Here is a 57,671-nt window from a genome sequence, read left to right as displayed (position 1 = left end):
TGCTCGTCGATGCCCGCCCGCCGCGCTTCTTCAGCGGCGAGGCCCGCGTCGATGCGGCCGCGCGCTACGGCACGCTGCCCGGCGCCAAGTCCTTCGACAACGCCCAGTTCTTCCCCAAGGACAGCGCCACGCTCAAGCCCGCGAGCGAGCTCAAGGCGCTGGTCGCACTGTCCGGCGCCGACGCCGCGCCGGCGGTGTCCTTCTGCAACACCGGCCACTGGGCGGCGACCAACTGGTTCGTGATGTCCGAGATCGCCGGCAACAAGGCGGTCAAGCTCTATCCGGCCTCGGTGGTCGAATGGAGCCAGGCCGAGCGTCCGATGCAGAACCAGCCCTCGCGCGTGACCGCGCTGGTGCAGGACATCAAGCGCGCCTTCGACAAGTAAGGCGGGGATGCCTCGATGCGCTGGCTCAATCGAACCTTCCTGATCAGCGGCGGCCTCGCCGGCGTGCTCGCGGTCACCCTCGCCGCCGGCGTACGCCAGGGTCTGCTCGCCCTGCTCGGCATCGGCTTCGGCGCGGTGCTGCAGGGCGCGCGCTTCGGCTTCACCACCGGCTGGCGCGACTTCATCGAGCGCCGCGACCCGCAGGGCCTGTGGGCGCAGATGCTGCTGATGGTGCTCGCCGCCGTCTTCACGCTGCCGCTGATCGCCGGCAGCGGCGGGGAGCTCGTGGGCGCGGTGGCACCGCTGACGATCAGCCTGGTGCTCGGCGCCTTCCTGTTCGGCGCCGCGATGCAGCTGGCCGACGGCTGCGGCTCGGGCACCCTGTACAAGGCGGGCGCCGGCTCGCCGCTGTCCTTCGTCGTCCTGCCGACCTTCGCCTTCGGCAGCTTCCTCGGCGCTTCGCACCAGCCGGCGTGGATCGCGCTCGGTGGGCTGCCGGCGGTGGATCTGCTCGCCTTCGGCTGGCCGACCGCGCTCACCCTCACCGTTGCCGCCTGCGCCCTGGTCGCCCTGGCGGCGGGCCGCGCGGCGCGCGGCGGGCGGGCGAGGGTCGCTTCGAGCGCACCGCAGGCGGTCGCGCGCGATCTGGTCCGTGCCGGCACCGCCAGCTTCGTCGCCGCCGCGCCGGCCGCAGCCCCCGCCATGCGCGGCTGGGCCCGGCGCTGGTGGCTGGGCGCGGCCCTGCTCGCCGTGCTCTACCTGCTCCACCTGCTGGTCGCGGGCCAGCCCTGGGGCATCGTCTACGGCATGGGCGTATGGGGCGCGAAGCTGGTGGGCGCACTCGGCTGGGACCTGTCCGGCGACGCCTTCTGGGGCGTGGCGCCGCATGCGCAGCGCCTGGTCGAGCCGGTGCTCGCCGACGTCACCTCGGTGACCAACATCGGCCTCATCTACGGCGCCATCGCCGCCTCGCGCTGGAACGGCCCGGCCGAGTTCAACCTGCCCTCGGGCAGGCGGCTGGCCGCGGCCGCCATCGCCGGACTGGTGATGGGCTACAGCGCGCGCATGGCCTTCGGCTGCAACGTCGGCGCCTACCTGGGCGGGATCGCCTCGGCCAGCCTGCATGGCTGGGTGTGGTTCGCACTCGCCTTCGCGGGCTCCATCTTCGGCGTGCGCATCCGGCGCCGCATCGGCGGCTGAGGAGGAGACCATGGACAACAGGAAGATCTTCCGCGCCGGCTTCGCGCTGTTCTGGCTGGCGGCGCTCGGCCTGCTCGTGCTCGACACCGCGCACAGCGGCAGCGTGCGGGTCGAGCCGCCGCCGATCGCCTTCGGCAGCGGTCAGGCCGCCTCGGGCGGGCACTGCTCGGGACGCTGAAGGCCCCGCGGCGGCCTGCAGTCGGGCCGCCGCAACCCACCCCTCACCAGGCACCGTTGTGGACCCCGATCCACAACATGCCAGCCACCAGGCCGAGACCGACCGCGCCCATGCCGATCACGGCCTTGAGGCCGAGCGCCCGGCCGCCGACCGCCACCGCGATGCCGAGCTTGAAGCCGAGGTTGGCGAGCATGGCGATACCGATCGCGGTCACCGTCACCCCGAGCGCCAGCCGCTCGAGCGCAAACAGGCGCAGGCTGGACAGCGTGATCGCGTCGACATCGGTGAGGCCCGACACCAGCGCGAGCACGTACAGCCCCCGGCTGCCGGCAAAGTCCGACAGCCAGGCGGCGGCCAGCAGCACCACGGCATAGAGCGCGCCGAAGCCGAGCGCGGTCTTGAGCTCGGTGGGGTTGGAGGTCGTCGGCAGCACCGCTTCGCCGCGCTCGAGCAGCTGCCGCCAGTGCCAGAAGGCGGCGAAGGCGCCCAGCACCAGCGCCGGAGCGACGATCAGCGCCAGGGTGCCCGCCACCCCGGGTGCGACCAGGGTGGCGATGACCGCCACCCGCAGCACCATCACCAGGTTGGCCATCACGATGACGAGGGCCGCCATCGCCGTCATGGCCGGGAACTCGCGGGCCTGCCTCGCATACAGCATCGTGGTCGCCGTACTCGAAGCCAGCCCGCCGAACACGCCGACGAAGACGGCGCCGTAGCGCACCCCCACGAGCTGCAGCGCGGCGTAGCCCGCGAGGCTGACGCCGGCGATCAGCACCACCATCCACCAGACCTGGTGCGGGTTGAGCGCACCGTAGGGGCCCATCTCCTCGTTCGGCAGGATGGGCAGGATCACCAGCGACAGCACGCCGAACTGCAGGATCGAGATCCAGTCGCGCGCGCCGAGCCGGGTCGCCATGCCACGCAGCTCGGCCTTGAAGTACAGCAGCACGGTGGTCGCCACCGCGAGCATGACGGCGAGCTGGGCGTGGCCGAGCCAGGTCGCCGCGCCCAGGCAGTAGCACACCACCAGCGCCGCCACCGAGGTGGTGCCGGGGTCGGAGGGGTCGGGATGGCGCAGATAGGCGGCGATGATGGTGAGCGCGACGATCACCAGCCCGGCGACGAAGGGCGCCAGGCTGCCCTGCGATTCACCGAGCATGGTCACCAGCGCGCCGAGCATGCTGACCAGGGCGAAGGTGCGCAGGCCGGCACGCGCGGAGGGCACGCGCTCGCGCTCGAGGCCGATCAGCAGACCGATTCCGGTCGCGATCAGGAAGGCCTCGATCTGGGCGGCGTCGAGCGGCAGGCTGTCTGGCATGGCGGCAGGCGGGGCGCGGCGCCCCGGACGGCGGAAGATCGACGCCGCCATGATACGCCGATGACCGCGGACGATGCGCCCGCAGCGGCGAAGCGCTAGCATGGCGCGCGGGAGGAAACCGGCCGCGCGCGCCAGGGCACGTCGCCCGCGCGTCCACGGCGCGCCGGACGCCGAAAACGACATGAAGCTTCTGCTGGTTGAAGACGATCCGATGCTCGCCGAGGGCATCGCCGAGTTCCTGCGCGGCCAGGGCGACGCGGTCACGGTCGAGACCGACGGCATGCGTGCCGACCGCTTGCTGCAGGAGAGCGCCTTCGAGCTCGTGCTGCTCGACCTCGGCCTGCCCGGGCTCGGCGGCTACGAGGTGGTGCGCCGCATCCGCAAGCGCGGCCAGCGCATGCCGGTGATCCTGATCACCGCGCGCGATGCGCTTGACGACCGCATCTACGGCCTCGACCTCGGCGCCGACGACTACCTGGTCAAGCCCTTCGAGCTCGCCGAACTCAGCGCCCGCATGCGCGCGGTGCTGCGTCGCGGCGGCAGCGCGTCCGCGCCGGCGCTCAGCTTCGGCCCGCTGCTGCTCGACCTCGACGGCCGCCTCGCCGAACTCGACGGCGCGGCGCTCGCGCTCAGCGGCCGCGAATGGGAGATCCTCGAAGCGCTCGTGCGCGCCGACGGCCGCACCGTCGCCCGCGAGCGCCTGCAGGGCGAGGGCAGCGGCAACGCGCTCGAGGTCTACATCTCGCGCCTGCGCCCGCGCCTGGAGGCAGCCGGTGTGCTCATCCGCACCGTGCGCGGCTTCGGCTACCGCCTCGAGCGCGTCAAGGAGCGTCGCGACGGTGCAGATTAGCCTCCGCCGCAAGCTGCTCAGCGCGCTCGCCGCACCCACCGTGGTGTTGATCATCACCGCCGGCGCGGTCGCCTACAGCAGCGCGAAGTGGGTGGTGCGCAACGCCTACGACGGCAACCTGGTGAACCTCGCGCAGGCCATCGCCACCCACGTCCACGCCGCCCCCGACGGTCTCACCCTGACGCTCTCGCCCGAAGTCGAGGCGGTGCTGCGCACCGACACCGTCGCCCGCATCTACTTTCGCGTGCGCGACCAGAACGGCCGCGTGCTCGGCGGCGACGCCGAGCTGCCGATCCTCGACGAGACCGACAACCTGGCGGCGATCCCGGTGCCCTACGCACCCGTCACGCGCGACGCCGCCACGCGTCCGACGGCGCCGTCCGGCCGGCCGCTGTTCGGCGACCTCGAGCACGCCGGACAGCCGATCCGTGCGGTCAGGCTGTTCCGCAGCCAGGGCGCGAGCGGCTTCTACGTCACCGTCGCCGAGACTCTGGGCAAGCGCGACGAGGCGATCGATCGGCTGGTGCTCGGCTTCGCCTGGGCGGGCGCGCTGCTGCTGATCTCCGCCGCGGTGGCGGCGCGCTTCGGCATCCCGAGCGGGCTGGCGCCGCTCGAGCGGCTGGAGGACTCACTGCGCGCACGCTCGGGCGCCGACCTGTCGCCGATCGATCTCGCCGGCGTGCCCGATGAGGTCCGCGAGGTGGTGCACGCGCTCAACGGCCTGCTCGAGCGACTGCGCGCCGCCAACGCGCAGCAGCGCGAGTTTCTCCAGGACGCCGCCCACCAGCTGCGCACCCCGCTCGCCGGCCTGCAGATGCAGCTCGAGCTGCTCGAGTCCCGGCCCGAGGACGCCACCGCGCGCGCGCGCCTGCGCCAGTCGGTCGTCCGCGTCACCCGGCTCGCCAACCAGCTGCTCGCGCTCGCCCGCGCCGAGTCCGGCGACCGCCTGATCGCCGACGCGAGCGAGGTCGACCTCGCCGCGCTGATCGACGTCATGGTGGAGGACTGGGTGGATCGCGCCGACGCGCGCGGCATCGACCTCGGCATCGACCGCGCGCCGCTGCGGGTGCATGGGGATCCGACGTTGCTCCAGGAGCTGATCGCCAACCTGATGGACAACGCGCTGAAGTATTGCGGCGCCGGCGGCCGCGTCACGCTGCGCTGCAGCGATGACGGCGAGGCCGCGGTAATCGAGGTCAGCGACGACGGTCCCGGCATTCCGCGCGAGGTGCGCGAGCAGGTCTTCGAGCGCTTCTACCGCCACTTCGGTGCCACGACCGGCGGCAGCGGGCTCGGCCTGTCGATCGCGCGCGAGATCGTGCGCAGCCATGGCGGCCGCATCAGCATCGACGATGGCGAACCGAACTCGAGCGGCGGTCGCGGCACCTGCGTGCGCGTGCGCCTGCCGATCGCGCAGCCCGCGCGCGCAGCGCAGGTGCAGGCCTGAAAGAAAGAACCGCGGGGCGGTGAGCCTGCGCCCACCGCCCCGCGGTCGTCCGCGCCGGCCGGCCGCGCCCCTGCGGGTGCGACCTGTCCGGCCTGCTGCTTAGTGCGCCGAAGCCGCGGCGGCGCCGATGCCGGTCTCCGAACGCACCTTCTGCGCCAGGTAGCCAGCACGGTCGGCCTTGGCCCGCGCGCTGTTGTCGAGGATCGAGAACAGCCAGATGCCGATGAAGCCTGCCGCCATCGAGAACAGCGCCGGCGAAGCGTAGGGGAACAGCGCCGAACCCTTCGGGTTGCCGAGCGTGGCTTCCCACACCGAGGGCGACACGACGGTCAGCACCACCGCGGTGATCAGGCCGATGAAGCCGCCGATCGTGGCGCCGCGGGTCGTGCAGTCCTTCCACAGCACCGACATGAACAGCACCGGGAAGTTGGCCGAGGCGGCGATCGCGAAGGCCAGCGACACCATGAAGGCGATGTTCTGCTTCTCGAAGGCGATACCCAGCACCACGGCGACGAAGCCCAGCACCAGGGTGGTGATGCGCGACACCTTGAGCTCGGAGGCCGAATCCGCGTTGCCCTTCTTGAACACCGTGGCGTACAGGTCGTGCGACACCGCCGAGGCGCCCGACAGGGTCAGGCCGGCCACCACCGCGAGGATGGTCGCGAACGCCACCGCCGAGATGAAGCCGAGGAACACGTTGCCGCCGACCGCGTTGGCGAGGTGGATCGCCGCCATGTTGCTGCCGCCGATCAGGCCGCCCTTGGCATCGAGGAAGCCGGGGTTGGTCGACACCAGCACGATCGCGCCGAAGCCGATGATGAAGGTCAGGATGTAGAAGTAGCCGATCCAGGTGGTGGCCCAGAACACCGACTTGCGGGCTTCCTTGGCGTCCGGCACGGTGAAGAAGCGCATCAGCACGTGCGGCAGGCCGGCGGTGCCGAACATCAGCGCCATGCCGAAGGAGATCGCCGAGATCGGATCCTTGATGAAGGAGCCCGGACCCATGATCGCCTGGCCGATGGTGGAGGCCTCGGCCGCGCTCTTGCCGGCGGCGGTCGCCACCTCGGTCTTCACGCGCACCGCGTCGGCGAACATCGCCTCGGGCGAGAAGCCGTAGTTGAGCAGCACCATGAAGGCCATGAACGATGCACCGGCGAGCAGCAGGCAAGCCTTGATGATCTGCACCCAGGTGGTCGCGGTCATGCCGCCGAAGAGCACATACACCATCATCAGCGCGCCGACGATGACCACCGCCATCCAGTACTCGAGGCCGAACAGCAGCTTGATGAGCTGGCCGGCGCCGACCATCTGCGCGATCAGGTAGAAGGCCACCACGACCAGGGTCCCCGAGGCCGCGAAGGCGCGGATCGGGGTCTGCTGGAAGCGGTAGGCGGCGACGTCGGCGAAGGTGAACTTGCCGAGGTTGCGCAGGCGCTCGGCCATCAGGAAGGTGATCACCGGCCAGCCGACCAGGAAGCCGATCGAGTAGATCAGGCCGTCATAGCCGTTGGCCATCACCGCCGCCGAGATACCCAGGAAGGACGCTGCCGACATGTAGTCGCCGGCGATCGCCAGGCCGTTCTGGAAGCCGGTGATGCCGCCACCGGCGGTGTAGAAGTCGGCCGCCGACTTGGTCTTCGAGGCCGCCCACTTGGTGATGTACAGGGTGCCGAGGACGAACACGCCGAACATCATGATGGCCGTCCAGTTGGTGGCCTGCTTCTCGGCCTGGCCGAGGTCGCCCCCCGCGGCCAGCGCCAGCGAGGACAGCAGGGCGAGCGCGAGGCCGCCCGCGAGCTTGAAGTGGGCGCCGTTCATTTGCCGCTCTCCTCGACGATCTCGCGGGTCAGGCGGTCGAACTCGGAGTTGGCGCGCCGCACGTAGAAGCCGGTGATCAGGACGGTGAAGAAGATCACCCCGAGGCCGACCGGAATGCCGACCGTCATGACCCCGTCACCGAGGCGCTGCGAGAACAGCTCCTTGTCGAAGGCGATGATGGCGATGTAGCCGTAGTAGACGACCATCATGATCGCCGTGAGGATCCAGCCGAAGCTCGAGCGCGTGCGCACCAGCTGCTGGTACTTGGGGTTGGCGGCGATTTTCGTCGCCATGTCGTTTTCCATGTCTCCCTCCTGCATCGGTGAAAGGACCGGACGCCCGTCCGGTTGGACGAACCTTAGGTCGGGAGACTTACGCCCCGCTTACGTATGCATAAAATTATTCTTTATTTACAGATACTTAATGAAAACTTAACGGTTTCTTAAGCCTTGGCGATGAAGCCTTCAGCGAGCCCAGCGGGCGACAGCCTCATGGCAGGAAACGCGCAAACCCCGCGGGCAGCGGCGCGTTCTCCAGGCTGCGCTGGGTGAACAGGAAGCGCCCGTCGCAGACGAAGCCGAGATCGGCCCAGTCGACCGCGTTGAGCGCATCGCGGAAGGCCTCGATGTCGACGTCCGCGCGGCGCGGGAAGACCGCCATCACCGCGCCGTCGTAGTCATCGCAGGCGTGGGTGAAGAAGGGCTGCGCGACCCGCGTCTTGCCATTCACATAGACCCGCGGCTGCGTGCTGCGGTGGTGCATGCGCCCCCACATCCACCAGTTCGACTCGTCGAATTTCGTCACCCTGCGCTGCAGCAGGCGCGCCTTGTAAGGCAGCAGCGCGTCCGGCGGGGACTCGCCGGGCTCGGAGAAGATCATGCGCCGGGTCTGCCCGGTACTGACCGTGTGCGAGCACACGAAGTCGCGGTTGCCCTGCAGCGGGTCGGCGTACAGCTCGTCGGCGCCCGATACCGCACCCACCTTGACGAAGGCCACCTCAGCGAGTCGCAGCGGGTAGTCGCCGCGGGCGAACATCAGGTGGCCGGCGCACTCGATGAAGTGGCGGGTCTCCCAGGCCGGCGCGGCGAGCGCCGCGGCGAGGTCGTCGCCGACGCCGATCTCGCAGTAGCGCAGGCTGCGCGCGCTGTGGCCCTTCTCGAAGCGCCAGATCAGGCAGTTCGGCACCGCGTCGGGGAACACCCGCGCATCCCCCAGCTCGATCGCATCGGTGATGCTGCCGGCCTCGAACAGCAGGCGGTTCAACTTCACCGCCGAGGTCGCCTTGAGGAAGTCGCGCGGCGTGATGAAGATCAGCTCGCCGCCGGGCCTCAGGTGGCGCAGGCACTTGTCGATGAAGAACAGGTACAGGTTGGCGCGCTTGTCGAGGCAGGCGCCGTAGCCGCCGCGCGCGATCAGCGCCTGGGTCGCGGCCGGGATGTCCTGGAAACGCACATAGGGCGGATTGCCGATGATGGTGTCGAACTGCTCGCGCTCGGGATAGGCGAAGAAGTCGATCGCCTGTGCGCCGGGCGGGCAGTGGTCGGGATCGAGCTCCAGCCCGACTGCGCCGGGCAGGTGGCGCAGGAAGGCGCCGTCGCCGCAGGAGGGTTCGAGCACCCGGCCGTACTTGCGGCGCAGCGCGAGCATCGCGCGCACCACCGGCTCGGGGGTGAAGATCTGCCCGAGCGCGGCGACGTCGCGCAGGCCGAGGGCGAGCTGGTCAGACATAGGGGGCTCCTCGGCAGGGAACCACCCGGGGGGCGCGGGGATCAAGGCAGGCAGACATGGGCGGCGATGTTACCAAGCCCGTCGCCCGCCGGGGCGGCCCGCCGCGCTGCACACGCCCCCTCCCCTGGCCCCGAGCCGCCCGGCGGCGCGCAACCGGAATTCGCCGCGATGCCTGCACCTCCGATGCCGACACCTCCTGCCCACACAGCCCCGGCCGACGCCGACGCGCTGCTGCGCCTGATCGACGAGGTCCTCCGCGAGCTGCAGCCCGGCACCGTACGGCACGCCAGCCTCGACAGCACCCTGGACCGCGAGCTCGGCCTCGACAGCCTGAGCCGGGTCGAGCTGCTCGCGCGCATCGAGCGCCGCTTCGGTCTGCGCCTGCCCACCGAGGTGCTCGTCGCCGCCGAGACGCCGCGCGAACTGCTGCGCGCGATGGCGCAGGCCGCCCGCGCCGGAGGCGACGCCGCGGCGGCAGCCGCATCCCCACCGCCCCCGCCGTCATCCGCGCCCGAGTCGGTCATCGAGGGGGCGGCGGCCGCGCTCCCCGATTCGGCCGCGACCCTGGTCGAGGTCCTCGCGTGGCACCTCGCCCGCCACCCCGAGCGCACCCACGTCCGCTTCCTGGTCGATGACGAACACGCGGAAACGCTCAGCTACGCGCAGCTGCACGCGGCCGGCGTGCGCCTGGCCGGCGCGCTGGTGGCGCTCGGCGTGCGCCCGGGCGACTGCGTGGCGCTGATGCTGCCCTCCGGACTGGACTTCTTCCGCTGCTTCTTCGCCATCCTGTTCGCCGGCGCGGTGCCGGTGCCGATGTATCCGCCGGCGCGCCCCAACCAGATCGAGGAACACCTGCGCCGCCAGGCCGGCATCCTGCGCAACTGCGAGGCGCGGGTGCTGATCACCTTCGACCGCGTGCGCCCGCTCGCGCGCATGCTCGCCGGGCTGGTGCCGACGCTCGCCCATGTCAGCACGCCAGCCGCGCTGGCTGCGGCCGGAAGCGCGCCACAGCCCCCACTCCCCCTGCGCAGCAGCGCGCTCGGCCTCATCCAATACACCTCCGGCTCCACCGGCGACCCCAAGGGCGTGGCGCTGAGCCACGCCAACCTGCTCGCCAACATCCGCGCCTGGGGCGCCGCCGCCGCGGTGGTACCGCAGGACGTGTGCGTGAGCTGGCTGCCGCTGTACCACGACATGGGGTTGATCGGCACCTGGCTGGGCAGCCTGTACCACGGCTGCACCCTGGTGCTGATGTCGCCGCTCGACTTCCTCGCCCGCCCGGAGCGCTGGCTGTGGGCGATCCACCGCTACCGCGGCACGGTCACCGCCGCGCCCAACTTCGCCTTCGAGCTGTGCGTCAAGCGCCTCGCCGACACCGCGCTCGACGGCCTCGACCTGTCGTGCTGGCGGCTGGCGGCCAACGGCGCCGAGCCGGTCAACCCCGACACCCTGGCGCGCTTCGCCACCGCCTTCGCCCGCTACGGCCTGGATGCGCGCATCCTGACGCCGGTCTATGGCCTGGCCGAATGCGCGGTCGGCCTGTGCGTGCCCCCGCCCGGCCGCGGCGTGGTCGTCGATCGCGTGCGGCGGGCGAGCGTGCGCTTGGGCGGCCAGGTCGAGCCCGCGACGGCGGCGGCCGCCACCGCGGGCCCGGTGAACGCCTCGGATGCCACGCCCCCTGCGAGCGCGGGTCACGCTGCGGGGACGGCCAAGGCCGTGGACACCGCAAACGCAGCGGGCACGGCGAGCGCCGCGAGCGCCGCCGACACGCTGCGCGTGGTCTCATGCGGCCCCGCCCTGCCCGGTCACGCACTGCGCGTCGTCGACGCCGACGGCCGTCCCCTGCCCGAGCGTACCGTCGGCGCGGTCGAGTTCCGCGGCCCCTCGGCCACCGCCGGCTACTACCGCAACCCGACGGCCACCGCCGCCCTGATCCGAGACGGCTGGCTCGCCACCGGCGACCACGGCTACCTCGCCGACGGCGAGCTCTACCTCACCGGGCGCGCGAAGGAGATGATCATCCGCGCCGGCCGCAACCTCTACCCCTACGACCTCGAGCAGGCGGTGGGCGAGCTGCCCGGCGTGCGCAAGGGCTGCGTCGCGGTGTTCGGCTGCGACACGCCGGGTGAGGCGGACGAGCGCCTGGTCGTGGTAGCGGAGACGCGGGTGCAGGACGCCGGCGCGCGCGCTGCGCTCGAGGCGCGCATCACCGCCGCCGCGATGGATGCGCTCGGCCTCGCCCCGGACGCGGTCGTGCTCGCCCCGCCGCATGCGGTGCTCAAGACCTCCAGCGGCAAGATCCGCCGCGCCGCCATCCGCGACGCCTGGCTCGCCGGCACGCTCGGCGCCCCCAGCCGCGCCGCCTGGCTGCAGGTACTGCGCCTGCAGCTCGCGAGCCTCGCCGGCCGTGCGCGCCGCGCCGCGCTGGCGGTGCCGGGGCGGCTGCAGGCGGCGTGGGCGTGGTCCGCCTTCCTGCTGCTCGCGCCGCTCGCCACGCTGGCCATCCTCACTCTGCCGCGGCTCGCGCAGCGCTGGGCGGTGTGCCACCGCCTGGCGCGCCTGCATGCCCGGCTGTGCGGCTGCGCCTTGCGGGTCGAGGGCGCGGACCACCTGCCCGCCACCGGCTGCGTGCTGGTCGCCAACCACGCCAGCTACATCGACGGGCTCGTGCTTGCCGCCGCGCTGCCGCAGCCGGTGCGCTTCGTGGCCAAGGCCGAGCTGCGCGACAGCCGGCTGCTGGGGCCGCTGTTCGAGCGCATGGACACCTGCTTCGTGCGCCGCTTCGACCCCGGCCACGGCGTCGAGGACGCCGACACGCTCGCCGCCGGCGCCGGCACCGGCGCGCCGCTGCTGTTCTTCGCCGAGGGCACCTTCAGCGCCCGCCCCGGCCTGCAGGCCTTCCGCCTCGGCGCCTTCCAGTCCGCCGCGCGCCAGGGCCTGCCGGTGGTGCCGGTCGCGCTCGCCGGCACCCGCGCGGTACTGCCCGACGGCAGCTGGCAGCCGCGGCCGGGCGCGCTCACGGTGACGATCTGTGCGCCGCATGCGCCCGCCGGCGAGGACTGGCACGACCTGCTCGCGCTGCGCGACGCGGTGCGCGCCGACATCCTCACCCACTGCGGCGAGGACGACGCGACCCGGCGCTGAGGCTACCTCAGGCCCCACCCGCGCAGCCTGAACCTGCCCGGTCGCCCCCCGGACGCTGCCGCGCAGCATGGCAAGGGCGCCTCGCCCCTGCCTATACTGCGGCCAGGGGCGACATCCGCCCTGCCGTCTTCCACATGAGGAACCCCGCATGTCCCACTGGTATCCCGACAACGCCGAGTCCATCGGCCACACCCCGCTCGTCCGCCTCAACCGCGTCACCGACGGCGCCCAGGCCACCGTGCTCGCCAAGATCGAGGGCCGCAACCCGGCGTTCTCGGTGAAGTGCCGCATCGGCACCTCGATGGTGAAGGACGCCGAAGCTCACGGCCGCCTCGGGCCGGGCAAGGAGATCGTCGAGCCCACCAGCGGCAACACCGGCATCGCGCTGGCCTTCGTGTGCGCCGCGCGCGGCATCCCGCTGACGCTGACGATGCCCGAGACGATGAGCATCGAGCGCCGCAAGCTGCTGGTGGCCTATGGCGCGAAGCTGGTGCTGACCGAAGGTCCCAAGGGCATGAGCGGGGCGATCGCGAAGGCGAAGGAGATCGTCGACAGCGACCCCGACCGCTACGTGCTGCTGCAGCAGTTCGAGAACCCCGCCAACCCGGCGATCCACGAGACCACCACCGGCCCCGAGATCTGGAACGATACCGACGGCGGCATCGACATCCTGGTCTCGGGCGTGGGCACCGGCGGCACCATCACCGGGGTGTCGCGCTACATCAAGCGCGTGCGCGGCAAGGAGATCCAGTCGGTCGCGGTGGAGCCGACCGCCAGCCCGGTGCTGACCCAGCACCTCGCCGGCCAGCCGCTGGCGCCGGCGCCGCACAAGATCCAGGGCATCGGCGCGGGCTTCGTGCCCAAGGTGCTGGACCTGTCGCTGGTCGACAGCGTCGAGCAGGTGAGCAACGAGGACGCGGTGCTCTACGCCCGTCGCCTGGCACGCGAGGAAGGCATCCTCGCCGGCATCTCCTGCGGCGCGGCCACCGCGGTCGCGGTGCGCCTGGCGCAGCGGCCGGAGAATGCGGGCAAGACCATCGTGGTGATCCTGCCGGACTCGGGCGAGCGCTACCTGAGCTCGATCCTGTTCGAGGGGATGTTCGACGAGAAGGGGTTGGCGGTTTGAGTTGCTGCGTGGCGGCTTCCTGGACCGAGGCCGTGGCGCGGGGTGGTCGTTCAAGCGCTTGTGCTTGAGGCAGGCGTTGTTTTTTGAACCTTCTGTGCGCGACCGCCTGGGGCGAGGGACGCGCACGGGGTATTCGTGAAGGGGCGAGGACTGTCCGAGCGAGGAATCGAGCGAGTTCCGCAGCCCCGGAAGGAATACCCCGCGCGTCCCCGGCGGATCGCAAGCGCAGCTGAGCCGCCCAACACTCAAGGCGCTTGGGCCAAACGACAAGTGGTTACGCCAGCCTGATCTCCGCCGTTCAAAAGACAGGAGTCCCCGACCATGCCCCTGCGCATCCGCCGCGCCTACGACCCACCCACCCCCGACGACGGCTGCCGCGTGCTCATCGACCGCCTGTGGCCGCGCGGCCTCAAGCGCGAGAACGCGGGCGTCGACCACTGGCTGCGCGAGCTCGCGCCGTCGAACGAACTGCGCAAGTGGTTCGGCCACGCCCCCGAACGCTGGGATGAATTTCGCCGGCGCTACGCCGACGAGCTGCAATCCCCCGCCGCCGCCCCGGCGCTCGCCGAACTGCGTGGCCTGATCGCCGCGCATCCAGTCCTCACCCTGGTCTATGGCGCACGGGACACCACGCACAACAACGCCGAGGCGCTGCGCCTGTGGCTGGAAGGGGAGGCCGGCCCGGGCGGGCCATGACGACGCCCCCCGGCAAGCGCCGCCCCCATCAGGCCCCGGCCAGCCCCTGCCGCGCCGCGCTCGCGCTCTCGTAGAAGCGCGCCGGGATGCGGCGCTTCTCCAGCTCCTCGCCGAGCTTCATGCGCAGGAAGCCGTTGGTGGTGTAACGCGTCACCGTGCGGTAATGCGCGTCCATCAGCCCCTTCACCATCTCCACGTAGTCGTCCACCAGCTCCGGCACGATCGAGAAGCGGTCGTAATTGACCACCGCGTCGACCTTTCGCCCGAGCGGGGCGAGCGCCGCGCGCACCGCGTCGCGGATCGCCGCGATGTCCTGCGGCGTGCGCACCGCCAGGCCCTCGAAGTCGAGGAACAGCACGCCCTGCTGCGCGTCGTAGGCCACCCGGCGCGCCAGCGGCACGCCGAGCAGGTCGCGGCGCAGGCCCATCGGCGCGTCGGCAAAGACGCGTGCGTCCATCAGGGCTGGAGGCCGCTTCATCACCGGCACGAAATCCATCTGCTCGAGGATGTCGCGCTGCAGGTCGACGCCGGGCGCGATCTCGATCAGCTCCAGGCCCTCGGCGCACAGGCGGAACACGCAGCGCTCGGTGACGTAGAGCACGTCCCGGTTCCACTTCACCGCCTGCGGCCCGCTGAAGGTGCGGTGCTCGACCGCGGCTACGAACTTCCTCGCCTGCCCTTCATGCACGATGCGCAGGCCGCCCTGCTCGACCGCCACCTGCAGCGCGCCGGCGGTGAAGGTGCCGACGAAGACCACCTTCTTGGCGTTCTGCGAGATGTTGATGAAGCCGCCCGCGCCGGCCAGCCGCGGGCCGAACTTGGAGACGTTGAGGTTGCCCTCGCGATCGGCCTGGGCGAGGCCGAGGAAGGCGATGTCCAGCCCGCCGCCGTCGTAGAAGTCGAACTGGCTGGGCTGGTCGATGATCGCCTGGGTATTGACCGCCGCGCCGAAGGACAGCCCGCCGGCCGGGACGCCGCCGATCACGCCGGGCTCGGCGGTCAGCGTCAGCAGGTCGATGATCTGCTCCTCGGCGGCGACGGTGGCCACGCCCTCGGGCATGCCGATGCCCAGGTTCACCACCGCATCGGGCCGCAGCTCCATCGCCGCGCGGCGGGCGATGATCTTGCGCTCGCTCATCGGCAGCGCAGCGATCGCCGACAGCGGCACGCGGATCTCGCCGGCAAAGCCGGGGTTGTACTGCTCGCTGTAGGTCTGCATGTGGTGCTCGGGGCGGTCCGCCACGACCACGCAGTCGACCAGCACGCCGGGGATCTGCACCTGGCGCGGGTTCAGCGAGCCGCGCTCGGCGATGCGCTCGACCTGCACGATGACGATGCCGCCCGAGTTGCGCGCGGCCATCGCGATCGCGCGCGCCTCCAGGGTCAGCGCCTCCTTCTCCATGGTGACGTTGCCATCGGGGTCGGCGGTGGTGCCGCGGATGATGCCGACGTGGATCGGGAAGGCCTTGTAGAAGAGATAGTCCTCGCCGTCGATCGGCATCAGCCGCACCAGGTCCTCGGTGGTGCGCGCATTGAGCTTGCCACCGCCGAAGCGCGGGTCGACGAAGGTGCCGAGACCGACCCGGGTCAGCGCGCCCGGCTTGCCGGCGGCGATGTCGCGGAAGAGATGCGAGATCACCCCCTGCGGCAGGTTCCAGGCCTCGATGCGGTTGTCCACCGCGAGCGCCTGCAGCTTGGGCACCAGGCCCCAGTGTCCGCCGATCACGCGCGCCACCAGGCCCGCGTGGCCGAGATGGTTGAGGCCGCGGTCCTTGCCGTCGCCCTGGCCGGCGGCATAGACCAGGGTCAGGTCGCGCGGCGTGCCGCCACCCTCGGCGTCGCCCTCGAGATAGCGTTCCTCGAGCGCGATCGCGACGCTCTCCGGAAAGCCGATGCCGACGAAGCCGCCGGTGGCGACCGTGTCGCCGCTGCGGATCAGGCGCACCGCCGCGCGCGCCGACACCACCTTGCCGGTGTCGGAGGCGCGCAGCGAGGCGGCGATCGGATGTGTGCTCGTACTCATGACCGATCTCCCGCCTGCGCTCAGAAGTTGCCGAACAGCGTACCGAGGGTGATCACCACCGCCAGCGCGAGGAGCGGGAACACCACCGTGTTCATCGCGATGAAGCCGTAGGACTCGCGGTGGGTCAGGCGGCAGATCGCCAGCAGCGAGATCACCGCGCCGTTGTGCGGCAGCGTGTCCATGCAGCCCGAGGCCATGGCGGCGACGCGGTGCAGCAGCTCGGGGCTGATGCCGGCGGCGGTGGCCATGGCGAGGTACTCGGCACCCAGCGTCTTGAGCGCGATCGACATGCCGCCCGAAGCCGAGCCGGTGATGCCGGCGAGCACGTTCACCGCCACCGCCTCGGAGATCAGCGGGTTGCCCGGCGCGATGCCGAGCACCAGGTCGCGGATCACCACGAAGCCGGCGAGCGAGGCGATGACGGTGCCGTAGCCGACCTCGGTGGCGGTGTTGAGGATCGGCAGCATGGAGCCGAAGGAGCCCTCGTTGACGGTCTTCATCAGGTTGGCCCAGCGCGTCCAGTGCAGCGCCACCAGCAGCAGCACCGCCGCCGACAGCGCGACGATGATCGACCAGATGCCGATCAGCGAGCGCGCGTCCTGCAGGCCGCCGAACTCGGGCTTGGCGAGGTAGCTGTGGTCGAGGCCCGGCAGCACCTGCTTGGCCATCACGAAGTTGAGGCCGATCACCACCAGGATCGGCAGCAGCGCGATCCAGAAGCCTGGACGCGGCGCATCGGCGGGCTCGCTGTCGGGCTCGCCGCTGTGGTGGCCGTAGCCTTCGCCCGCGGCCATCAGCTTGCGCTGCTGGGCACTCAGCCACCAGGTGCCGAGGCCGAGCATGATCAGGCCGCCGATCAGGCCGAGGCCGGGCGCGGCGAAGGCATCGGTGCCGAAGAAGGGGCTGGGGATGGCGTTCTGGATCGCCGGCGTGCCGGGCAGCGCGGTCATCGTGAAGGTGAAGGAGCCGAGCGCGATCGCCGCCGGGATCAGGCGCTTGGGGATCCCCGCCTCGCGGAAAAGCGCGGCGCCGATCGGATACACCGCGAAGGCGACCACGAACAGCGACACGCCGCCATAGGTCAGGATGCCGCAGGCGAGCACGATCGCCAGGATCGCGCGCTGGCTGCCCACTTTCTCGACGATGGCGTGCGCGATCGCGCGCGCCGAGCCGGAGTCGTCCATCAGCTTGCCGAACAGCGCGCCGAGCAGGAACAGCGGGAAGAACTGGATCACGTAGCCGCCCATGGCCTTCATGAAGACCTGGGTGTAGGTCGGCAGCAGCATCGCCGCCTCGCCCGACGTCAGCACGGCGAACAGCGCCAGCAGCGGCGCGAGCAGCAGGACGCTGATGCCGCGGTAGGCGAGATACATCAGCAATACGAGGGACAACAGAATGCCTAGGGTGCCCATGGGGCGTCCTCCTCCTGGATTGGTTTTTGGGTATCGGTATCGGCCGCGGACGTCGCCGCGGTGCGGGCAATCAACAGCAGCATCCGTGCCAGGTCCTGCACGCTGCGGCCGGAACAGGGCCCCGAACAGGCGCAAACAGGCCTGGATCGCATGCGCTGATTGGGTTATCGATCCGCCTTATTACCGCCCGTCATAGCCAGACGACACGCATGCGGACGCATTGAAGGCTCCAGCTTTCAAGACATGTCCAGGATTCAGGACACCCAGAAGCAATCAATCCAGATTTCTGGACACCCCGACGCGGGGCAGCACAGGGCTCAGCGCGTGATGCCGTGCTGCTGCAGCTTGGCGTAGAGGCCGGCGCGCGAGATGCCGAGCCGGCTGGCGGCGAGGCGGCGATTGCCGCCGCAGGCCTGCAGCGCCGCCCGCAGCGCCACGCGTTCGGCATGCGCGAGGGCGTCGGCGAGCGGCACGACGCCCTCTCCGGGGCGCGCGTCCGGCGTGGCCGCCCGAATTGCGTCCTGCCCTGCGTCGGGCCTTGCGCCCAATGACGCGTCCGGCGCGGCCCCTGCGCGTGCAGCCGCGACGGGCATGGCCAGCACCGCCCCGGCCGTGCCGAGCAGGGCCGCCAGCGCCGCGGCATCCAGCGGCCCGCTGTCGGCGCTCAGCTGGGCGCGCTCGAGCAGGTTGCGCAGCTGGCGCACGTTGCCCGGCCACGGCTGGGCCGCAAGCAGCGCCAGCGCGTCGTCGGCAAGCTCCAGCGGACGCTGGCCGGAGCGCGCCGCGATGTCGTCGAGCAGGGCCTCGACCAGGGCGCCGATGTCCTCGCGCCGCTCGCGCAGGCTGGGCACGCGCAGCGCCAGCACGTTGAGACGGTAGAACAGGTCGGCGCGGAAGCTGCCCTCGGCCACCCGCGCCTCGAGGTCCACATGGGTGGCGGCGATCACGCGCACGTCGAGCGGGCGCACCTGGTTCGAGCCGAGCGGCTCGACCTGCTGCTCCTGCAGCACGCGCAGCAGCTTGACCTGCAGCGGCAGCGACAGGTCGCCGATCTCGTCGAGGAACAGGGTGCCGCCGTTGGCGAGCTCGAACTTGCCCAGCCGCGCCTTGCGGTCGGCGCCGGTGAAGGCGCCCGGCGCGGTACCGAAGAGCTCGGCCTCGACCAGGTTGTCGGGCACCGCCGCCATGTTCACCGCGACGAAGGGCCCATTGGCGCGCGCCGACAGGTTGTGGATGCCCTGCGCGAGCAGCTCCTTGCCGGTGCCGGTCTCGCCGCGCAGCAGCACCGTGGCGTCGAGCTGGGCGGCGCGGCGGGCCTGGCGCTTGATCTCGGTGGCGACCGCGCTGGTGCCGATGAAGTTGGCGATCGTGTAGCGCGCGCGGCGCGCCTGCAGCAGCGCGCGCTCGGTCTCCGCGAGGCGCGCCTGCAGGCGGCCGTACTTCTCCATCAGCGGCTTCAGGTGACGGGCGCGATCGAACAACACGAAGCCGAGCGCGCCGACCACCTGGCCATCGTCGGCGCGCAGCGGGATGCGGGTGACGACGAAGTGCTCGTCGCCGAAGGGCATCAGGTCGAGCAGGCTGGGCTCGCCGCTGTCGACCACCTCGCGCAGCCGGCTCGCCGGCAGCACGTCCTCGATCTCGCGCCCGAGCGCGCTATGCCCGTCGGCCAGCCCGATCTTGCTCGCGTACTTGTCGCTCATCCACACGATGCGCGCCTGGCGATTGACCGCCACCGTGCCTTCGCACTGGGCATTGAGATGGTCGAACAGCAGCGGCATCGCCACCGCGCGGAAATGCTCGGGCGAGATGCCGATCTTGAGGCCGTTCTCGTCGAGGTCGGCGGCGGACAGACCCATGGGCAGGCTCGAGGGGACGGAAATGCGGCCGATTATGGGACCGCCCCCGAGCCGGGGCAACGCCGACCGCCAACGCAGCCCGCGGGAGCGGCGGCCAGTGGGTGCGGTGGCCCGCGAACGGGGCGCGTGCAGCCGGTGATGTTCGCGGGCAAGCCCGCTCCCACGGGGCGGCGCGCAGCGCTTCAGCGCCACATGTCGCGCATCTTCGCCGCGAGGTCGATCGCCGCCTGGCGGGAGGCGGGCGAGCCCTGCAGTTCGGGCGGCGGCGGCGGCCAGCTCAGCTGCTCGAAGTGGCCGAGCAGGCGGTTGGGGATAAAGCGCGTGCGTCCGGCATAGACGTGGCGGTCGCCCAGGCCCATCTGCTGCGTCACGTAGAAGCGCTGCGGCACGATCAGGTCGAGGTTGTCCTTCGCCCGCGTCATCGCGACGTAGAGCAGGCGGCGCTCCTCCTCGATCTCGGCGCTGTTGCGGGTGGCGACGTCGGACGGAATGCAGCCGTCGACCACGTTCAGCACGCTCACCGCGTTCCACTCCTGGCCCTTGGCCGAGTGCATCGTCGACAGGATCAGGTAGTCCTCGTCGAGCAGCGGCATGCCAGCCTCGCCGCTGGTGGCGCTGGGCGGGTCGAGGGTGAGCTCGGTGAGAAAGCGTTGGCGGCTCGGGCTGGTGGCGGCGATGCGGGCGAGCTGCTGGACGTCGAGCACGCGCAGCGCGAAGTCGTCGTACAGGCGCGGCATCTCGCCCTCGTACCAGCGGCAGGCGAGCTCGAAGTCCGCCGGCCATTGCGGGCGTTCGGCCAGGCGGTCGACGAGCGCCGCGAACGCCTGCCAGCCCGCGCGCGCAGCCTCGGGCACCGGCTGCTCGGCGAGCAGTGCGCAGCCCGCGGGCGCGGCGCAGACGTTGTCGAGCACGCGGCCGGCGGTCTTCGGTCCGATGCCGGCCAGGAGCTGGATGGCACGGAAACCCGAGATGCGGTCGCGCGGATTCTCGGCCCAGCGCAGCACCGCGAGCACGTCCTTGACGTGGGCGGCTTCGAGGAACTTGAGGCCGCCGAACTTCACGAAGGGGATGTTGCGCCGGGTCAGCTCCAGTTCCAGCCGCGCGCTGTGCGCCGAGGCGCGGAACAGCACCGCCTGCTGCTTGAGCTTGAGCCCCTCCTCGCGCCGCGCCAGCACGCCATCGACGACGAAGGCGGCCTGGTCGGCGTCGTCCTTGACCGACACCAGGCGCGGGCGCTGCGTCGATTCGCGCTCGGACCACAGGTTCTTGGTGAAGCGCTCGGCCGCCATCGCGATCACCGCGTTGGCCGCCTCCAGGATCGGCTTGGTCGAGCGGTAGTTCTGCTCCAGCGTCACCACCTGCGCCGGCGGATCGAAGGCGGCGGGGAAGTCGAGGATGTTGCGCACGGTGGCACCGCGAAAGGCGTAGATCGACTGCGCGTCGTCGCCGACCACGGTGAGGCCGCGGCCATCGGGTTTCATTGCGAGCAGGATCGACGCCTGCAGGGGGTTGGTGTCCTGGTACTCATCGACCAGCACGTGGTCGAAGAGGCCGCCGATCTCGGCACCGAGCGCCGGCTCGGCCACCATCTGCGCCCAGTACAGCAGCAGGTCGTCGTAGTCGAGCACCTGCTGCGCCTGCTTGGCCTCGACGTAGGCTCGAAACAGGCGCTTGAGTTCGTCCTCCCACTCCGCGCACCACGGGAAGTTCGCCTGCAGCACCTCGGCGAGCGGCGCCTGCGTGTTGACCGCCGCCGAGTAGATCGCCAGGCAGGTGCCTTTCTGGGGAAAGCGCTGCCGGGTCGCCGACAGGCCGAGTTCGTGGCGCACCAGGTTCATCAGGTCGCCGGAATCCTCGCGGTCGTGGATGGTGAAGCCCGGGTCGAGCCCGATGCGCCCGGCGTAGTCGCGCAAGAGGCGCGCGCCGATGGCGTGGAAGGTGCCCGACCAGTGCAGCTCGGCCTGCGCCAGCCCGGGCCTTCCCGCGGACGCCTGCGCCAGGATGCGACGCACGCGCCGGCCCATCTCGTCGGCCGCCCGGCGCGAGAAGGTGAGCAGCAGCATGCGCGAAGGGTCGGCTCCGTGGGCGATGAGGTGCGCCACGCGATGCGCGAGCGTGTTGGTCTTGCCCGAGCCGGCGCCGGCAATCACCAGCAGCGGCTGCGCCGGCCGCGGAAAGAGGCCCGTGGCGTTCGCATCGCCCGTGACCCCGTGCTCGACCGCCGCGCGTTGCGCCGGGTTGAGGCGGGCGAGCGGGTCGGAAGCGACAGGCTCGGGCGCTGCCGCGAGGGGCGCAGCAGTGGAAGAAGACGAAGGCGGCATGGCTGTAATTATATTCAGCCAATGCCGCCGACGATAGGCCACGAATCGGGCCCCTGGCGCGACCGCGCAGGTCGGTGCTGAAGGCCGCCCCGATGCGCCTGCCTCAAGCCGCTGCCCGCAGCGGCGCCGCGCGCTGCCGCAGCAGCCGGGTCAGCGGGCTGTGCGGGCGCGTGTCGACACGCTCGTTGCACAGCGCGACGGCGAGCGCCTGCTGGCCGTCACGCAGCGCGGCCTCGATCAGCGTCAGGTCGAGCACGCTGCGCTGCGCATGGCTGCCACCGAAGCGGTGGGCGATCTCGCGCACGTCGCGGATCAGGCGCACGGTCTCGGCATGGTGCCCCTCGCCGAAGGCGCGGATCGCCCGCGTCAGCGGTTGCCCCACCTCACGCGTGAAGGCGGCGTTGTCGCCGTCGCCCTGCATCGCCGCGCGCTGCGCCTCCAGCACCGTGTCGACCAGATCGAGACGCCCCGCACCGACGAAGGCCATGGTCGCGTGCACGTCGTTGAAGGCGTAGTTGCCGGCGGCGGCGAACGGCGCCCAGTCCTCGGCGAGCCGCTGCCAGCGCGAGCCGACGTCGATGCCGCGCAGGTGCAGGCGCCACAGCATGGCCGAGGCGTCGATCAGGTCCAGGATCACGGTCGAGCGCTCGCCGCGGATCGGCCCGTCGTACAAGGCCAGCACCTCGTCGATCTCGCCCAGCTCGAGGTGGTAGAGCGCGAGATGCCACCAGTTGTGCACGCGGAAGAAGCTGTCGGTGGACCAGGCCGCGGGGTCGGCGCGCATCCAGGCGATGCCGTCGCGCTCGCGGCCCTGCATCTCCATCACGTGCGCGACCGCGTGCTGGGCCCAGCCGTCGCGCGGCTCGAGTTCGACGCCGGCGCGCCCCTGCGCCTCGGCGCGGACGTAGTCGCCGCACTCCTCGAGACCGAAGGCGTGCATGCCGAGCACGGCGTGATGGCCCGCCATGGCGCGCGACCAGGCCGGCAGCCGCGAGGCCGCGAGCAGGCAGGCGCGCGCCACCGGGATGCCCGCCGGCTCGGTGCCGAGCAGGTGCAGCCAGGCCTTCAGCGCATGGGCCATGACGAAGTCGGGGCGCAGCGCGAGCGCGGCATCGACACTCGCCACCGGATCCTCGATGTAGCAGCGGAACTGGTGCAGGGCGCGCCGGTAGTGGGCGGCGCTGTCGGCATCGGCGCCGGTGCAGGCGAGGCCATGGTCGTCGTGGAAGCTCATCTTCGTTCTCCTTGCTGGGGTGGGGGTGACGCGCCTTCTACCCCCGGGAGAGCGAAGATCGGCCGGGGCGTGCGCGCAGTGCTAAGTTAAGTTCATGGCCGCATGGCCGATATGTCCGCGACGCCGGAAGTCTTGACCGCGGCGAAGCGGTCGACGTGGCGGCCGGCGAGATCGTCATGCTGCCGCGCAATGACGGCCACCTGCTGGCGAGCGCGCCGGGCCTGCGGCCGACGCCGATCGACCCCCACCTGCAGGCGCCCGACGCCGGCACGCCGGCCTCGCTGCGCCTGGGTGGCGGCGGCGAGCACACCCGCATCGTGTGCGGCTTTCTCGGCTGCGAGGCGCCGCACAACCCGCTCGTCGCCACCCTGCCGCCGGTGCTGAAGCTCGGCGTGCGCGACGGCACCGGCGGCGACTGGATCGAGAGTTCCTTCCGCCACGCCGCCGAGGAGTTCGCCGCAGGCGGCATCGGCTCGGCCGCGGTGCTCGGCAAGCTCGCCGAGCTGCTGTTCGTGGAGGCGGTCCGGCGCTACCTGGCGAACCTGCCCGCCGGCCACACCGGCTGGCTCGCCGGGCTGCAGGACCGCACGGTCGGGCGCGCGCTGGCGCTGCTGCACAGCCGTGTCGCCCATCCATGGACCACCGAGGAGCTGGCGCGCGCCGTGGGCCTGTCGCGCTCCGCCTTCGCCGAGCGCTTCACCGCCCTGCTCGGCACGCCGCCGATGCACTACCTGGCGAACTGGCGGCTGCAACTCGCCGCGCTGCGCCTGCGCGACAGCCCCGCGGCGACCGCGCAGATCGCCTTCGACATCGGCTACGACTCGGAGGCCGCCTTCTGCCGCGCCTTCAAGCGCGCCTACGGCACCACCCCGGCCGCGTGGCGGCGGCAGGGCGGGATCATGATCGGCAGGGGCGATACCTAGTCCGCCTTCACCCCTGCCGATGGTGTCGTGTCGCCACAGCAGACGCAGCCGCGCCCCACCCGCTTGGCCTCGTACATCCAGTGGTCGGCCTCGTCGATCAAGGCCTCGAGGTTCGCGTGGGTGCCGCGTTCGGCCACGCCGACGCTCGCGCTCAGGTGCAGGCGCTGGCCGCCGTGCTCGATGCGTACCGCGCGGATCGCCTCGAGCAGGCGCATGCCGGTGCGTCGCGCCTGCGCCAGGCGGGCATCGGGCATCAGCACGACGAACTCCTCTCCGCCCCAGCGCGCGACCAGGTCGGCCTCGCGGCAACCCTGCTCGAGCAGCCGCGCCACCGCGATCAGGGCGGCATCGCCGGCGGCGTGGCCATGGGTGTCGTTGAGCAGCTTGAAATGGTCGAGGTCGAGCACGATCGCCGCCAGCGGGCGCCCGCCCTGCTGGGTGGCCTGCCACAGCGCCGCCGCCGCCGCGCTGAAGGCGCGCCGGTTGCGCAGGCCGGTGAGCGGATCGGTCGCGGCGAGGTGCTCGGCGCGCTGGCGCTCCCCGCGCAGCCGCCGCATCCGGTACGCCAACGCCAGCGTCAGCACCGTGCCGTCGAGGGCGACGCCCGCCTCCGCGGCATGGAGCGCCCACGCCGAATACGGCAAGCCATGCCACACCGCGAAGGTGGTGATGGCGGTGCCCGCCATCGCGATCAACGCCCCGGCCAGGAAATACGGCGCGCCGATGCGCTCGCGGCGCACGCTGGCCACGCCGATCCACACCATCGCCAGCGCGAAGACCTGGGTGAACACGAAGGCGACCACCCCGGCCGCAGGCTGAAGGTCGAACGCCACGCACAGCGCCATCGCCAGCGCCCCCGCCACCATCAGCACGCGCACGAGGCGGTGCAGTCCGGGCAGGCTGCTGCGCAAGCCCAGGAAGCTGCTCGCGAAGCCGAGGCCCATGCAGCCGAACAGCACCATCAGCACCAGGATCGCGTAACGCTGGACCTCCGGCTGATCCGGCCACAGCCACACCTGGCCATGCCCCGAGTACGCCATGCTGAGCAGCAGGAAGCTGCCCACGTAGAGCACGTAGTCGCGCTGGCTGCGGTCGCGCAGGCCGACGTAGAGCATGGCGTTGTAGACGATCAGCGCCAGGAGGTAGCCGTAGAGCAGGCCATAACCGTAGTCGTGCGCACGCTGCGCCGCGGCGGCCGCGGCAGGCGTCAGCAGGCGCAACGGGACCACCAGCGGATCGGGGGAGGCCGCGCGCACGAGGATGTCGGTGACGCCTGGCGCGAAGTCATGGTCGAGCACGAAGCCGAGGCTACCCGTCGGCGGCAGCAAGCCCCTCTCGCCGTCCCCGGCGGCAAGGTGCGCGACCACCGCGTCGCCACGCAGCAGGTAGACGTCGACACGGTCGGTCCAGGGCGCGCCGACGACGATCTGCCGCCGCTGCGCCGCGGGCGTGTCGACCGCCAGGTGCAGCCACACCGGTCGGGCGCCGATGCCGAACTTGGGCACCGCGGCTGCGCCGGCAGCGAACTGTCCGCTGCGCTGCGCGGCAAGCGCCGCTTCCAGCGTGAGCGCTGCGTCACGCTCGACGAAGACGGTGGCCTCGCGCCCGAGGGGCCCGGTGCCCGCCGCATCGAGCGGCAGCGCCGCCGCCTGGCTGGCAAGACTCCAGCACAGGCACAGCAGACCGAGCAGGCAGAGGCGCATCCGCCGGCGGCAGCCTGCGCACGCGCGACCAAGGCCCGCCCAGCTCACGCTGCCCGCTCCCGCTGCCAACCGCCCATGACGCCACGCGCGGCCCGGGCACCCCCGCCTGCCTGCGCGGTCACCCCCTTCATCATCCCCGGCTCCCCCAGATGGAGCCCCATTCTAGAGGGGCGGCGCCGCCGCGGCCCAGGCATGCTTCACGGTCCGGTGCTGCAACTGCGGTCGGCGTGGCCGTGGGGCGGGAGGCATCCGGAGCGGTCGCGTCGGGACGGCGAACGCGTGCGGGCAGAGCGGACGGCCATGGTCTAAGTTGAGATCTCGCCCCCAATCGCTCAGCCACGATGTCAGGCATCTTCATCAGCTATCGCCGCGACGACAGCGCCGGCCATGCCGGCCGGCTGTACGACCGGCTCGAGCGCGAGTTCCCCGAGCTGCGCGTGTTCATGGACGTCGAGCGCATCGCCGCCGGCGAGGACTTCACCCGGGTGATCGACACCACCCTGCGCGCCTGCGAGGTCTGCCTCGTCGTGATCGGCACGCGCTGGCTGGCGACCGCCGACAAGTTCGGCCGCCGACGGCTCGACCAGCCCGACGACTGGGTACGGCTCGAGATCGCCGCCGCGCTGACCCGCGGCGTGCGGGTGATCCCGCTGCTGGTGGACGAGGCGTCCCTGCCGCCGCCCGAAGCCCTGCCGCCGGAACTGGCGCGCCTGTCCTCGCTCCAGGCCCATCCGGTGCATCACCTGAGCTTTCATCAGGACGTGGGCACGCTGATCGGGCGCCTGCGCGCGGCGATGGACGCGCACCGCAGCACGCTGATCGAGGCGGCCAGCCTGGCCGCGGGAACCGTGCGCGTGCATCCGCAGGACCAGCTCGACTACGTGTGGATCCCGCCGGGCGAGTTCTTCATGGGGCGGGTTCCGATCGACACCCTGAACGACGAGCGCTACGACGACGAGAGGCCCCGTCACCCGGTGCGCATCACGCACGGCTTCTGGCTTTCGCGCGGGCCGGTGACGGTCGCCGCCTACAAGCGCTTCGCGCTCGCCTGCGGGCAGCCGATGCCGCCGGCGCCCAAGCACAACCCGGGCTGGTCCAATATGGACCACCCCGTGTGCAACCTGAGCTGGGCCCAGGCGCGCGCGTACTGCGCCTGGGTCGGCGGCCGCCTGCCGAGCGAAGCGCAGTGGGAATACGCCGCCCGCGGCGGCCTTGCCGACCGCCTCTATCCCTGGGGCGACATCCTCGGTCCGGTCAATGCCAACTACGGCGACAACCACGACTGGGAGGGCACCACCTCGCCGGTGGGCAGCTTTGCCCCCAATGGCTTCAACCTGGTGGACATGGTCGGCAACGTCTGGGAATGGATCTCCGACTGGTACGACCCCGAGGTGTATCAGGGCCGTTCCTCGCGCGCGCCGACCGAGGACCCCGAGGTGTATGTCGACAAGCTGCACAAGAAGGTGGTGCGCGGCGCGTCGTGGGCATCGATCCCGGTGGAGATGCGCGTCTCCAACCGCGGCTTCTTCACCCCGGCGGATACGGTGCGGGATTTCGGCTTTCGCTGTCTGGTGGACGAGATTCCGGCAGCGCCGGTGCCGCCCTGAGTTCGGCGAACAGCGCGCAGTAGCGGCGCGCCATCGCCAGATCGGTGAAGGCTTCGAGGTAACGCTTGCGGGCGCCCGCACTCAGGGCGGCGAGGGCCTCGGGGGATGCCGCGTCCCAGCGCCGCATCGCCTCGCGGAACGCCTCGTAGCTCGTGTCCTCGCAGTAGAACGCATGCTCGCCGAGCACTTCGACCAGGCCATCGGTGCGCGGGCACACCACCGGAATGCCGCGCGCCGCCGCCTCCAGCGCGACCAGGCCGAAGGGCTCGTAGATGGTCGGCACGGCGAGCACGTCGATGGCGTCGAAGAAGGCCTCGAGCCGCGCACCGGCGCACCAGCCCAGAAAGCGTACGCGCTCGGCGAGCGCATGGCGGGCGAGCAGGTCGCGCGCGTAAGGGCTGAAGCCGCGCCCGGCGATGAGCACGCGGCGGGTCTCGAAGCCCGGCTCGGTCAGTATCCACTGCACGTATTCGGGATGCTTGCGCGGCACCAGGCGGCCGCAGAAGCCGAGCACCTGGCGGCCGCGCGGGGCGCGGTACGGCGCCGCGCAGCCCACGCCGTTGTGGATCACGCGCACCCGCGGGTTGAGGGCCTCGTAGCCCAGCGCCCGGTACTTGGCCAGCTCCGAGGCGGAGAGCAGCACCACGCAGCGGGCGAGCGCGATCATCTCCTCCTGGCCGCGCACCGCGCCGTGCAAGGCGACGCCGTTGGACAACTCCTCATGGGCGAGCAGCGAGTGCACCGTGAATACCGCGTGGCGACGGCGCAGCCGGGCGTGCAGGGCCGGGTTCTGCTGGTAGCTGTGCACGTGCAGCACGGGTGCGTCGAAGGCGTCGAGCTCGTGCGCGCCACCGACCACCACGTCGGGGAAGCGCGCCAGCAGGGCCTCGAGCTGCGCAGGGCGGTAAGCGTGGTCGGTGACGAACCACAGCGGCCGGACACCTTCCGCCCGCAGCCCGCTCATCAGGCTCTCCATGACCGTGCCGACGCCCCCCATGCGGTTGATGGGCATCTCGTTCGTCACTTCGATGACGTCGAAGCGGCGCTGCGTGGTGTTGGTCAGCATGAGGGCGCGGGCGCGAGCCGGGGCCGCGCGGGGTCGGCGAGGTCGAGCACGCCGAGACAGGCGATCGAGCGGCACTCCACCGGCCAGTTCTCCGCAGCCTCCCACTGGCCGTCGCGCCGGCGGCGCGCGAGGAAGATGCCCGCAAGGCATTCGTCCAGGTCAGGGTTCGCGTCCTCGACCCAGAAGTTCTGCACCACCACGATCCGGTACCGGTCCGGCTCCAGGCTGGTCAGGTCGATGCGCAGTTCGTGGTGCTGGATGAAGCACTGCCCAAGGTCGCGGAGACGGAAGGGCGGAATCACCAGCGCCGCCTTCTCCAGCCGCAGGGCCGGCGAACAGGTAGCCGGTGATTCGTGCCGTATCGGCGCCGCCGGACAGATGCCCGGGTCCATAAACACTTTCCAGTGCATGACCGTCGTCATACTTCACCATCACGATCGGATTCATCTGCCTGCCCGGGCGTACGCATGAAGGCAGGCTAGACACACACCGTCGTGGGCGCAAGTCGCAGCGCAACTGGCCAGCGCGGACACCGCGGCGCCTCGCAAGAAGGCGCGAGGCCTCCTATCATGCAGCGCAAGCCCGCCCCACCCGCCAGCCCCGTGGGAATCCTCATGCCCTCATCCTCTCGCGCCTCAAGCTGCCCGCCGCATCGCGTGATCCTCTTCGCCGGCCACATGGTCGACGCGCCAGGGCGCGCTGCGCCGCGCTTCCCGCCCGATCGCGTGCCCGAAGCCGGGCGCCGCATCGCAGCGGCGCTGGCCGAACTGCATGCCGGCCCTGGCGACCTCGGACTCACCCAGGGCGCCGCGGGTGGCGACCTCCTCTTTGCCGAGGCCGCACTTGCGTGCGCCATGCCGGTGCAGTTCCTGCAACCCTTCGCCGAAGCCGAGTTCATCGAGCGCTCCGTGCGCCCGGTGTGCGAGGGCGAGCAGTGGGTGGCACGCTACCGCGCGGTGGCCGGGCGCCTGCCCGCACCGCCACAGGCGATGCCGGCGGCGCCGGGGGAAGACAATCCGTATGAGCGCTGCAACCGCTGGCTGCTCGACACCGCGCTCGCCTGCGGCGGTGACCGCGTCTGGCTGCTCTGCCTGTGGGACGGCCAGAGCGGCGACGGTGCCGGCGGCACCGCGCACATGGTGGCCGAGGTGCAGCGCCATCACGGCCACGTCATCCATATCGACAGCCGCAGGCTGTGGCAGGCGGAGTCGCCGTGAACTAGGCTTGATCAGCATCGCACACGCCTGCATGGCAAAGGCATCGGACCGATGAACGCAACGGACACGCCCCCGGGAGGCCCCATGTCCCAACGCAGTTTCCTCATCCGCGGCAGCGTCCAGGCCCCCGATGGCGCCCTGCGCCCGGGCTCGGCCGACGCCCCGGCCCGCATCACCAGCCACCGCCTGCTCACCCCGGGGCGGGCGCGCGACGGCGTCACCGGCGAGCTGCGCGTCACCGCCGACGAGATCGTGCGCGTCGAACTCGACAACGGCTTCGAGCTATGGACCCGCGCCGACGCCCTGGTGCGCGAACACGGCCGCCGCAGCCTGGCGCGCGACGGCGGCGACGCCTGGGAGTTCGACAGCCTCGCGCCCGCCACCACCGACCCCAGCCGCGGCGAACGCGGGCTCGTCGGCCTGGGCATCCGCGTGCTCGAGTTCTTCGGCGTGCGTGTGGAAGAGCAGGCCGCGAGCAAGCTCGGGCGCTGGTTCGAGGACCGCAAGCTCGAGGGCGGCCGGCCCGGCCTGCATGCGCTGAACCTCGACGGCGACTTCGCGCTCAGCGCGCTCGCCGACGGCGAGACCCTGCCCGCCGGCCGCGGCCCGCTGCTCATCTTCCTGCACGGCACCGCATCGAGCACGCGCGGCAGCTTCGGCAAGCTGTGGGCGGCCGACAACGCCGCCGGCCGCGAGGCGCGCGCGCGCCTGGCCGGCGCCTATGGCGGGCGCGCATTCGCCTACGAGCACCGCAGCCTCACCGAGAGCCCGGTGCACAACGCGCTCGAACTCGTCCGCCGCCTGCCACAGGACGCCGAAGTGCATCTGGTCAGCCATTCGCGCGGCGGCCTGGTGGGCGAGCTGCTCTGCCTCGGCGAATGCGAGGGCGTGGCCGGCTTGCTCGACGACAGCCGCCTCGACACGCTGTTCGCCGCCGACCGCACGATCGCCGCCCAGCTCGGCCTGTTGCCGCTGTCGCCCGAGGCCCTGGCGGAGCGCGACGAAGCCTACGACCGCGACCGCGAGGCGCTCGCCGAACTCCTCGCCGAGCTCGCCACGCGCAAGCCGCGCGTCACCCGCTTCGCGCGCGTGGCCTGCCCGGCGCGCGGCACCACGCTCGCCTCCGGGCGACTCGATCGCTGGCTGTCGATGCTGAACTTCCTCGCCGGCAAGGCGCTCGGCGCGTCGCCCTTCGCCGACGCGTTCGAATTCCTCCTCGCCGTGGTCAAGGAACGCACCGATCCGCGCACCCTGCCCGGCCTCGAGGCGATGATGCCGGGCTCGGCGCTGACCAGGCTGCTGCACCACCCCGAGCTCGTATGCGCCGCCGACCTCAGCGTGATCGCCGGCGACGTCGAGGGCGACTCGGCCTGGCAGAAGATCAAGCTGCTCGTCACCGACTGGTTCTACGGCGCCGACCACGACCTCGTCGTCAACACCGGCTCGATGTCCGGCGGCCTGCGCCGGCTGCCGGGGCGCGCACGGTTCCGCCTCGACCGCGGCGCGCAGGTGAACCACTTCAGCTACTTCCGTAACGCCGACAGCGTGGGCTGGCTGGTCGCCGCGCTCACCCGTGGCGACAGCGACAACGCCAGCTTCCTGCCGATCGCCGAGGCGCCGCAGACGCCGCCGCGCTGGCGCCAGGCGGTCGAGCGCAGCCACGAGAAGCCCGGCGCCCGCCCGCTCGCGGTGGTGTTGCCGGGCACCATGGGGAGCACCCTGTCGGCCGCAGGGCGGCCGGTCTGGCTCGATTACCGGGCGCTGCTGCGCGGCGCGCTCGGCGAGCTCGCCATCGATCGCGGCGACATCGTCGCCGACCATGTCATCGACGACTTCTACGCCCCGCTGATCGAGTTCCTCGGTGCCAGCCACCGCGTCGAGGTGTTCGCCTACGACTGGCGGCTGTCGATCCGCGAGGCCGCGGCCCGTCTGGCGCGCGCGCTCGAGCAATGGCTGCCGCTGGCCGAGCAGGCCGGTCAGCCGGTGCATCTGGTGGCGCACTCGATGGGCGGCCTGGTGGTGCGCGCGATGATCGCCGACGGCGCGCGCGGCGCGGCGCTCTGGGAAAGGATCACCCGCCTTCCCGGCAGCCGCCTGCTGATGCTCGGCACGCCCAACGCCGGCTCCTACGAGGCCCTGCGCTGGCTCACCGGCTGCAACCCCACCCAGGCCCGGCTCGCCCTGCTCGACTTCACCCGCGGCGCCGACGAGATCGTCGACCTGGTCCGCCACTATCCCGGCCTCGTCGAGCTGCTGCCCTTCGGCGAACAGGATCCGGACTTCTCCGACCCGACGCGCTGGCGCAGCCTGCGCGAGAACCTGCAGGCGCGCTGGGAAACGCCGCCGGAGACGGCGCTGCGCAGCGCGCGCGAGACCTGGGCGCTGCTGCGCGCCGCCCGTCCCGACCCCGCGCACATGTGCTACGTCGCCGGCTGCCAGTCCGCCACCATCGTCGACTACCAGCTTGCCGACTATGGCCTCGAGGCCGGCGAGGCGGCCTGGCTCAGCGGCCGCAAGCGCCTCGCCTTCCTCGCCAGCCGCGAGGGCGACGGTACCGTGAGCTGGGCCTCGGGCCAGCTCGACGCACTGCCGACCTGGTACCTCGAGGACACCGCGCACGACGCCCTGTGCGTGCAGCAGCACGCTTTCGCCGCCTACCTCGACCTGCTGCAGACCGGGACCACCGCCCGCCTCGCGAAGGCGCCGCCGCTCCGCGCGCGCGCCGGCGGCGAGGAGGCGGCGCGCTTCGAACTCCCCGCCACGCCGCCCGCCGACGGCCTGCCCGCCGAGGACGAGCTGCGCAGCCTGGGCTTCGGCGGCGGGCTGCGCCGCGCCCCCGCCGGCGCCCGCCCGGCGGCGCCGACGATCGAGATCAGCGTGCGCCATGGCGACCTGTCCTATGCGCGCCACCCGGTGCTGGTCGGCCACTACCAGGGCGACACCATCGTCAGCGCCGAGGCCACCCTCGATCGCCAGCTCGACCACGCGCTGTCGCGCCGGCTCGAGCTCGGCCTCTACCCCGGGCGGCTCGACACCAATGCACTGTTCTTCAACGTGCGCCGCGACGCCAAGCCCGAGGGCGCGATCGTGGTCGGTCTCGGCCAGGTCGGCGAGCTCACCCCCGGCCTGCTCGAGGCCGGCGTGCGCGCGGCCCTGCTCGACTACGCGCTGCAGGTGTCGCAGTGGCCGAACGCCCGCTTCGGCCCGGTCGACGGCCCGCGCCGCGCCCCGGTGTCCTGCCTGCTGGTCGGCACCGGTGCCGGCGCGCTCACCGTGCGCGACTCGATCGAGGCCATCGTGCGCGCGACGATCGCCGCCAACGCGCAGCTGCAGGACGCCCGCCTCGACAAGCCGGTCAGCATCGACCGCCTCGAGTTCGTCGAGCTCTTCGCCGACGTCGCCATCACCGCCGCCGAGAGCCTGCGCGCCATCCTCGCCAACAGCCAGATCGCCGCCGCCGTGCGCTGGCCGGCCCGGGTGGTCGAGAGCGGCCGCGCCGGCTGCCGGCGGGTGCGCTTCGACGAGGCCCCGGAGTGGTGGCACCGGCTCGAGATCGTCGACGAGGACGGCCAGCGCAACGCGCTGCGCTTCATCTTCACCACCGACCGCGCACGCGCCGAGGAGACGCTCGCCACCGGCCAGCTCGCGCTCGCCGACGCCTTCATCCGCAGCGCCTCGAGCTCGCCGAGCGCCAACCCCGAGGCCGCGCGCACGCTGTATGAGATGCTGCTGCCGCTGCGTCTCAAGGAGGCCGCGCCGCGCCAGGGCGACCTGGTGCTGCTGGTGGACGCGTGCTCGGCCCGCTATCCGTGGGAGTTGCTCGAGAACCGCTGGAGCGACAACGGCCGCCCGCCCGCGGTCAATGCCGGCCTGGTGCGCCAGCTGCGCACCGCCGAATTCCGCGCCCGCCCGGCGCACGCCTTCGAGGCGCGCGCGCTGGTGGTCGGCAACCCCGACCTCGAGGACTGCCCCGACTTCCCGCCGCTGCCCGGCGCCCAGCACGAGGCCTTCAAGGTCGCCGCCCTGCTGCGCGGCCAGGGCTGGCTGGTCGATGACTGCATCGACCAGCGCGCCGACAAGATCATCGAGCGCCTGCACGGCGACGCCTGGCGCATCCTCCACCTCGCCGGCCACGGCGAGCACGAGCATGTGCTGCCGCCGCGCGCCGACCGTCCATGCAGCCGCAAGACGGACGCCGAACCCAGGCCGACCAAGGTCTCGGGGATGGTCATCGGCCGCGACATCTTCCTGACGCCGGGCGACATCGAGCAGATGCGCTGGGTGCCCGAGCTCGTCTTCATCAACTGCTGCCACCTCGGCAAGGCGGGTGCCGGCACCGACCGCGGCGCGCTCGCCGCCAACCTCGGCATGCAGTTCATCCGCATGGGCGTGCGCGCCGTGGTGGCCGCGGGCTGGGCGGTGGATGACGCCGCCGCGCTCGCCTTCGCCGACGCCTTCTACCGCCGCATGCTCGACGGCGAGGCTTTCGGCGAGGCGGTGCGCGCCGCGCGCGAGGAGGTGTGGCTGCGCTTCCCTGGCGTGAACACCTGGGGCGCCTACCAGTGCTACGGCGACCCGGCCTTCAGCCTGCAGCGCAACGGCACGCCGCGCCGCCGCCAGCGCCAGCCCTTCCACGCCCCCGACGAACTCGTCGTCGAACTCGACAACCTCACCCAGTGGCTGCGCGCCGGGGCCGCTGCGGCCGGACGCGACGAGGCCACGGCGGGGCGCATCAACGCCCTCCTCGCCCGCATTCCGGACACCGAGCGCGCGCGCTGGCTGGCGCGCGCCGACGTGGCTGCGGCGCTCGGCTTCGCGTGGGGTGAGGCGCGCTTCTGGGAGGCCGCGATCGAGCAGCTCGAACGCGCGCTCACCGCCGCCAAGGGCAACTGCCCGATGCGCGCCGTCGAACAGCTCGCCAACTTCCGCGTGCGCCTGGCCGCCGAGCAGTGGCAGGCGCAGCGTGCGCACGGCGGCGCATCCGCGGCCGACGCGGCGGCGCGCAAGGCGCGCATGCAGCAGGGCATCGACGATCTCGAGCTGCTGTGCGGGCGCGTACCCAGCACCGAACGCCTCGACCTGCTCGGCAGCGCCTACAAGCGCAGCGCCGTGGTCGCCGAGCGCGCGGCGGCGCGCCTGAAGGCGCTCGACGCCTGCGCGGCGGCGTACTGGGAATCCTTCGAGCTGGGCCGGGAGGCCGAGGCCTATCCCTTCACCAACTGGGCGAGCGCGGTGCTCCTCGCCCAGCGCCTCGACCCCGGGCGGCCCGACAGCTGGCGCGCGCCCCTCGCGCTGCAGCTCGCGCGCCTGCCGGAGGCGCTGCGCAAGCGCTACGCCGAGGCGCCCGATTTCTGGGACGGCGCCGCGCTCGCCGACCTCGAGCTCGTGCGCCTGCTCGACCAGTGCCTCGCGAGCGCACCACCCGCCGGCCGCCGCAGCCGCCAGGCCGACACCCTGCCCGCCGAATGCGCGACGCTCGCCGCGCAAGTCGGCGCCGGTTACCGCCGGGTGATCGGGCGCGGCGCCAGCCCGCGCGAGCGCGCCTCGGTGATCGAGAACCTCGACTGCCTGATCGCGCTCCTCGGCAGCGACCTGCCCGCCCTGCGCAAGGCGCTCGCCGAGATCCGCGACGGACTCTGAGCCCCCGCAGCGGCGGGGGCCGCCCCGCCGCCTGGCGTACCCGCCGCCGATCGGCGCTCAGGCGGCAGGCGGGGCGTGGTCGAAGGCGCCGGTATCGACGAAGCGCACGGCCTGCGCCAGGCAGGCCCGCGACCACAGCATCTGCATGTGCGTGACCGGCAGCACGATGTGATCGCGCGCCCCCGGCCAGCGCGTCTCGTCGACCGTCACCATGCCGTCGTTGGGCCGCGGCAGGCCGGGCACGATGCGCCCGAGACCGATCGGCAGGCTGCCCGCCACGACGCCGATCTCGAGCGCCGGATCCACCTCCGGCGGCGCCTGCGCCAGCCATTGCGGCAGCACCTGCCCGAGCGCATGGCGCAGCAGCGGCACGCGCAGGATCCGCTGCGCCGGGTAGGAACCGCGGGTCGGCGAACCGAGCAGCACGACGCGGCCGACCCCCTGCGGGCGATGGCGGGCGAGCATGAGCAGCGCGATGCAGCCGCCCAGGCTGTGGGCGACCACATGAAGGGGCCGGCGCTCGAGTCGCGCGATGCGCTCGGCCAGCCCGTCGGCCGCGCCCGCGAGCGATCCGCGCAGCGAGGGGTAGGAATACACGTGGCTGCGCCGGCCGGCCGCCAAGAGCCGGCGGCGGTGCAGCGCGAACACGCAGCCATGCATCCACAGCCCGTGCACGAAGAGGATGTCGGGAGGCGCCTCGTTCATCGCGCTAACCGCCACGGCCCGCGGCGGGGCACGGCGCTCGCGCGCTCAATTTCCCTTCAGCTGCCGCGCCGTGAGCGTGGGGTTGTCGCCGCTGTAGGCCGCCTTGATCGCATCCCAGGCCTCCTCGGCGGTCTCGGCGTAGTGGAAGAGGTTCTTGTCCTCCGGGCTGATCACGCCGTGCTCGACCAGCACGTCGAAGTCGATCAGGCGTTCCCAGAAGTCGCGCCCGACGAGCACGATCGGGCGGCGGCGGATCTTGCGCGTCTGGGTCAGCGTCAGCACCTCGAAGAGTTCATCGAGCGTGCCCAGCCCGCCGGGGAAGCTCACCAGCGCCACCGCGCGCATCAGGAAGTGCATCTTGCGGATGGCGAAGTAGTGAAACTGGAAGCACAGCTCGGGCGTGATGTAGGGGTTGGGCGCCTCCTCGAAGGGCAGGAAGATGCTCATCCCCATGCTGCGCCCGCCGGCCTCGAAGGCGCCACGGTTGCCCGCCTCCATGATCCCGGGCCCGCCGCCGGTGGCGACGATCACCGGCTCGCCCAGCGCCTCGGCCTCGCGCGTCACGAGCTCGCCGAAGCGGCGCGCCTCGGCGTACCAGCGCGCGTTCCTGACCATCTGCTCGGCGCGGCGGATCGCCGCCTCGTCGCGGCTCGCCACCGCATCCTCGAGCATCTTGGCGGCCACGTCGGGCGCCTTGAAGCGCGCGCTGCCGAACACGACCACGGTCGATTCCACCCCCTGCTCCTGCTGCACCAGCTCGGCCTTGAGCAGCTCGAGCTGCAGCCGCACCGGGCGCAACTCCTCGCGCAGCAGGAAGTCGGTGTCGGTGAAGGCCATGCGGAAGGAACTGCCGGGGCCGTCGTAGCGCCCGTGGGGCTGGGCGGCGCGCGCCTCGTCTTCGGCGGAGGGGAAGTTGCGGGCGCGCAGGGGGGTGTTCTTGCTCATCGGAAAATCCATCCGGTTCGGGGACCCGCATCATCGCATCCGTGCATGACAGGACGCGAGCCCCCGCCGCCGCGAGCGCACGATCAATCCCCGCCCGCCCCCTCCGCGCCGAAGGCGCGCGCGCAGTCGAGAAAGCGCGCCAGGCAGGGGTTGGCATTGTGCGCGGCCCAGATCACGCCCTGCTCGATCACGCGCGGCGACGAGATCGGCCGGAACACCGCGCCCGGCAGTTGCATCCGGCTCATCGAGCGCGGCACCAGCGACACGCCGAGGCCTTCCGCCACCAGGTTGACGATGGTCTGCTGCAGGTGGGTCTCGAGCCGGATGCGCGGTTCGAAGCCGTGCTCGCGGCAACACCCGGCCACCAGCGCGTGCAGCGCCGGCGCGGTAGCGGCGGGAAAGGTGATGAAGGGTTCGTCGGCCAGCTCGCCCACCGCCACCACCGCGCTTGCGGCCAAGCGATGGCCTGTCGGGAGCACCGCCCACAACGGTTCCGTATGCACCCGCAGGTACTCGAGCCCGTCGGGGCGCTGCCACGGGAAGGCAATACCCACATCGGCGCGGCCAGAGAGCAGGGCCTCGTCGAGCTCGCGCGGCACCACCTCGCTCAACTGGATCTCGGCGGCGGGGAAGGCGTCGCCATAGCGCCGGATCAGCGCCGGCAGCACGTTCCACGCCGCGCTCATGGTGAAGCCGACGCGCAGCACGCCACGCTCGCCGCGCGCGGTAGCCTGGGTGCTGCGCACCGCGCCATCGAGCGCAGCGAGGACACGCACCGCGTGCCCGTGAAAATGCCGCCCGGCCGCGGTCAGCTCGACCTGGCGCGAGCTGCGCACGAACAGCGCGACACCGAGCGTGTCCTCGAGCGCGGCGATCTGCCGGCTGAGCGGCGGCTGAGTGATGTGCAGCTGGGTGGCGGCACGGCCGAAATGCAGCGTGTCGGCCAGCGTCACGAAGTAGCGCAACTGGCGAAGCTCGATCGTCATCGATACGTCTTGAGTATCAATTAAAGCAACATATGGAATTGGACGGTATCGATCGACACCCTTACGCTTGACTCAACACCTCGGGAGTCACGCGCATGTCCGCCATCGTCAACGTTGTCCTGCCCATCTTCGGCCTCATCCTGGCCGGCTACGTCTGTCGCCGCAGCGGCCGCCTGGGCGAGACGGCGTCGAACGAGCTCAGCCGTTTCGTGGTCTGGCTGGCGCTGCCGGCGCTGCTGTTCAATGTAACCGCCACCGCGAGCTGGGAACAGCTCTGGCAGCCGGGCTTCATCGCATCGGTATGTGCCGGCTGCGCGCTGGTGTTCGCGGCCACGGTGGCGTTGCGCGTGCGCAAGTCGGGCCGGCTGGTCGACGCCAGCATCGATGGCCTGAGCGCGGCCTACGCCAACACCGGCTTTCTCGGCATCCCGCTGTGCGCGCTGGTGTTCGGCGACGCCGGCTTGATGCCGGCAATCGTCGCCACCCTGATCGTGGCCTGCCTGCTGTTCGCAGTCGGCATCGTGCTGGTCGAGATCGGCCTGCAGAAGGAGAAGCTTCCGCTGCGCGCGCTTGCCAAGGTCGTGCGAGCGCTCGCCGCCAACCCGCTGCTGGTCGCGCCGGTGCTCGGCTGCACCTGGGCGGCCTTCGGTGCCGAGCTGCCCGCCTCCGCCGCCCGCTTCCTGTCCCTGCTCGGCGCGGCGGCGACGCCCTGCGCGCTGGTGTCGATCGGCCTCTTCCTCGCCCAGAAGCACGAGGGGCAGCACGACGGCGCAACCGGGCTGGTGCTCGCCAAGCTGCTGTTGCAGCCAGCGATCACCGCCTTTCTCGCCTTCCGCGTGTTCGAGCTGCCGGCGCTGTGGGCAGGCGCTGCCCTGCTGCTGAGCGCACTGCCAACCGGCACCGGCCCGTTCATGCTGGCGAGCTACTACGGCCGCGACGCCGCCCTGGTCGCGCGCGTGATCCTGCTCACCACGGTGGGGTCGGTGGTCACGGTGTCCATCTGCCTGAACCTGCTCGCCAACCTGGCGCCGGGGTGAGCGCACGGCGCGGACCCGCTTACCCCAGCAGCGCCACCGACTTGATCTGCGCCCACATCCGCAGCCCCGGGCGCAGCCCAAGCTGCGCGCTCGATCGCCGGGTGATGCGGGCGATCAGCGCGGTGCCGCCGGCGTCTAGGCCGACCAGGACGTGGGCTGGGGAATCGGCGCCGACCACTTCCTTCACCGTGACCGCGATCAGGTTGACGATGCTGGTGCCCTCCACCTTGTGGTCGGCGAGGCTGACGTCGCGGGCGTGGATGCGAAAGCGCAGGCGGCGGCCGAGCGCCGCCGGCTGGCGCTGCACCCACACCGCGCCACCGGGGAAGTCGAGCCGGGTGAGCTGGTAGTGGTCGTCGTGCTCGGCCACCGTGCCGTCGATGACCACGCCGGCGTCCTCGGTGAAGGCGGTCGGCAGATCCAGTCGCGCCAGGGTCGCGTGCAGCTCGCCGGCGGCCATCACCTTGCCGGCGCCGAGCATGACCACGTGGTCGGCCAGGCGCACGACCTCGTCGGGCGCGTGGCTGACGTAGAGCACCGGGATGTCGAGCTCGTCGTGCAGGCGCTCGAGGTAGGGCAGGATCTCCTGCTTGCGCTTGTGGTCGAGCGCGGCGAGCGGTTCGTCCATGAGCAGGATGCGCGGGCTGGTGAGCAGCGCACGCGCCATGCCGACGCGCTGGCGCTCGCCGCCGGAGAGTCGGTCGGGCATGCGTTCGAGCAGGGCCTCGATGCCGAGCAGGGTCACCGCGTGGTCGAGGCGCACCCGGCGCGCCGCCGCCGGGATGCGACGCAGGCCGAACTCCAGGTTGCGCCGCACCGACAGGTGGGGGAACAGGCTCGCCTCCTGGAACACGTAGCCGAGCGCGCGGCGGTGGGTGGGCACCCGCACGCCGCGCGCGTCGTCCTGCCAGCATTCGTCATTGACCACCAGGCGGCCGCGCGCCGCCGGCTCCAGCCCGGCGACGCAGCGCAGCAGCGTGGTCTTGCCCGAGCCGGAGTGGCCGAACAGCGCGGTGACGCCGCGGCCGGGCAGCTGCAGGTCCACCGCGAGCGTGAAGCCCGCATAGGCGACCTCGAAGCGCGCCTCGATGCCCGCGGCAGCCGCGCCGACGGCGTCCGTTCCCTTGCCGCACCTCGCTTCCATCACCCGCTCGCCTCCCGCACCCTGCATTGGAAATTCCGCCGCGCCCGCATGCCTAGCGTTTCGCGGCGCGCGCATTCGCCCCCTGCGTGGCCACGAAGCGCCCGATCAGGCGCGACGCATCCGGCCCCTTCTCGTCACTGAACAGCATGCCCGCAGCGCCGCCGCTCCAGGCGTGGCCGAGCGCTTCGACCTCGCACAGGCGCACGCACAGGCGCCGGCCGCGGCGGAAGTCGGTGACCGTCATCGGCCGCCGCGTGCCGCGCTGAATCTGCCGCGGGGGAGCCTGCGCCGCGCCCAGTGCGGCCGCCCACTGCTCGGCCGCTGCGTGCGCATTGCGCGGGGACACCACGCCGTCGTCGCGGCCATGGATCACCAGCAGGGGCGGCAGGTTCCCGGTGGCCAGGGCCACCACGGGCGGGTGCCGGCCATGCATGGCGGCGAGCGCACCGGCCGCCGAATGCGCGCTGCCCGGCGGCACGCCGGAATGCATCGCCAGCGCGCAGAAGCGTAACGGATAGGTGACCGCCAGCAGCGCCGCCATGCTCGCCCCGGCCGACAGCCCGGCGAGCGCCACCGCGTCACGGTCCACCGGATAGAGCAGGCAGGCCTGGTCGATGGCCGCCATCAGCGTGGCCGCCTCGGCGTCGGCGTGGCGGCTGCGGGTGTCGTACCAGTTCCAGCAGCCCTGCGGATTGGCGGCGCGGTCCTGCTCGGGATAGAGCACCAGGAAGCGTCCCTGCGCGGCAACGCGGTTCATGCGCGTGCTGCGTGCGAAGGCCGCGGCGGTCTGGCCGCAGCCATGCAGCATCACCAGCAGCGGCAGGCGCTCGTCGTTGCGCACGCCGGCGGGACGGAAGAGGAAGAAGCGGCGTAGGCCGGCGGGGCCGAGCGCCTGTCCGGGCAGCCAGTCGCCCGCGCCCGGAGGCGGCGCGCTCGCCGCCGCGACCGCCTCGACGGTGCGCGCCACCGCCTGCTCCGCGGCGCGGGCGCCCGCTCTCAGCGCGGTGCGCGTCATCGACGTCGCCGCCCGCTGCAGCGCGCGGGCGAGCGGCGCAGCGCGCGGGCGCCGGCTCACCCGGCCCGCCCCGGCCGCGATTGCGGTGCGGCGAGCGCCGCCACGCAGGCACGGGCGACGCACGGGCGCTGCGACCCGCGCCCCGGCTTCATCGCTCGCCGCGCTCCTCGCGCGCGACCGCCGACAGGTCGCGCAGATACCACGCGGCATAGCCGTAGCCGGCGAGGGCGACGAGCGCGGTGAACACCAGGCTGCCTTCGAAGGGCATGCCGGCCATCATGTTGCTGACCACGACGAAACTCAGGTAGAGGGCTGCGACCATGCCCCCGAAGATGCGGATGAGCGCGAAGGTCTTGCGTTGCTTGAGCGTGGGCTGGGCCATGGACGATGGGCGACGGAGCGCCGGGGCTTGGAAACAGCGCGCAGGGTAGCGGATTCCGGCGCGGCTGGCATCGTCGGCAGGCAGGCCGGATCGCGGCGCGAAAGCGCATCCCCGCCCGCGCGCGGCTGAGCGCCGCTAGCGCACCCCTGACCGCTCGCGGAGCGCCTCGCGCATGCGGTCGCGCAGGCCCGAGGCGCGCGCACTGCGGGCCGCGCAGCCGGCGACGAGGACCTCCGCCGCGCCCGCCAACGTGACCCGCCGCGCCGCGCGGGTGATGCCGGTGTAGATGAGCTCGCGGGTGAGCACCCGCGCCGGCGTGTGCGGCAGCACCAAGGCAACCTCCTCGAACTCGGAACCCTGGCTCTTGTGCACGGTGAGCGCGAACGCGCTGTCATGCGCTGGCAGACGCAGCGGCGGCAGCGCGCGGAATCCGCCGCCCGGGGCGGGGAAGAACACGCGCAGCGCGCCCTGCGCGGCGGGGTCGGGCAGGCACAGCCCGATGTCGCCGTTGAAGAGGCCGAGCGCATAGTCGTTGGCGAGCACGATCACCGGCCGCCCGAGCATCCAGCGTGCCGCCGTACCGCGCGCCGGCGCCAGGCCGAGGCGCGCCCGCAGGCGGCTCTCGAGATGGGCGTTGAGCGCCGCCAGGCCGCGCCCGCCCTCGCGCACCGCGACCAGCACGCGGAAGCGCTCGAAGGCGCGCGTGGCCGCCGCCACGTCCTCGGGCGCACGGCGCAGGCATTCGAAATAGTCGGCGTAGCCCGACTCCAGGGCGGCGATCAGCTGCGGCCCGGGGCGCGCCCCGCCGTCCTCGATCCAGCGCACCGACGCGTCCTCCCCTGCACGCAGCCAGGCCAGCGCGCGCGCGCCCTGCCCTTCGCGCACCTCCGCCGCCAGCCGGCCGATGCCGGAGTCGGCGCGGAAGCGGTGGCTCTCGGTAAGCCAGACCACGCAGTCCGCCAGCACGCCCGGGGAAGCCGCTGCGGCGGACACGACATCCACGGACGCGCTGCCCAGCCCCAGCCGGGCGCACACCGGCGCGCTGAACACGCGCTCGGCCGACAGCTCGGCGAACACCGCGCCGGCCTCGACCGCGGCGAGCTGGTCCTTGTCGCCCAGCAGCACCAGCCGCGCCCCGGGCGGCAGGGCGTCGAGCAGGCGCGCGGCGAGCGCGAGGTCGAGCATCGAGGCCTCGTCCACCACCAGCACGTCGAGCGCGAGCGGGTTGCCGGCGTGATGCCGGAAGCGTCCCGCCTCGGGGGTGACGCCGAGCAGGCGATGCACGGTGAACGCCTCGTCGGGAAGGCGTGCGGCGAGCGCCTCGGGGAGCGTCTGCGCGCGCTGGCGCAGGGCCTCGAGCATGCGCGCGGCGGCCTTGCCGGTGGGTGCGGCGAGCGCGATACGCAGCGCCTGGCGCTCCGCCAGCAGGCAGGCGAGCAGCGCGGCCACGGTGGTGGTCTTGCCGGTGCCGGGCCCGCCGCTGATCACCGTGAGCCGGGCGCGCAGCGCGAGCATGACGGCGATGCGCTGCCAGTCGGGCGCGGCGGCGACGCTGCGCGGCGGGAACAGGGTGTCGAGCAGGGTCGCGGTGGCGTCGCCGCGCTGCGACCCTGCCGGACCGGCCGCCGCCTCCAGCGCGGATGCGCTGCCGGCGGCGCGTGCGACCAGCGCCTGCGCCAGCGCGCGTTCCTGGTCGAAGCTGCGGCGCAGGTAGAGGCGGTCGCCGTCGTCGACCACGAGCGGATGCGCCGAACGGCCTGCGCACGCCTGCGCGGCCGCCACCGCCACGCCGCTGGCGAGCAGCTGCGCGCGCAGGCGCGCGCAGGCGGCGGACGGCGCGGCGGGCGCCTTCCAGCCCTCGTCGGCGATGGGCCAGGAGGACGCGATGCCGCCGAGCGAGGGCACGTCAGGTGCGTCCGACCCCAGCGGGTCGATGTCATCGGCCCACGGCCTGCCCAGCTCATCCGCGGGCGGCCCGTCGCCTGCGGCGTCCGACGCCGAGACGGCCGGATCCGCCAGCGCCGCGAGCGGCACGCAGACATGGCCGGCGGCGTTGGCGAGCGCGAGCCGCCGGCCCACCGCGGCGAGCGTGGCAAGGCCGTCGGCCGGCGCGTCGAGCGCCGTCGCCCAGGCGACGAGGTGGCGGGCGAAGCCTTCGGCGAGATCCTTCATGCCTGCGACCTCACGCGGTCTCGAGCGCCGTCGCCTGCACGCGCGCCGCGAGCAGCGCGTCGAGCGCGAGCAGGGTCGCGGGCGGGCAGCGGTGGTGGAACACGCCGGCGGGCTGGCCGTCGATCCGCCAGCGCGGACGCACCCCGCGCACGAACAGGTAGAGCGCGCCGCCGAAGTGGCGCGCCGGGTCGTAGCCCGGCAGGCTGCGCGCGAGGTGGCGATGCAGGGCGACGCTGTAGATCAGGTGCTGCAGGTGGTAGCCGTGGGCCTGCATCGCGAGTTCCAGCCGCGCCGGGGCGTAGTCCTCGGGCTGGTCGCCGAGGTGGTTGGACTTCCAGTCCAGCACCCAGAAGCGCCCGCCGTGCTCGAAGACGAGGTCGATGAAGCCCTTGAGGTAGCCGTCGAGGTCGGCGAAGGCGAGCCGCGGCACGCCGTAGCCCTGCGCCGCCAGCCAGGCGTTAAGTTGGTCGGCGCTCAGCCGCGGCGCCGGCAGGTGGAAGCCGAGCTCGACCAGGCGGCGCGCGCGCGGCAGCTCGCCGAGGCGCAGCGCCGGGGCCTCGCCCTCGGCCGCCCGCAGCGGGGTGGCGAGCACGTCTTCCAGCAGGCCGCGGAGCATGCGCCGCAGGCGCGCCTGCTCGGCGCCGCGGCCGCCGGCTGCAGCGCCATCGCCCAGGGTCTGCGGATGCATCGCCAGGGCCGCGTCGATCGCGGCATCCCAGCCCGCCGGGTCGGTGAAGTCGATGGCTTCGAACAAGGCGTGCATGCAGTCGCCCGCCGAGGGCCCGCGCGGGAAGCGGAGGACGTCGTCGGCCGCCGGCACCCAGGGTCGAAGGCCAGCCTGCGGATCACGCGCGTCGTGCCCGCCATGCTCGGGCATGCCCACGCCCTCGGGCGCGACGCCCCGGTCGTCCGCAGCCAGGGCGCCCGGGGCATCCGGCGCTTCGCCTGCCAGCAGGCGGATCGCTCGCGCCGGCAGGGCCGCCGCGTCGTAGTCCTGCGCGGCGCGCTCGTGGGTGGCGCCGGAGATCAGCGCGCTGAAGCTGCCGACGCGCCAGCCGGACGGCAGCGCGGGCGGACGTTGCGCACGCGGGCGCTGCCCGGCGCCGGCGGGCGGAGCGAGCGGCGCGCCCTCGCCCGCGGGCAGCTCCGACAGCTGCATCACCGGCTGACCGCCGAGGACGGCGGCGGCGACCAGCGCCCGCCAGTGCGCGTCGGTGCCGGCGGGCGTGGGCTTGTGGGCGGCCCATTCCTGCGCGCTCATGCCGGCGCCGGCGACCATCCAGTTGAGCAGGCTGCGCCCGCCCTCGCTGTGGTTGCGGCGGCCGAAGCTCAGGCTGGCGTAGCTGCCGACCACCAGGTAGCAGCGATGCACCGCACGCGTGAGCGCGACGTAGATCAGACGCAGGTCCTCGGCCTGCTGCTCGCGGCGCAGGCGCGCCTTGACCTCGGCATCCTCGGCGGCGCCCGCGCGGTAGTCGAGCACCAGCGTGCCGTCGTCGTCGTGCCAGGCGCGCATCGCCCCCTCGCCGCCGTTGCGGCCGTAGCCGTCGAACAGGAAGGGGCAGAACACGATGCCGTACTCGAGACCCTTGGCGCGGTGGATGGTGACGATCTGCACCAGGTTGCGGTCGGACTCGAGGCGCAGCTGGGTGGCCTCGCCGCCGCCGGTTTCGGCGCGGCGGCCTGCGAGCGTGCGCAGCAGCACCTCGGGCGCCGCGCTGCCGGCGTCCTGCTGCAGCAGCTCGGCCAGATGCATGAGGTTGGTGAGCCGGCGCTCGCCGTCGGGCCGCGCCAGCAGGCGCGCGGCCACGCCCTCGTCGGCCATCCACTGCCGCAGCATCACCCCGAAGCCGCGCGTCAGCCACAGCTCGCGCCAGCGCGCGAAGGCGTCCAGGGTGGCGAGCAGCGCGCCTTCGTCCTCTGCGAGGCGGGCGAGCGCGGCGGCGTCGCGCCCCATCGCCGCGGTGGCGAGCGCAGCCTTGACGCGGCGCTCGCGCAAGGGCTCGGCGATCGCCAGCAGCACGCGCTCGAGCTCCTCGGCGTCGTCGGTGTGATACACGCTGGCCTGCGACAGCTCGACGCTGCCCACGCCAAAAGCGGCGAGCGCACGGCGCATGCGCGCGCCCTGGCCGTGGCTGCGCACCAGCACTGCGATGTCGGCGGGCGCGAGCGGCGCATCGCCGATGCGCACCCGGCCCTGCGCGCCGGCGGCGAGCAGGCGGGCGATCTCGGCGGCGGTCGCGAGCGCCGCGCGCTGCAGTGCGACCGCACGCAGCAGCCGGCTGCCGCCGCCCTCGCCCTCATCCTCGTCGACGCGCTCGTCGCGCGGAATGCGCCACAGCTGCAGCGGCGCCTGCGGGCCGGCCGCGGTGTCGTCATGCAGCTGCGCCCGCGCCCGGCTGCCCGCGCCCACGCGCACGTAGTCGAGGCCGTCCATCATGAACACCGCCGGGTTGGCGCCGAACAGCCGGTTGCAGGCCTCGATCAGCGCCGGCGCCGAGCGCTGGTTGTGGCGCAAGGTGTAGCGGCTGTCGGTGCGCTCGCGCGCGGCGAGATAGGTGAACAGGTCGGCGCTGCGGAAGCTGTAGATCGCCTGCTTGGGGTCGCCGACCAGGAACAGCGTGCCGTGGCGGCCTCCGGCGCGATAGATGCGGTCGAAGATGCCGAACTGCAGCGGGTCGGTGTCCTGGAACTCGTCGATCAGCGCCACCGGATAGCGCGCATGCAGCGCCGCGGCGAGCCAGGGCTGCTCGCCGTCGTGGAGCGCGCGGTGGGCGTTCCACAGGATGTCGTCGAAGGCGATCTGGCGGCGCTCGCGCTTGCGCTGGCGCAGCGCTGCCGCGGTGTGCTCGACGAAGCGGCGCAGCAGGCGCAGGCGGGCGTGCGCGCACCCGGCATCGACCGCGCCGCGCGCGGCGAGGAGCTCGGCGGCAAGCGCGAAAAAGGCGTGCTGCGGCGGCGCGATGCCCTGCTTGCGGCCGGCGGCCGTGGTGCGCTTCGCGAGCGTGTCGGCGGCGAGCAGCGCGAGCTTGCTGTCCTTGTCCCGGGGCAGCGGATGCAAGGGGTCGCCGGCCGCCAGCCAGTCGGCCCACTGCCGCGCCGCGCGGGCGACCGCCTCGGGCGAGTAGCTGTTGGCATTGAGCCCGCCGAGCGCCGCCTCCACCGCAGCCACCGCCGGAGCGAGCGTGGCGGCAGCCGCGCGCACGGCCGCGTAAGCCGACTGCAGGCGGACCTCGTCGGCCGCCAGGCGCTCACCGACGCCGGGCCCGCCCGCCACCGGCGCCGCGGCGTCCGCCTCCGAAGCGGGGGCGCCCGGCTCAGCGTCTGCGGCAGCGGGCGGGCCGGTCTCCGCATCCCACAGCGGCCGCGCGCATGGCCGCGCCATGTGGCGCTTGAGGATCTCGGCCCACGCCTCGGGACTGTCGCCGGACTGCAGCAGATGTGTCGCCAGCAGGGCCGGCAGCCCGCCGCCGGCGACCTCGCGCCGCCAGAAGTCCTGGGTGGCTTCGAGGCGCAGCGCGCTGTCGTCCTCGACCAGCTCGAGTTCGTAAGGCAGGCCGGCGGCGAACGGCGTGTCGGCGAGCGCACGCTGGCAGAAGCCGTGGATGGTGAAGATCGCCGCCTCGTCGAAGGTCTGCAGCGCCAGGCGCAGGCGGGTGGCGAGCCGCTCCTGCCCGTGGCCGGCGCTGGCCAGGTGCGCGAGCAGCTGGGGCACGAAAGGATCCGGCCCCGGCGTGCCGCCGTCGAGCACCTGCAGGGTCTCGACGATGCGCTCGCGGATCCGCCCCGACAGCTCGGCCGTCGCCGCCTTGGTGAAGGTGACCACGAGCAGCGACTCGACCGGCAGCTCGCGCTCGAGCAGCAGGCGCAGGTAGAGGCCGCAGATGTTCCAGGTCTTGCCGGTGCCGGCCGAGGCCTCGACCAGGCGGATGCCGTCGAGCGGGCAGGAAAAGACGTCGAGTTCGGGAGCGGCAGACATGGGCGGGGATGGTAGCGGTCGGGCGCGAGGGTCGCCAGCCCGGGCGGGCCGCAGCACGCGAACACCCTCGGGATTCGCGGCGGACGTCCCCACCAGGGCGGGCGGCGCGGCATGCGCCCGGTGGATCGATCGACAACCGAAGAGAACGATCTGCGACGGATGTTGACGAACAAGCTGAAGGCATCAGAGACCGTCTTCGAATCGCGCAGCGCATTTCCCGCTTGCGACGCTGCAGATCATGCGATCCGCAATTTTTCTTACCCGAAGCGCGTGGCATTAAAACGCCATTCGCATGCGCCGAGACTTCGGGTGCAGATACTGAATTCCCCGTTTTTCTTGAGCTTGCAGGCGCATTTACTATCCTGCAAACATGATTCAAAAAACCTTTCCGAGGTAATTCCGCCCCGAAGACAGGAGAATTCTTATGGCTATCGGTGTCTGGATCAGTCTCCTCGCATACTTTGCGCTCATGATCGCCATCGGCCTTTACGCGATGCGCAAATCCACGTCTTCGTCCGAGGACTACATGCTTGCTGGCCGAAGCCTCAGCCCGCAGGTGGCGGCGCTGTCGGCGGGCGCGTCGGACATGAGTGGCTGGTTGCTGCTGGGCTTGCCCGGGGCGCTTTTCGTATCCGGCCTGGGCTCGGCGTGGATCGGCATCGGTCTTGTCGTGGGCGCGTTCTTCAACTGGCTGCTGGTCGCACCACGCCTTCGCGAACAGACGGTGCATTACGGCAATGCGATCACCATTCCCGAGTTCCTCGCAAACCGTTTCCCGACGCGGGCAATGTCGATCAGGCCGATATCGGCGATCGTCATCGTCGTCTTCTTCGCGGTCTATACGGCGTCAGGCCTGGTTGCCGGCGGCAAGCTGTTCGAGACCGCGTTTTCCGGAATCTTCAACTTCGGCGGCCTGAGCGACTACGCCGTGGGCATCGTGATCACCCTCGGTGTGGTGCTGGCCTATACCGTTGTCGGCGGCTTCCTGGCGGTGAGCATGACGGACTTCGTGCAGGGCTGCATCATGATGCTGGCGCTGATCATCATGCCCGCGGTGGTGCTCTTCGGCGAAGGGGGCGGCGGTTTCTCCCAGGCCTCACGGACCCTGAGCGAGGTCGATCCCACGCTGCTCTCGTGGACCGAGGGGCTGACCTTCATCGGCTGGTTGTCCGCGGTCACCTGGGGGCTGGGCTATTTCGGCCAGCCGCACATCATCGTGCGCTTCATGGCGATCCGGAGCCTGAAGGACGTCCCGATCGCCCGCAACATCGGCATGAGCTGGATGATCGTCTCGCTGATCGGCGCGATCTCGCTGGGCATCTTCGGCCGCGCCTATGCGATCCGCAACGGACTGGATGTGCAGGATCCGGAGACGATCTTCATCATCCTGGCCAATCTGCTGTTCCATCCGCTGATCACCGGTTTCCTGTACGCGGCCCTGCTCGCGGCGATCATGAGCACCGTTTCGAGCCAGCTCCTGGTCTCCTCGTCGTCGCTCACCGAGGACTTCTATCGCCTGTTCCTGCGCAAGAACGCGACGGACGCCGAGCGCGTGCGCATCGGCCGGATCTGTGTCGTGCTGGTCGGCCTGGTTGCAGCCGTCATCGCATCTGATCCGAACTCCCAGGTGCTGGCACTGGTCGGCAACGCGTGGGCGGGCTTCGGCGCGGCGTTCGGGCCGCTGATCATCCTGTCGCTGATGTGGCCGCGCACCAACGGCGCGGGCGCCATCGCCGGCATGCTCGTGGGGGCCGCCACGGTCATGATCTGGATTTCGCTGGGCTGGAGCGGCGCGTTCATGGGTGGCCCCGGTGTGTACGAAATCATTCCGGGCTTCATCGCTTCGTTCATCGCGATCGTGGTGGTGAGCAGCGTGACCGCCGATGCGGGCGAATATCAGCACATCGATCGCTGATCGGAGGACGCGTGACGCGTCCCCCCCTTGTGTCGGCCAGCGAGGAGAGACTGAGCATGAACGAGGCGAATCAAACTCCCCAGCATGAGATCAGCGGGCCGCGCGCGCGCATCCGCGACGACTATTTCGCCGACGAGGCGAGCGTGTTGCACGGGCTGCTCGACCGTATCCGGCTGTCGGCGGACGAGCGCCGCAAGGTGTCCGACGCCGGCGCCCGCTACGTGGAGCGTGTGCGCCAGGAAACCTCGCCGTCGATGATGGAGGCGTTCCTGGCCGAGTACGGACTCTCCACCGCCGAGGGCGTCGGGCTCATGTGCCTGGCGGAAGCGCTGCTGCGGGTCCCCGATGCGGAAACCATCGACGACCTCATCCACGACAAGATCGAGCCCTCCGACTGGGGCGCGCACCTCGGCAGGTCCTCGTCGTCGCTGGTGAACGCCTCGACCTGGGCGCTGATGCTGACCGGCAAGGTCCTCGACGACGACCCCAAGGGGCCGGTGCGCGCACTGCGCGGCCTGGTGCGGCGCATGGGCGAGCCCCTGGTGCGCAGCGCGGTCGGCCAGTCGATGAAGATCCTCGGACGCCAGTTCGTGCTCGGCCAGACCATCGAGGAGGGCCTGAAGAACGCGCGCGAGCTCGAGAAGCAGGGCTACACCTATTCCTACGACATGCTGGGCGAGGCGGCGCGGACCGACGAGGACGCCGTCCGCTATCACGCCGCCTACGCCCGCGCGATCAGCGCGATCGCCGGCCAGGCCAAGGGCGACGTGCGATCCAGCCCCGGCATCTCGGTAAAGCTCTCGGCGCTGCATCCGCGCTACGAATCCACCCACCGCGACCAGGTCATCGCCGAGCTGGTGCCGCGCGCGCTGGACCTGGCGAAACGGGCCGCCAAGGCCAACATCGGCTTCAACATCGACGCCGAGGAGCAGGACCGGCTGGATCTGTCGCTCGACGTGATCGAGGCGCTGCTGTCCGACCCCGGCCTGGCCGGCTGGAACGGATTCGGGGTCGTCGTGCAGGCCTACGGGCGGCGAGCGGCGCCGGTGATCGAGGCGCTCCACGCCCTTGCCGAGCGGCTCGACCGCAGGATCATGGTGCGGCTGGTGAAGGGCGCCTACTGGGACAGCGAGATCAAGCTGGCGCAGGAACTGGGCGTCGAGACCTTCCCGGTCTTCACCCGCAAGGTGAACACCGATGTCAGCTACATGGCCTGCGCGCAGATGCTGCTCGATCGCCGCGACCGCATCTATCCGCAGTTCGCGACCCACAACGCCCACACCTGCGCCGCCGTGCTGGCCATGGCCGGTGCGGACAAGGACAGCTTCGAGTTCCAGCGCCTGCACGGCATGGGCGAGTCGCTGCATCACATCGTCAGCCAGTCGGAGGGGACGCATTGCCGGATCTACGCGCCGGTCGGCGCGCACCGTGACCTGCTGGCCTATCTGGTCCGCCGTCTGCTCGAGAACGGGGCGAACTCCTCGTTCGTGAACCAGGTGGTGGACACCGCGATCGCCCCCAGCGAGATCGCGCGCGACCCGGTCACCGAGCTGCAGCGCCTGGGCGATGCCATCGCCAACCCCTCGATCCGTCCGCCCGGCGCGCTGTTCGCGCCCGAGCGCAGGAACTCCCGCGGCTACCGCATCAACGAACCGGCCTCGATCCTGCCGCTCTTGAAGGCGCGCGAGGCCTTCGCCGACACGACCTGGACGGCCGCCCCGATGCTGGCGGGCAGCCCGGCGCCGCGAGGACCGGCGCGCGATGTCGTGTCTCCGGCCGACCCTGCGCGCGTGGTCGGCAAGGTGCACGAGGCGACGCCCGACGAGGTGGCGGCCGCCCTCGACGCCGCCGAGGAAGGCTTCCGCGCGTGGTCGGCGCGGCCGGTGGCCGAACGGGCGGCGGTGTTGCGCCGCACCGCCGATCTCTACGAGGAACATGTCGCCGAGCTGACCGCGATCACCGCCCGCGAGGCCGGCAAGATGCTGTCCGACAGCATCGCCGAGGTGCGCGAGGCGGTGGACTTCCTGCGCTACTACGCGAATGAGGGCGAGCGGCTGGAAGCGGAAGAGCCCGGCAGCGCCCGCGGCATCTTCGTCTGCATCAGCCCGTGGAACTTCCCGCTGGCGATCACCACCGGCCAGATCGCCGCCGCGCTGGTGGCCGGTAACGCGGTGCTCGCCAAGCCCGCCGAGCAGACCCCGCTGATCGCCGCCCGTGCCGTCGCGCTGATGCGCGAGGCCGGGCTGCCGGAGGCCGCACTGCAGCTGCTGCCCGGCGACGGGCCGACGGTGGGCGGGCCGCTGACCAGCGATCCGCGCATCGCCGGCGTGTGCTTCACCGGCTCGACCCCGGTGGCGCAGATCATCCACACCGCCCTGGCGCAGAACGCGGGGCCGGACGCGGTGCTGATCGCCGAGACCGGCGGCCTGAATTCGATGATCGTGGACTCCACGGCGCTGACCGAGCAGGCGGTGCGCGACATCCTCATCTCGTCCTTCCAGTCGGCCGGCCAGCGCTGTTCGGCGCTCAGGATGCTGTACGTCCAGGAAGAGGCGCGCGAGCGGCTGCTCGACATGCTCCACGGCGCCATGGACGCGCTCACCATCGGCGATCCGTGGAACACCGACACCGACGTGTCGCCGGTGATCGACGCCGACGCCCGCGACGAGATCAGCGCCTATGTGGCCGCACACGAGAAGGCCGGCAAGGTGCTGAAGAAGCTGCCCGCGCCCGAGGTCGGCACCTTCGTCAGCCCGGCGGTGATCGAGGTGGGGGGCATCGAGGACCTCGAGCGCGAGATCTTCGGCCCGGTCCTGCACGTGGCGACCTTCAAGGCACGAGACCTCGACAAGGTGGTCGACGCGATCAACGCCCGGGGCTACGGGCTGACCTTCGGGCTGCATACGCGGATCGACGACCGCGTGCAGCAGATCGTCGAGCGTCTCCGCGTCGGCAACGTCTACGTCAATCGCAGCCAGATCGGCGCCATCGTCGGCTCCCAGCCCTTCGGCGGCGAGGGCCTCTCGGGCACCGGGCCCAAGGCCGGCGGCCCGCACTACGTCTCCCGCTTCCGCCGCACCGCCGCCGTGGAGCAGCACGACGCGCCGAAGGGCCGGGCCGTGCCGGTCGGCGAACTCCAGCCGGCCCTCGACGGGCTGAATGCAGGCAACTGGGCGGCGCGACACGATCGCATCGCGCTGCTGCGCAAGGCGCTGAGCGGCAGGAGCGGTCTGATCCGCAAGGCGCTCAACGAGACCGCGGCCCTGGACATGACGCCGCAGACGCTCCCCGGGCCGACCGGCGAGAGCAACCGCCTGTCGCTGTATGCGAAGGGCACGGTGCTCTGCCTCGGCCCGACGGCCGAGATCGCCGTCGCCCAGGCGGTGCAGGCGCTCGGTGCGGGCTGTGCCGCGGTGCTCGTCGCCCCCGACGCGAAGCAGGCCGCGAAGCCGCTGATCGATGCCGGGGCGCCCGTCGCCGCGCTCGACGGCACCGTCGCGGCCGAGACGCTGGGCGCGCTCAAGGGGATCGCGGCGGTGGCCGCAGCGGGCGCCAGCGACTGGACCCGAGGGCTACGCGTTGCGCTGGCCGGGCGCGACGGCGCCATCGTGCCGCTCGAGACCCAGGCCATCGCGCCGGAACGCTATGTGGTGGAGCGCCATCTGTGCATCGACACCACCGCGGCGGGGGGCAACGCGAGCCTGCTGGCGACGGCAGAGTAGGCGCCGCGCCCGCTCAACGCGCGGCGTGCGCGTCCGCCGATGCAGCACTGGACGGCGCAGCGATGCCCACCGCCGTCCAACTGCCGAGGCGGTGGTGCTGCGGCTGCCGGTCCGCCCACGCGGCGAGGCGCTCCATCCAGCTCACGGGGGAGGTCGCGGACCGCGGTGCGGGCCTCTCGAACGCCGGGGCGAGCGCGATGCGAGGCAGGTTGATGATGTTCATGGGGACCTCCAGATCGGCAGTGCCTGCATTGTGGCTATCGACATCTGCGCACACAATTGGGCAAACTGCGAACGAACTTTGCACATTTGCAAAGTCTTCGTGGAGACCCTGTCATGCCCGATCTGGAATGGAGTGACCTCCGGCACGCGCTCGCCGTGGGCGAAACGGGCTCGCTGGCGGGGGCCTCGCGCCTGCTCGGCGTCAATCACACGACCGTGCTACGCCGGCTCGACGCGCTGGAGGCGAAGCTCGGCACGCGCCTGTTCGAACGCAAGCGCAGCGGCTACGCGCCCACCGACGCCGGGCAGACCGTGCTCGCGCACGCGCGCCACATGGCGGACCGGGTGGACGAGATCGAGCGCCAGATCCTGGGGCGCGATCGCGAGCTCACCGGGCTGCTGCAGGTCACGACCGCCTTCGTCATCATGGAACATCTGCTGCCCGGGCCGCTGGCCGAGTTCGCCCGTGCCTACCCCGGCATCGAGGTCGAGGTGTCCGAGAACGCGTATCTCGTCGACCTGTCGTGCAAACGGCCGGAGATCGTCGGCCAGAGCCTGGCGCAGCGGGAGGCGGACGTGGCGCTGCGGCTGTCGGGCCAGGTCTCCGAACATCTCGTCGGGCGCAATCTGGGCGTGACGCAGTGCCGCGTCTATGCCCGTCGCGGCGCACCCGGGCTGCCGCAATCCGTGCAGCCGCTCCCGGCACTGGTGCGCGATGCACCCTGGGTCGCCTTCGAGAAGAACCAGCAGGACCGCATCTACGACCGCTGGATGCGCGCGCAGATGGAACACGCGCGCGTCAGGGTCCGCGTGGATATCTTCAACGCGACCGCCGCCATGTTGCGTACCGGCATCGGCGTCGGCGTGCTCCCCACCTTCATGGAGGCCGCCAACCCTGATCTGGTGCCGGTGTCCGAGCCGATTCCCGAGCTGGCCGCACCGATCTGGATGCTGACCCACCCCGACCTGCGGCAGACGGCCCGGGTGCGCGCCTTCATGCAGCACGTCGGCGATGCGCTGGCCGAGCGCTTGCGCGCGATCATCTAGAAGCGCCGTCAGGGCGCGCCCCGTCAGGCCCGTCACCCCTGCAGCGCGGCGTCAGCGGCGACTGCACGGACGACACCCGCTAGCGGTAAGGCTCCCCATTCTTGTGCCTGAAGCGCCAAGCGCCGTTTTCCTCGTAGGCCTCGATGTCATCGTCCGGGTAGAACACGCCATCACCCGCCGTACGATCGCCGACCTCGAGATAGACCACAACGCCGCTGCCGCGGTTTACGAGCTGATGGCCTCCGCCCTCGCCCGCCTTGAAGCCCGCGCACATCCCCGGTCCAAGCTGCGTCTCTCCCGCCTCCGTTATGAGGACAGGCGCCCCTTCAAGAATGTAGATGAACTCATCCTGCCTGGCGTGCGAGTGCCTCAAGGCCGATATGGACCCCGGCGCCATGCGGGTGAGGTTGACGCCGAAATTGCTCAATCCGAAGACATCGCCAAGCTGGCGCTTGACCCGGCCCCGCATCATCGAGGCAAAGGGCTCCGGATAGTTCGATGGCTTGGTTCTCGGCGCCACATCGGCCGCGACCACAGCAACGGGCTTCGTGTCATTGGGCATTGGAGTCAGCCTTTCCTGAGCCACTAACGAACGGGGTTCATCCCTCGTACCACAGGCGCCGTTCACCGCACGGGCACATTCCACGAGGGATGGGCGTTGTCGAACTGAGCCGCCACTCAGGCGGCGATGCTCGGGATTCTACGAGCGCGTGGCGTCCGGCGTCAGGTCTTCCATTGGCTCGCTCCTGGCCGGCTGGATCCAATTCGGGCGTTCTCCTCTCAGTGGTGGCGATGTCACCTTACAGAGCGCAGCAGACGTTCAAGGCGATTGCTGAGTGCGAACTCCTCGGCCTGAACGGTCGCCTAGGGCGACCTCCGCCTGATCGCCAACGACAGCTCTGGGGCACTCAGCCCGACCTCACACATTCGGCCATCAGCGGACGCAGGGAGGACTTTCCGCAACCGGCCGTTCGATGCGGCACCGATGGCCTTCGCGCACGGGTAGTGAATCCGCCAGGATTGACTTGCGCTGCCCTACCTCTCACTAGAGAGGGGCGGCAGCGCATCAAGCGGTGAGCGCACTCCGGCACCGCCAACATTCAGCACATGCGTGTAAATCATCGTCGTGGAGACGTCGGAATGGCCGAGCAGATCCTGCACGGTTCGAATGTCATTACCGCTACGGAGCAAGGCCGTCGCGAACGAGTGGCGCAGGGTGTGCGGTGTAGCAGGCTTCGCGACACCTGCTTCTTCCACGGCACGTTTGAAGGCGCGCTGAAAGGTCTGGTCATACATATGATGGCGACGCACGACACCGCTCCGTGGGTCGGTCGAATGCGTGTGCTGCGCAAAGACCCAGAACCACGGCCAAGAATGCCCGGCGCGCGGATACTTCCGCTCAAGGGCGTCGGGAAGCGCAACGCCGCTGCGGCCCTCGGCCTGGTCCTTCAGCCACCATGCCCGGGCAAGCGCCAGCTGCTCGCGCAGGCCGAGCGCCAAGCTCTCGGGCAACATCAATGCCCGATCCTTGGAGCCCTTACCCTCCCGCACGATGATCGTGCCGTGATCGAAATCCAGATCCTTGACCCGCAGTTGCAAACCCTCGCTGATCCGCATGCCCGTTCCATACAGAAGCTGGGCACACAAACGATGCTCCCCTTCCAGAAAACCGAGGATGCGAACCACCTCATCCGGGGCCAGCACGACCGGCAAGCGCCGCGACGGCCGAGGTCTTCCGATCTCCTGAAGCCAAGGCAGATCTGCGCACAGCACCTTGCCGTACAAGAACAGCAAGGCCGCCAATGCCTGCCGATGTGTGGATGCCGAAACCTTACGCTCGTTCGCCAGCCAAGACAGGAATGCCTCGACTTCGCTGCTGCCCAAGGTTGCCGGGTGACGCACACCGTGGAAACGGATGAAGACACGAACCCAGTGGACATACGCCTGTTCGGTTCGTAAGCTGTAATGCAAGTAGCGTATGCGCTCACGCAACTGGTCCAGAACCTTGACCGAACGCAGCGGTGGTAACGGTGCAGTGCTGGTTTTCATGGCTTGTTATGACTGTTGTTTTGTACAGTTTATGCCTCGGGCATCCTAGCAGCAAGCGCGTTACGCCGTGGGTCGATGTTTGATGTTATGGAGCAGCAACGATGTTACGCAGCAGGGCAGTCGCCCTAAAACAAAGCTGGGCGACAGCAATTGACCCCTTTGATTTGCTCCTTCCATAAGAACAAATGGCGAACCTAGCGAAAGAATATCTTGAAGTTAGCGAGCTCGATTTCCTTGGGCCTTTCGCGAACCTATGGATGGGATTCAATTCCTGGTATCAGGACATACACCCTAACCAAGGGGATCAAAGCGGTTGCTTGCTTATGGCACGAACCATCCGCCCCGTCCTTGAACCCAAGCTTCTTGCGCTGAATGACGTAGACCCCTTCATAACTCAAGAAGTTGATTCATTGGCTACGTGCCATTGCAATGGCTACACCTATAGTCACGACGTCTCAGGTTTCAAGTTCCGGCTGCAATGCCAGAACCAAAATACTGTTACGGAGTTTCTCCAAAAAGCCAGTAACCACTCCTTGTTACGGCCACATACGGAGGGGCTACGATTCTTCGAGCCAATTGGAAGACCTGACTTGCTCTTCCAGCACCTCTACCGTACGTATAGACGGTGGGAAGCAAGCTCTGAGGGAATATTCCATTCCGCCAACGCAGCGCGAATAAGTACAAACCTGGCGCAAATCGGCGTCCAGCACTACGGTCATATGCTGTTTCACAACTTCGCTACCGTTGCAGGTACAGGGCTCTATAGCCTAGATAGCGTGTTTGGGCCTGGTCGTATTGGACTGCTTTCTTCGATCAACGTACCAAAGCGAAAAGACGTCGTTATAGCCTTTGGCGATAATTCACCAGAGTCCTGTGCATTCGACCTTCGAGGAAAAGCACCAGACATCACGTCGCTGTATCTGTATGTTCTGTACAAATTTCGCTGTGAGTATTTCCACGGAAACATAGACCCAAGAGTCCGTGCTAACCAAGAACTTGCAAAGAGTGCGTTCTTTAGCTTGCGTGAGTTAATGGAGGCAACGGTTGTCTAGGCCGTCGCCCCAGGGCAATCGCACCTTCATGTCATAACCCCAAGCAGCTCGGCGCGAAATTCGTCGATCGTCGCCGCCAGCATGCGCTTGGACTTGATGCTCGCCTTGCGGGTCGTGTTGAGCCGCAGCAGGTTCATCACGATGTGGCGAACGATGGCGAAATTGTTGGCAGCGTAGCGGGTGCGAACGCGTGACTGATCCTCGTTGAACTGTACATCCAGACACCAATGAAGCCGATTCTCGATCTCCCAGTGGCTGCGTACGGCCCGAGCGATGCGCTCGGCGTCGGCGGGCAGGCTGCTGATGTAGAAGACGCGCTCGGTGCTGGTGTGCTCGCCCACGGTGCGGATGCGCTCGACCGCCGCGAAGGTGGCCAGGTCCTGCCAGTCCTCGGACTTGTAGA

Annotated in this window: 40 protein-coding genes (2 of these 40 running past the window's edge); 16 read left to right on the top strand and 24 right to left on the bottom strand. The window is 71.2% G+C overall.

All coding sequences use genetic code 11. The features are described from left to right. The 3 genes in view from AAG895_RS01710 to AAG895_RS01700 are tightly spaced (at most 15 nt apart) and all read left to right on the top strand, a layout consistent with a single transcriptional unit that may run on beyond the window. Positions 1-386, top strand: partial view of a rhodanese-like domain-containing protein gene (locus tag AAG895_RS01710; RefSeq protein WP_345793843.1) — the 3' end only. 640 nt of this gene lie to the left of the window's left edge; only the last 386 of its 1,026 coding nucleotides appear in the window; its start codon lies beyond the left edge, outside the window; it ends in the stop codon at positions 384-386. A 15-nt stretch (positions 387-401) separates the two neighbouring features. Continuing rightward, positions 402-1,586 carry a YeeE/YedE family protein gene (locus tag AAG895_RS01705; protein ID WP_345793842.1) on the top strand — a complete coding sequence of 395 codons (1,185 nt, stop codon included), beginning with the start codon at positions 402-404 and terminating at the stop codon, positions 1,584-1,586. Positions 1,587-1,596: 10 nt separating this feature from the next. Further along, positions 1,597-1,764, top strand: coding sequence for a hypothetical protein (locus AAG895_RS01700; protein WP_345793841.1), 168 nt, complete (start codon positions 1,597-1,599; stop codon positions 1,762-1,764). A 43-nt stretch (positions 1,765-1,807) separates the two neighbouring features. On the opposite strand, the gene AAG895_RS01695 is transcribed toward AAG895_RS01700, so the two are convergent. After that, positions 1,808-3,082, bottom strand: a complete 1,275-nt coding sequence (locus AAG895_RS01695) for an MgtC/SapB family protein (RefSeq protein WP_345793840.1) — start codon at positions 3,080-3,082, stop codon at positions 1,808-1,810. 181 nt (positions 3,083-3,263) lie between these two features. Between AAG895_RS01695 and AAG895_RS01690 the strand changes: the two genes are divergently transcribed. Together AAG895_RS01690 and AAG895_RS01685 are read left to right on the top strand one after the other, a co-directional pair. Further along, positions 3,264-3,932: a response regulator transcription factor gene (locus tag AAG895_RS01690; RefSeq protein WP_345793839.1), complete on the top strand. Its 669-nt coding sequence runs from the start codon at positions 3,264-3,266 to the stop codon at positions 3,930-3,932. Continuing rightward, a complete protein-coding gene (locus tag AAG895_RS01685; protein WP_345793838.1) occupies positions 3,922-5,379 on the top strand; it encodes a sensor histidine kinase in 1,458 nt (485 codons plus the stop codon). Before AAG895_RS01690 ends, AAG895_RS01685 begins: the two co-directional genes overlap by 11 nt. A gap of 99 nt (positions 5,380-5,478) precedes the next feature. On the opposite strand, the gene AAG895_RS01680 is transcribed toward AAG895_RS01685, so the two are convergent. The 3 genes from AAG895_RS01680 to AAG895_RS01670 all read right to left on the bottom strand — a co-directional run bounded on the left by AAG895_RS01680 (position 5,479) and on the right by AAG895_RS01670 (position 8,925). Beyond that, the gene (locus AAG895_RS01680) at positions 5,479-7,197 is read right to left on the bottom strand and encodes a cation acetate symporter (protein WP_345793837.1); all 1,719 of its coding nucleotides are present in this window, start codon (positions 7,195-7,197) and stop codon (positions 5,479-5,481) included. Further along, the gene (locus tag AAG895_RS01675; RefSeq protein WP_345793836.1) at positions 7,194-7,502 is read right to left on the bottom strand and encodes a DUF485 domain-containing protein; all 309 of its coding nucleotides are present in this window, start codon (positions 7,500-7,502) and stop codon (positions 7,194-7,196) included. The genes AAG895_RS01680 and AAG895_RS01675 overlap by 4 nt, the downstream gene beginning before the upstream one ends. Positions 7,503-7,686: 184 nt before the next feature. Next, positions 7,687-8,925: a class I SAM-dependent methyltransferase gene (locus AAG895_RS01670; RefSeq protein ID WP_345793835.1), complete on the bottom strand. Its 1,239-nt coding sequence runs from the start codon at positions 8,923-8,925 to the stop codon at positions 7,687-7,689. Positions 8,926-9,108: 183 nt separating this feature from the next. On the opposite strand from AAG895_RS01670, the gene AAG895_RS01665 reads away from it, so the two are divergent. The 3 genes from AAG895_RS01665 to AAG895_RS01655 all read left to right on the top strand — a co-directional run bounded on the left by AAG895_RS01665 (position 9,109) and on the right by AAG895_RS01655 (position 13,891). Beyond that, positions 9,109-12,069 carry an AMP-binding protein gene (locus AAG895_RS01665; RefSeq protein ID WP_345793834.1) on the top strand — a complete coding sequence of 987 codons (2,961 nt, stop codon included), beginning with the start codon at positions 9,109-9,111 and terminating at the stop codon, positions 12,067-12,069. A gap of 148 nt (positions 12,070-12,217) precedes the next feature. Further along, complete coding sequence (gene cysK / locus AAG895_RS01660) at positions 12,218-13,195, top strand: cysteine synthase A (protein ID WP_345793833.1); 978 nt, start codon at positions 12,218-12,220, stop codon at positions 13,193-13,195. A gap of 321 nt (positions 13,196-13,516) precedes the next feature. Next, positions 13,517-13,891 (top strand): DUF488 family protein, encoded by a 375-nt coding sequence (locus AAG895_RS01655; RefSeq protein WP_345793832.1) that lies wholly within the window; start codon positions 13,517-13,519, stop codon positions 13,889-13,891. 28 nt (positions 13,892-13,919) lie between these two features. Here AAG895_RS01655 and AAG895_RS01650 read toward each other — a convergent pair whose 3' ends face one another. The 5 genes from AAG895_RS01650 to AAG895_RS01630 all read right to left on the bottom strand — a co-directional run bounded on the left by AAG895_RS01650 (position 13,920) and on the right by AAG895_RS01630 (position 22,740). Further along, complete coding sequence (locus tag AAG895_RS01650) at positions 13,920-15,914, bottom strand: acyl CoA:acetate/3-ketoacid CoA transferase (RefSeq protein WP_345793831.1); 1,995 nt, start codon at positions 15,912-15,914, stop codon at positions 13,920-13,922. Positions 15,915-15,934: 20 nt separating this feature from the next. After that, positions 15,935-17,326 (bottom strand): GntP family permease, encoded by a 1,392-nt coding sequence (locus AAG895_RS01645; protein WP_345793830.1) that lies wholly within the window; start codon positions 17,324-17,326, stop codon positions 15,935-15,937. Positions 17,327-17,643: 317 nt separating this feature from the next. Further along, on the bottom strand, positions 17,644-19,185 hold the full coding sequence (locus AAG895_RS01640; RefSeq protein WP_345793829.1) for a sigma 54-interacting transcriptional regulator: 1,542 nt from the start codon (positions 19,183-19,185) through the stop codon (positions 17,644-17,646). Between the two features lie 182 nt (positions 19,186-19,367). After that, the gene (locus AAG895_RS01635) at positions 19,368-21,506 is read right to left on the bottom strand and encodes an ATP-dependent helicase (protein ID WP_345793828.1); all 2,139 of its coding nucleotides are present in this window, start codon (positions 21,504-21,506) and stop codon (positions 19,368-19,370) included. Positions 21,507-21,609: 103 nt separating this feature from the next. Next, positions 21,610-22,740: a tetratricopeptide repeat protein gene (locus AAG895_RS01630; RefSeq protein WP_345793827.1), complete on the bottom strand. Its 1,131-nt coding sequence runs from the start codon at positions 22,738-22,740 to the stop codon at positions 21,610-21,612. Between the two features lie 176 nt (positions 22,741-22,916). On the opposite strand from AAG895_RS01630, the gene AAG895_RS01625 reads away from it, so the two are divergent. Then, positions 22,917-23,663 carry an AraC family transcriptional regulator gene (locus AAG895_RS01625; protein WP_345793826.1) on the top strand — a complete coding sequence of 249 codons (747 nt, stop codon included), beginning with the start codon at positions 22,917-22,919 and terminating at the stop codon, positions 23,661-23,663. Here AAG895_RS01625 and AAG895_RS01620 read toward each other — a convergent pair. Further along, a complete protein-coding gene (locus tag AAG895_RS01620) occupies positions 23,660-25,366 on the bottom strand; it encodes a diguanylate cyclase (protein WP_345793825.1) in 1,707 nt (568 codons plus the stop codon). The genes AAG895_RS01625 and AAG895_RS01620 overlap by 4 nt on opposite strands. 341 nt (positions 25,367-25,707) lie before the next feature. On the opposite strand from AAG895_RS01620, the gene AAG895_RS01615 reads away from it, so the two are divergent. After that, a complete protein-coding gene (locus AAG895_RS01615) occupies positions 25,708-26,973 on the top strand; it encodes an SUMF1/EgtB/PvdO family nonheme iron enzyme (protein ID WP_345793824.1) in 1,266 nt (421 codons plus the stop codon). On the opposite strand, the gene AAG895_RS01610 is transcribed toward AAG895_RS01615, so the two are convergent. Then, positions 26,894-28,039 (bottom strand): glycosyltransferase family 4 protein, encoded by a 1,146-nt coding sequence (locus tag AAG895_RS01610; protein ID WP_345793823.1) that lies wholly within the window; start codon positions 28,037-28,039, stop codon positions 26,894-26,896. The two genes, AAG895_RS01615 and AAG895_RS01610, sit on opposite strands and share 80 nt — an antisense overlap. After that, positions 28,033-28,461 carry a hypothetical protein gene (locus AAG895_RS01605; protein ID WP_345793822.1) on the bottom strand — a complete coding sequence of 143 codons (429 nt, stop codon included), beginning with the start codon at positions 28,459-28,461 and terminating at the stop codon, positions 28,033-28,035. Before AAG895_RS01605 ends, AAG895_RS01610 begins: the two co-directional genes overlap by 7 nt. 192 nt (positions 28,462-28,653) lie before the next feature. Between AAG895_RS01605 and AAG895_RS01600 the strand changes: the two genes are divergently transcribed. Next, entirely contained in the window at positions 28,654-29,256 is a 603-nt protein-coding gene (locus AAG895_RS01600) for a hypothetical protein (protein WP_345793821.1), read from the top strand. 84 nt (positions 29,257-29,340) lie between these two features. After that, a complete protein-coding gene (locus AAG895_RS01595; protein WP_345793820.1) occupies positions 29,341-34,896 on the top strand; it encodes a CHAT domain-containing protein in 5,556 nt (1,851 codons plus the stop codon). A 57-nt stretch (positions 34,897-34,953) separates the two neighbouring features. Here AAG895_RS01595 and AAG895_RS01590 read toward each other — a convergent pair whose 3' ends face one another. From AAG895_RS01590 to AAG895_RS01580, 3 genes are all read right to left on the bottom strand, one after another. Beyond that, positions 34,954-35,601 carry an alpha/beta hydrolase gene (locus AAG895_RS01590; RefSeq protein WP_345793819.1) on the bottom strand — a complete coding sequence of 216 codons (648 nt, stop codon included), beginning with the start codon at positions 35,599-35,601 and terminating at the stop codon, positions 34,954-34,956. Between the two features lie 45 nt (positions 35,602-35,646). After that, positions 35,647-36,546 (bottom strand): LOG family protein, encoded by a 900-nt coding sequence (locus AAG895_RS01585; protein WP_345793818.1) that lies wholly within the window; start codon positions 36,544-36,546, stop codon positions 35,647-35,649. 83 nt (positions 36,547-36,629) lie between these two features. Next, the gene (locus AAG895_RS01580) at positions 36,630-37,532 is read right to left on the bottom strand and encodes a LysR family transcriptional regulator (RefSeq protein ID WP_345793817.1); all 903 of its coding nucleotides are present in this window, start codon (positions 37,530-37,532) and stop codon (positions 36,630-36,632) included. A 95-nt stretch (positions 37,533-37,627) separates the two neighbouring features. On the opposite strand from AAG895_RS01580, the gene AAG895_RS01575 reads away from it, so the two are divergent. Beyond that, on the top strand, positions 37,628-38,569 hold the full coding sequence (locus tag AAG895_RS01575; protein WP_345793816.1) for an AEC family transporter: 942 nt from the start codon (positions 37,628-37,630) through the stop codon (positions 38,567-38,569). A 19-nt stretch (positions 38,570-38,588) separates the two neighbouring features. Here the strand turns inward: AAG895_RS01575 and modC are convergent, their stop codons facing one another. The 5 genes from modC to AAG895_RS01550 form a co-directional block, all read right to left on the bottom strand. Beyond that, positions 38,589-39,713 (bottom strand): molybdenum ABC transporter ATP-binding protein, encoded by a 1,125-nt coding sequence (modC, locus tag AAG895_RS01570; RefSeq protein WP_345793815.1) that lies wholly within the window; start codon positions 39,711-39,713, stop codon positions 38,589-38,591. A 52-nt stretch (positions 39,714-39,765) separates the two neighbouring features. Then, positions 39,766-40,728, bottom strand: a complete 963-nt coding sequence (locus AAG895_RS01565; RefSeq protein ID WP_345793814.1) for a PHB depolymerase family esterase — start codon at positions 40,726-40,728, stop codon at positions 39,766-39,768. 148 nt (positions 40,729-40,876) lie between these two features. Then, a complete protein-coding gene (locus AAG895_RS01560) occupies positions 40,877-41,110 on the bottom strand; it encodes a hypothetical protein (protein ID WP_345793813.1) in 234 nt (77 codons plus the stop codon). Positions 41,111-41,245: 135 nt separating this feature from the next. After that, positions 41,246-43,282, bottom strand: a complete 2,037-nt coding sequence (recD, locus tag AAG895_RS01555) for an exodeoxyribonuclease V subunit alpha (RefSeq protein WP_345793812.1) — start codon at positions 43,280-43,282, stop codon at positions 41,246-41,248. Positions 43,283-43,292: 10 nt separating this feature from the next. Further along, on the bottom strand, positions 43,293-47,261 hold the full coding sequence (locus AAG895_RS01550) for a UvrD-helicase domain-containing protein (protein WP_345793811.1): 3,969 nt from the start codon (positions 47,259-47,261) through the stop codon (positions 43,293-43,295). Positions 47,262-47,685: 424 nt separating this feature from the next. On the opposite strand from AAG895_RS01550, the gene putP reads away from it, so the two are divergent. Continuing rightward, the gene (putP, locus tag AAG895_RS01545) at positions 47,686-49,176 is read left to right on the top strand and encodes a sodium/proline symporter PutP (protein WP_345793810.1); all 1,491 of its coding nucleotides are present in this window, start codon (positions 47,686-47,688) and stop codon (positions 49,174-49,176) included. 56 nt (positions 49,177-49,232) lie between these two features. Then, the gene (putA, locus tag AAG895_RS01540) at positions 49,233-52,898 is read left to right on the top strand and encodes a bifunctional proline dehydrogenase/L-glutamate gamma-semialdehyde dehydrogenase PutA (protein ID WP_345793809.1); all 3,666 of its coding nucleotides are present in this window, start codon (positions 49,233-49,235) and stop codon (positions 52,896-52,898) included. 13 nt (positions 52,899-52,911) lie between these two features. On the opposite strand, the gene AAG895_RS01535 is transcribed toward putA, so the two are convergent. Next, the gene (locus AAG895_RS01535) at positions 52,912-53,121 is read right to left on the bottom strand and encodes a hypothetical protein (protein ID WP_345793808.1); all 210 of its coding nucleotides are present in this window, start codon (positions 53,119-53,121) and stop codon (positions 52,912-52,914) included. A 113-nt stretch (positions 53,122-53,234) separates the two neighbouring features. Between AAG895_RS01535 and AAG895_RS01530 the strand changes: the two genes are divergently transcribed. After that, positions 53,235-54,167: a LysR family transcriptional regulator gene (locus AAG895_RS01530; RefSeq protein WP_345793807.1), complete on the top strand. Its 933-nt coding sequence runs from the start codon at positions 53,235-53,237 to the stop codon at positions 54,165-54,167. A 79-nt stretch (positions 54,168-54,246) separates the two neighbouring features. Here the strand turns inward: AAG895_RS01530 and AAG895_RS01525 are convergent, their stop codons facing one another. From AAG895_RS01525 to AAG895_RS01515, 3 genes are all read right to left on the bottom strand, one after another. Next, entirely contained in the window at positions 54,247-54,729 is a 483-nt protein-coding gene (locus AAG895_RS01525) for a cupin domain-containing protein (protein WP_345793806.1), read from the bottom strand. Positions 54,730-55,202: 473 nt separating this feature from the next. After that, positions 55,203-56,216 (bottom strand): integron integrase, encoded by a 1,014-nt coding sequence (locus AAG895_RS01520; protein ID WP_345793805.1) that lies wholly within the window; start codon positions 56,214-56,216, stop codon positions 55,203-55,205. A 1,078-nt stretch (positions 56,217-57,294) separates the two neighbouring features. After that, a protein-coding gene (locus AAG895_RS01515) for an ISAs1 family transposase (RefSeq protein WP_345793803.1) crosses the window boundary here: on the bottom strand, positions 57,295-57,671 show its end. It continues 754 nt past the right edge of the window; 377 of the gene's 1,131 nt are visible here — the last part of the coding sequence; its start codon lies off the right edge, out of view; the stop codon is at positions 57,295-57,297.

It is taken from the genome of Thauera sp. JM12B12, assembly GCF_039614725.1.
Classification (GTDB): Bacteria; Pseudomonadota; Gammaproteobacteria; order Burkholderiales; family Rhodocyclaceae; genus Thauera.
The sequence above is the reverse complement of the archived record's forward strand: the minus strand, read 5'-3'. Positions and strand labels throughout refer to the sequence as shown.

Excerpts from the sequence above, each read along its gene's own strand:
- AAG895_RS01705 (WP_345793842.1), top strand. The coding sequence starts at position 402 with ATGCGCTGGCTCAATCGAACCTTCCTGATCAGCGGCGGCCTCGCCGGC.
- AAG895_RS01700 (WP_345793841.1), top strand. The coding sequence starts at position 1,597 with ATGGACAACAGGAAGATCTTCCGCGCCGGCTTCGCGCTGTTCTGGCTG.
- AAG895_RS01695 (WP_345793840.1), bottom strand. The coding sequence starts at position 3,082 with ATGCCAGACAGCCTGCCGCTCGACGCCGCCCAGATCGAGGCCTTCCTG.
- AAG895_RS01690 (WP_345793839.1), top strand. The coding sequence starts at position 3,264 with ATGAAGCTTCTGCTGGTTGAAGACGATCCGATGCTCGCCGAGGGCATC.
- AAG895_RS01680 (WP_345793837.1), bottom strand. The coding sequence starts at position 7,197 with ATGAACGGCGCCCACTTCAAGCTCGCGGGCGGCCTCGCGCTCGCCCTG.
- AAG895_RS01675 (WP_345793836.1), bottom strand. The coding sequence starts at position 7,502 with ATGGAAAACGACATGGCGACGAAAATCGCCGCCAACCCCAAGTACCAG.
- AAG895_RS01670 (WP_345793835.1), bottom strand. The coding sequence starts at position 8,925 with ATGTCTGACCAGCTCGCCCTCGGCCTGCGCGACGTCGCCGCGCTCGGG.
- AAG895_RS01665 (WP_345793834.1), top strand. The coding sequence starts at position 9,109 with ATGCCGACACCTCCTGCCCACACAGCCCCGGCCGACGCCGACGCGCTG.
- cysK (WP_345793833.1), top strand. The coding sequence starts at position 12,218 with ATGTCCCACTGGTATCCCGACAACGCCGAGTCCATCGGCCACACCCCG.
- AAG895_RS01655 (WP_345793832.1), top strand. The coding sequence starts at position 13,517 with ATGCCCCTGCGCATCCGCCGCGCCTACGACCCACCCACCCCCGACGAC.
- AAG895_RS01650 (WP_345793831.1), bottom strand. The coding sequence starts at position 15,914 with ATGAGTACGAGCACACATCCGATCGCCGCCTCGCTGCGCGCCTCCGAC.
- AAG895_RS01645 (WP_345793830.1), bottom strand. The coding sequence starts at position 17,326 with ATGGGCACCCTAGGCATTCTGTTGTCCCTCGTATTGCTGATGTATCTC.
- AAG895_RS01640 (WP_345793829.1), bottom strand. The coding sequence starts at position 19,185 with ATGGGTCTGTCCGCCGCCGACCTCGACGAGAACGGCCTCAAGATCGGC.
- AAG895_RS01635 (WP_345793828.1), bottom strand. The coding sequence starts at position 21,506 with ATGCCGCCTTCGTCTTCTTCCACTGCTGCGCCCCTCGCGGCAGCGCCC.
- AAG895_RS01630 (WP_345793827.1), bottom strand. The coding sequence starts at position 22,740 with ATGAGCTTCCACGACGACCATGGCCTCGCCTGCACCGGCGCCGATGCC.
- AAG895_RS01625 (WP_345793826.1), top strand. The coding sequence starts at position 22,917 with ATGCTGCCGCGCAATGACGGCCACCTGCTGGCGAGCGCGCCGGGCCTG.
- AAG895_RS01620 (WP_345793825.1), bottom strand. The coding sequence starts at position 25,366 with ATGCGCCTCTGCCTGCTCGGTCTGCTGTGCCTGTGCTGGAGTCTTGCC.
- AAG895_RS01615 (WP_345793824.1), top strand. The coding sequence starts at position 25,708 with ATGTCAGGCATCTTCATCAGCTATCGCCGCGACGACAGCGCCGGCCAT.
- AAG895_RS01610 (WP_345793823.1), bottom strand. The coding sequence starts at position 28,039 with ATGCTGACCAACACCACGCAGCGCCGCTTCGACGTCATCGAAGTGACG.
- AAG895_RS01605 (WP_345793822.1), bottom strand. The coding sequence starts at position 28,461 with ATGACGACGGTCATGCACTGGAAAGTGTTTATGGACCCGGGCATCTGT.
- AAG895_RS01600 (WP_345793821.1), top strand. The coding sequence starts at position 28,654 with ATGCCCTCATCCTCTCGCGCCTCAAGCTGCCCGCCGCATCGCGTGATC.
- AAG895_RS01595 (WP_345793820.1), top strand. The coding sequence starts at position 29,341 with ATGTCCCAACGCAGTTTCCTCATCCGCGGCAGCGTCCAGGCCCCCGAT.
- AAG895_RS01590 (WP_345793819.1), bottom strand. The coding sequence starts at position 35,601 with ATGAACGAGGCGCCTCCCGACATCCTCTTCGTGCACGGGCTGTGGATG.
- AAG895_RS01585 (WP_345793818.1), bottom strand. The coding sequence starts at position 36,546 with ATGAGCAAGAACACCCCCCTGCGCGCCCGCAACTTCCCCTCCGCCGAA.
- AAG895_RS01580 (WP_345793817.1), bottom strand. The coding sequence starts at position 37,532 with ATGACGATCGAGCTTCGCCAGTTGCGCTACTTCGTGACGCTGGCCGAC.
- AAG895_RS01575 (WP_345793816.1), top strand. The coding sequence starts at position 37,628 with ATGTCCGCCATCGTCAACGTTGTCCTGCCCATCTTCGGCCTCATCCTG.
- modC (WP_345793815.1), bottom strand. The coding sequence starts at position 39,713 with ATGGAAGCGAGGTGCGGCAAGGGAACGGACGCCGTCGGCGCGGCTGCC.
- AAG895_RS01565 (WP_345793814.1), bottom strand. The coding sequence starts at position 40,728 with ATGACGCGCACCGCGCTGAGAGCGGGCGCCCGCGCCGCGGAGCAGGCG.
- AAG895_RS01560 (WP_345793813.1), bottom strand. The coding sequence starts at position 41,110 with ATGGCCCAGCCCACGCTCAAGCAACGCAAGACCTTCGCGCTCATCCGC.
- recD (WP_345793812.1), bottom strand. The coding sequence starts at position 43,282 with ATGAAGGATCTCGCCGAAGGCTTCGCCCGCCACCTCGTCGCCTGGGCG.
- AAG895_RS01550 (WP_345793811.1), bottom strand. The coding sequence starts at position 47,261 with ATGTCTGCCGCTCCCGAACTCGACGTCTTTTCCTGCCCGCTCGACGGC.
- putP (WP_345793810.1), top strand. The coding sequence starts at position 47,686 with ATGGCTATCGGTGTCTGGATCAGTCTCCTCGCATACTTTGCGCTCATG.
- putA (WP_345793809.1), top strand. The coding sequence starts at position 49,233 with ATGAACGAGGCGAATCAAACTCCCCAGCATGAGATCAGCGGGCCGCGC.
- AAG895_RS01535 (WP_345793808.1), bottom strand. The coding sequence starts at position 53,121 with ATGAACATCATCAACCTGCCTCGCATCGCGCTCGCCCCGGCGTTCGAG.
- AAG895_RS01530 (WP_345793807.1), top strand. The coding sequence starts at position 53,235 with ATGCCCGATCTGGAATGGAGTGACCTCCGGCACGCGCTCGCCGTGGGC.
- AAG895_RS01525 (WP_345793806.1), bottom strand. The coding sequence starts at position 54,729 with ATGCCCAATGACACGAAGCCCGTTGCTGTGGTCGCGGCCGATGTGGCG.
- AAG895_RS01520 (WP_345793805.1), bottom strand. The coding sequence starts at position 56,216 with ATGAAAACCAGCACTGCACCGTTACCACCGCTGCGTTCGGTCAAGGTT.